This is a genomic window from Aeribacillus sp. FSL M8-0235, assembly GCF_038000355.1.
Classification (GTDB): Bacteria; Bacillota; Bacilli; order Bacillales; family Aeribacillaceae; genus Aeribacillus; species Aeribacillus composti.
In genome coordinates this window covers 3,037,383-3,095,053 of sequence record NZ_JBBOBW010000001.1, presented here as the reverse complement: position 1 = coordinate 3,095,053, position 57,671 = coordinate 3,037,383, and the positions used below count along the sequence as shown (strand labels likewise).

General features: G+C 40.2%; 44 protein-coding genes, 16 tRNA genes, 3 rRNA genes and 3 pseudogenes (2 of these 66 cut by a window edge). 47 read left to right on the top strand and 19 right to left on the bottom strand.

What is annotated here, in order from left to right; translation table 11 throughout:
• A protein-coding gene (locus NSQ71_RS15180; RefSeq protein WP_340734166.1) for a tetratricopeptide repeat protein crosses the window boundary here: on the top strand, window positions 1-1,038 show its 3' end. It extends 1,683 nt beyond the left edge of the window; only the last 1,038 of its 2,721 coding nucleotides appear in the window; the start codon falls outside the window, past its left edge; the stop codon is at window positions 1,036-1,038.
• 691 nt (window positions 1,039-1,729) lie between these two features.
• On the opposite strand, the gene NSQ71_RS15175 is transcribed toward NSQ71_RS15180, so the two are convergent.
• On the bottom strand, window positions 1,730-2,803 hold the full coding sequence (locus NSQ71_RS15175; RefSeq protein WP_063386256.1) for an FUSC family protein: 1,074 nt from the start codon (window positions 2,801-2,803) through the stop codon (window positions 1,730-1,732).
• A 339-nt stretch (window positions 2,804-3,142) separates the two neighbouring features.
• Window positions 3,143-4,444: a glutamate-1-semialdehyde 2,1-aminomutase gene (locus tag NSQ71_RS15170; RefSeq protein ID WP_130158649.1), complete on the bottom strand. Its 1,302-nt coding sequence runs from the start codon at window positions 4,442-4,444 to the stop codon at window positions 3,143-3,145.
• A gap of 162 nt (window positions 4,445-4,606) precedes the next feature.
• Here NSQ71_RS15170 and NSQ71_RS15165 point away from each other — a divergent pair, with 162 nt between their 5' ends.
• The 6 genes from NSQ71_RS15165 (at window position 4,607) to perR (ending at window position 8,981) form a co-directional block, all read left to right on the top strand.
• Window positions 4,607-5,641, top strand: coding sequence for an ABC transporter ATP-binding protein (locus NSQ71_RS15165; RefSeq protein WP_063386255.1), 1,035 nt, complete (start codon window positions 4,607-4,609; stop codon window positions 5,639-5,641).
• A complete protein-coding gene (locus NSQ71_RS15160; RefSeq protein WP_063386254.1) occupies window positions 5,634-6,425 on the top strand; it encodes an ABC transporter permease in 792 nt (263 codons plus the stop codon). The genes NSQ71_RS15165 and NSQ71_RS15160 overlap by 8 nt, the downstream gene beginning before the upstream one ends.
• Before the next feature lie 4 nt (window positions 6,426-6,429).
• Window positions 6,430-7,215 carry an ABC transporter permease gene (locus tag NSQ71_RS15155; protein WP_063386253.1) on the top strand — a complete coding sequence of 262 codons (786 nt, stop codon included), beginning with the start codon at window positions 6,430-6,432 and terminating at the stop codon, window positions 7,213-7,215.
• A 140-nt stretch (window positions 7,216-7,355) separates the two neighbouring features.
• A complete protein-coding gene (locus NSQ71_RS15150) occupies window positions 7,356-7,760 on the top strand; it encodes an ion channel (RefSeq protein WP_063386252.1) in 405 nt (134 codons plus the stop codon).
• 61 nt (window positions 7,761-7,821) lie between these two features.
• Window positions 7,822-8,292: a thioredoxin-dependent thiol peroxidase gene (gene bcp / locus NSQ71_RS15145; RefSeq protein ID WP_339197275.1), complete on the top strand. Its 471-nt coding sequence runs from the start codon at window positions 7,822-7,824 to the stop codon at window positions 8,290-8,292.
• Window positions 8,293-8,537: 245 nt separating this feature from the next.
• Entirely contained in the window at window positions 8,538-8,981 is a 444-nt protein-coding gene (gene perR / locus NSQ71_RS15140) for a peroxide-responsive transcriptional repressor PerR (protein WP_186439264.1), read from the top strand.
• Between the two features lie 24 nt (window positions 8,982-9,005).
• Here the strand turns inward: perR and NSQ71_RS15135 are convergent, their stop codons facing one another.
• Window positions 9,006-9,368: a YgzB family protein gene (locus NSQ71_RS15135; RefSeq protein WP_063386249.1), complete on the bottom strand. Its 363-nt coding sequence runs from the start codon at window positions 9,366-9,368 to the stop codon at window positions 9,006-9,008.
• A 1,225-nt stretch (window positions 9,369-10,593) separates the two neighbouring features.
• Complete coding sequence (locus tag NSQ71_RS15130) at window positions 10,594-11,844, bottom strand: IS4 family transposase (protein ID WP_339192832.1); 1,251 nt, start codon at window positions 11,842-11,844, stop codon at window positions 10,594-10,596.
• 286 nt (window positions 11,845-12,130) lie between these two features.
• Here NSQ71_RS15130 and NSQ71_RS15125 point away from each other — a divergent pair.
• The 19 genes from NSQ71_RS15125 (at window position 12,131) to NSQ71_RS15035 (ending at window position 18,616) form a co-directional block, all read left to right on the top strand.
• Window positions 12,131-13,683, top strand: a 16S ribosomal RNA gene (locus NSQ71_RS15125).
• A 138-nt stretch (window positions 13,684-13,821) separates the two neighbouring features.
• Window positions 13,822-16,754 (top strand): 23S ribosomal RNA (locus tag NSQ71_RS15120).
• 138 nt (window positions 16,755-16,892) lie between these two features.
• A 5S ribosomal RNA gene (gene rrf, locus NSQ71_RS15115) occupies window positions 16,893-17,008 on the top strand.
• The 16S, 23S and 5S rRNA genes sit together here with 16 tRNA genes alongside, the layout of an rRNA operon.
• 113 nt (window positions 17,009-17,121) lie before the next feature.
• A tRNA-Asn gene (locus NSQ71_RS15110) sits at window positions 17,122-17,196 on the top strand.
• 3 nt (window positions 17,197-17,199) lie between these two features.
• Window positions 17,200-17,291: transfer RNA gene (locus NSQ71_RS15105), tRNA-Ser, on the top strand.
• A gap of 13 nt (window positions 17,292-17,304) precedes the next feature.
• Window positions 17,305-17,379: transfer RNA gene (locus NSQ71_RS15100), tRNA-Glu, on the top strand.
• A gap of 1 nt (window position 17,380) precedes the next feature.
• A tRNA-Val gene (locus NSQ71_RS15095) sits at window positions 17,381-17,456 on the top strand.
• A gap of 108 nt (window positions 17,457-17,564) precedes the next feature.
• Window positions 17,565-17,641 (top strand) — tRNA-Met (locus NSQ71_RS15090).
• Between the two features lie 2 nt (window positions 17,642-17,643).
• A tRNA-Asp gene (locus NSQ71_RS15085) sits at window positions 17,644-17,719 on the top strand.
• A 5-nt stretch (window positions 17,720-17,724) separates the two neighbouring features.
• Window positions 17,725-17,800: transfer RNA gene (locus NSQ71_RS15080), tRNA-Phe, on the top strand.
• Window positions 17,801-17,816: 16 nt separating this feature from the next.
• A tRNA-Thr gene (locus NSQ71_RS15075) sits at window positions 17,817-17,889 on the top strand.
• A 12-nt stretch (window positions 17,890-17,901) separates the two neighbouring features.
• Window positions 17,902-17,986, top strand: a tRNA-Tyr gene (locus tag NSQ71_RS15070).
• Between the two features lie 4 nt (window positions 17,987-17,990).
• Window positions 17,991-18,064 (top strand) — tRNA-Trp (locus NSQ71_RS15065).
• Between the two features lie 11 nt (window positions 18,065-18,075).
• A tRNA-His gene (locus NSQ71_RS15060) sits at window positions 18,076-18,151 on the top strand.
• Window positions 18,152-18,163: 12 nt separating this feature from the next.
• Window positions 18,164-18,238, top strand: a tRNA-Gln gene (locus NSQ71_RS15055).
• 16 nt (window positions 18,239-18,254) lie between these two features.
• Window positions 18,255-18,329: transfer RNA gene (locus NSQ71_RS15050), tRNA-Gly, on the top strand.
• Window positions 18,330-18,334: 5 nt separating this feature from the next.
• Window positions 18,335-18,408 (top strand) — tRNA-Cys (locus NSQ71_RS15045).
• A gap of 9 nt (window positions 18,409-18,417) precedes the next feature.
• Window positions 18,418-18,506, top strand: a tRNA-Leu gene (locus NSQ71_RS15040).
• A gap of 26 nt (window positions 18,507-18,532) precedes the next feature.
• Window positions 18,533-18,616: transfer RNA gene (locus tag NSQ71_RS15035), tRNA-Leu, on the top strand.
• Between the two features lie 135 nt (window positions 18,617-18,751).
• On the opposite strand, the pseudogene NSQ71_RS15030 reads toward NSQ71_RS15035, so the two are convergent.
• The 7 genes and pseudogenes from NSQ71_RS15030 to NSQ71_RS15000 form a co-directional block, all read right to left on the bottom strand.
• Window positions 18,752-18,949, bottom strand: a pseudogene (locus tag NSQ71_RS15030) (tyrosine-type recombinase/integrase); the annotation flags it as partial.
• A 100-nt stretch (window positions 18,950-19,049) separates the two neighbouring features.
• Window positions 19,050-19,400, bottom strand: coding sequence for a hypothetical protein (locus NSQ71_RS15025; protein WP_029761977.1), 351 nt, complete (start codon window positions 19,398-19,400; stop codon window positions 19,050-19,052).
• 5 nt (window positions 19,401-19,405) lie between these two features.
• A pseudogene (locus NSQ71_RS15020) lies at window positions 19,406-20,516 on the bottom strand (pre-toxin TG domain-containing protein).
• A 79-nt stretch (window positions 20,517-20,595) separates the two neighbouring features.
• Complete coding sequence (locus NSQ71_RS15015) at window positions 20,596-20,994, bottom strand: hypothetical protein (protein ID WP_117017390.1); 399 nt, start codon at window positions 20,992-20,994, stop codon at window positions 20,596-20,598.
• A gap of 23 nt (window positions 20,995-21,017) precedes the next feature.
• Window positions 21,018-21,434 carry a hypothetical protein gene (locus tag NSQ71_RS15010; protein ID WP_327848253.1) on the bottom strand — a complete coding sequence of 139 codons (417 nt, stop codon included), beginning with the start codon at window positions 21,432-21,434 and terminating at the stop codon, window positions 21,018-21,020.
• Between the two features lie 382 nt (window positions 21,435-21,816).
• A complete protein-coding gene (locus tag NSQ71_RS15005) occupies window positions 21,817-23,487 on the bottom strand; it encodes a glycerol-3-phosphate dehydrogenase/oxidase (protein ID WP_327848252.1) in 1,671 nt (556 codons plus the stop codon).
• A gap of 398 nt (window positions 23,488-23,885) precedes the next feature.
• Window positions 23,886-24,446, bottom strand: a complete 561-nt coding sequence (locus NSQ71_RS15000) for a glycerol-3-phosphate responsive antiterminator (protein ID WP_066250997.1) — start codon at window positions 24,444-24,446, stop codon at window positions 23,886-23,888.
• Between the two features lie 369 nt (window positions 24,447-24,815).
• On the opposite strand from NSQ71_RS15000, the gene NSQ71_RS14995 reads away from it, so the two are divergent.
• The 17 genes and pseudogenes from NSQ71_RS14995 (at window position 24,816) to NSQ71_RS14915 (ending at window position 41,121) form a co-directional block, all read left to right on the top strand.
• Window positions 24,816-26,861 (top strand): sigma 54-interacting transcriptional regulator, encoded by a 2,046-nt coding sequence (locus NSQ71_RS14995; protein ID WP_340734165.1) that lies wholly within the window; start codon window positions 24,816-24,818, stop codon window positions 26,859-26,861.
• A gap of 115 nt (window positions 26,862-26,976) precedes the next feature.
• Entirely contained in the window at window positions 26,977-27,972 is a 996-nt protein-coding gene (dhaK, locus tag NSQ71_RS14990; protein WP_311066451.1) for a dihydroxyacetone kinase subunit DhaK, read from the top strand.
• Window positions 27,973-28,026: 54 nt separating this feature from the next.
• Window positions 28,027-28,656: a dihydroxyacetone kinase subunit DhaL gene (dhaL, locus tag NSQ71_RS14985; protein ID WP_311066450.1), complete on the top strand. Its 630-nt coding sequence runs from the start codon at window positions 28,027-28,029 to the stop codon at window positions 28,654-28,656.
• The gene (dhaM, locus tag NSQ71_RS14980; RefSeq protein ID WP_063387208.1) at window positions 28,653-29,045 is read left to right on the top strand and encodes a dihydroxyacetone kinase phosphoryl donor subunit DhaM; all 393 of its coding nucleotides are present in this window, start codon (window positions 28,653-28,655) and stop codon (window positions 29,043-29,045) included. Before dhaL ends, dhaM begins: the two co-directional genes overlap by 4 nt.
• 24 nt (window positions 29,046-29,069) lie before the next feature.
• Complete coding sequence (locus NSQ71_RS14975; protein WP_063387209.1) at window positions 29,070-29,333, top strand: HPr family phosphocarrier protein; 264 nt, start codon at window positions 29,070-29,072, stop codon at window positions 29,331-29,333.
• Between the two features lie 298 nt (window positions 29,334-29,631).
• Window positions 29,632-30,459: an MIP/aquaporin family protein gene (locus NSQ71_RS14970; RefSeq protein ID WP_311066449.1), complete on the top strand. Its 828-nt coding sequence runs from the start codon at window positions 29,632-29,634 to the stop codon at window positions 30,457-30,459.
• 35 nt (window positions 30,460-30,494) lie between these two features.
• Window positions 30,495-31,985, top strand: a complete 1,491-nt coding sequence (gene glpK / locus NSQ71_RS14965; RefSeq protein WP_340734164.1) for a glycerol kinase GlpK — start codon at window positions 30,495-30,497, stop codon at window positions 31,983-31,985.
• Between the two features lie 320 nt (window positions 31,986-32,305).
• The gene (locus NSQ71_RS14960) at window positions 32,306-32,680 is read left to right on the top strand and encodes a hypothetical protein (protein WP_340734163.1); all 375 of its coding nucleotides are present in this window, start codon (window positions 32,306-32,308) and stop codon (window positions 32,678-32,680) included.
• 102 nt (window positions 32,681-32,782) lie between these two features.
• Complete coding sequence (locus NSQ71_RS14955) at window positions 32,783-33,892, top strand: IS4 family transposase (protein ID WP_144596560.1); 1,110 nt, start codon at window positions 32,783-32,785, stop codon at window positions 33,890-33,892.
• Window positions 33,893-34,455: 563 nt separating this feature from the next.
• Window positions 34,456-34,806, top strand: a complete 351-nt coding sequence (locus tag NSQ71_RS14950; RefSeq protein WP_198318546.1) for a n-acetylglutamate synthase — start codon at window positions 34,456-34,458, stop codon at window positions 34,804-34,806.
• A gap of 552 nt (window positions 34,807-35,358) precedes the next feature.
• Window positions 35,359-35,943: a DJ-1/PfpI family protein gene (locus tag NSQ71_RS14945; RefSeq protein WP_340734162.1), complete on the top strand. Its 585-nt coding sequence runs from the start codon at window positions 35,359-35,361 to the stop codon at window positions 35,941-35,943.
• 894 nt (window positions 35,944-36,837) lie between these two features.
• Entirely contained in the window at window positions 36,838-37,272 is a 435-nt protein-coding gene (locus tag NSQ71_RS14940; protein ID WP_063387215.1) for an RrF2 family transcriptional regulator, read from the top strand.
• Between the two features lie 82 nt (window positions 37,273-37,354).
• Window positions 37,355-38,467: a tRNA 2-thiouridine(34) synthase MnmA gene (gene mnmA, locus NSQ71_RS14935; protein ID WP_340734437.1), complete on the top strand. Its 1,113-nt coding sequence runs from the start codon at window positions 37,355-37,357 to the stop codon at window positions 38,465-38,467.
• Window positions 38,468-38,599: 132 nt separating this feature from the next.
• Window positions 38,600-39,545: pseudogene (locus NSQ71_RS14930) on the top strand (LLM class oxidoreductase).
• 43 nt (window positions 39,546-39,588) lie between these two features.
• Window positions 39,589-40,233 carry an SDR family oxidoreductase gene (locus tag NSQ71_RS14925; protein WP_063387218.1) on the top strand — a complete coding sequence of 215 codons (645 nt, stop codon included), beginning with the start codon at window positions 39,589-39,591 and terminating at the stop codon, window positions 40,231-40,233.
• 117 nt (window positions 40,234-40,350) lie between these two features.
• On the top strand, window positions 40,351-40,638 hold the full coding sequence (locus tag NSQ71_RS14920) for a hypothetical protein (RefSeq protein WP_327873408.1): 288 nt from the start codon (window positions 40,351-40,353) through the stop codon (window positions 40,636-40,638).
• Window positions 40,639-40,650: 12 nt separating this feature from the next.
• A complete protein-coding gene (locus NSQ71_RS14915; protein WP_327873407.1) occupies window positions 40,651-41,121 on the top strand; it encodes a sugar phosphate isomerase/epimerase family protein in 471 nt (156 codons plus the stop codon).
• A gap of 118 nt (window positions 41,122-41,239) precedes the next feature.
• Here the strand turns inward: NSQ71_RS14915 and NSQ71_RS14910 are convergent, their stop codons facing one another.
• From NSQ71_RS14910 to efeO, 3 genes are read right to left on the bottom strand one after another with little or no spacing between them, the layout of a single operon-like run.
• The gene (locus tag NSQ71_RS14910) at window positions 41,240-42,997 is read right to left on the bottom strand and encodes an FTR1 family protein (RefSeq protein ID WP_327873405.1); all 1,758 of its coding nucleotides are present in this window, start codon (window positions 42,995-42,997) and stop codon (window positions 41,240-41,242) included.
• 32 nt (window positions 42,998-43,029) lie between these two features.
• Window positions 43,030-44,328 (bottom strand): iron uptake transporter deferrochelatase/peroxidase subunit, encoded by a 1,299-nt coding sequence (efeB, locus tag NSQ71_RS14905; RefSeq protein ID WP_063387221.1) that lies wholly within the window; start codon window positions 44,326-44,328, stop codon window positions 43,030-43,032.
• Between the two features lie 3 nt (window positions 44,329-44,331).
• Window positions 44,332-45,183 carry an iron uptake system protein EfeO gene (efeO, locus tag NSQ71_RS14900; protein ID WP_063387222.1) on the bottom strand — a complete coding sequence of 284 codons (852 nt, stop codon included), beginning with the start codon at window positions 45,181-45,183 and terminating at the stop codon, window positions 44,332-44,334.
• Between the two features lie 535 nt (window positions 45,184-45,718).
• On the opposite strand from efeO, the gene NSQ71_RS14895 reads away from it, so the two are divergent.
• The 4 genes from NSQ71_RS14895 to NSQ71_RS14880 all read left to right on the top strand — a co-directional run bounded on the left by NSQ71_RS14895 (window position 45,719) and on the right by NSQ71_RS14880 (window position 51,072).
• Window positions 45,719-47,569: a sigma-54-dependent Fis family transcriptional regulator gene (locus NSQ71_RS14895; RefSeq protein WP_063387223.1), complete on the top strand. Its 1,851-nt coding sequence runs from the start codon at window positions 45,719-45,721 to the stop codon at window positions 47,567-47,569.
• 154 nt (window positions 47,570-47,723) lie between these two features.
• The gene (locus NSQ71_RS14890; protein ID WP_063387224.1) at window positions 47,724-48,716 is read left to right on the top strand and encodes a thiamine pyrophosphate-dependent dehydrogenase E1 component subunit alpha; all 993 of its coding nucleotides are present in this window, start codon (window positions 47,724-47,726) and stop codon (window positions 48,714-48,716) included.
• Between the two features lie 26 nt (window positions 48,717-48,742).
• A complete protein-coding gene (locus NSQ71_RS14885) occupies window positions 48,743-49,777 on the top strand; it encodes an alpha-ketoacid dehydrogenase subunit beta (protein WP_063387225.1) in 1,035 nt (344 codons plus the stop codon).
• Window positions 49,778-49,854: 77 nt separating this feature from the next.
• Window positions 49,855-51,072 carry a dihydrolipoamide acetyltransferase family protein gene (locus NSQ71_RS14880; protein WP_063387226.1) on the top strand — a complete coding sequence of 406 codons (1,218 nt, stop codon included), beginning with the start codon at window positions 49,855-49,857 and terminating at the stop codon, window positions 51,070-51,072.
• 151 nt (window positions 51,073-51,223) lie between these two features.
• On the opposite strand, the gene NSQ71_RS14875 is transcribed toward NSQ71_RS14880, so the two are convergent.
• From NSQ71_RS14875 to adhP, 5 genes are all read right to left on the bottom strand, one after another.
• Entirely contained in the window at window positions 51,224-52,666 is a 1,443-nt protein-coding gene (locus NSQ71_RS14875; RefSeq protein WP_063387227.1) for a sigma-54-dependent transcriptional regulator, read from the bottom strand.
• 18 nt (window positions 52,667-52,684) lie between these two features.
• Window positions 52,685-54,334 (bottom strand): GAF domain-containing sensor histidine kinase, encoded by a 1,650-nt coding sequence (locus NSQ71_RS14870; RefSeq protein WP_063387228.1) that lies wholly within the window; start codon window positions 54,332-54,334, stop codon window positions 52,685-52,687.
• A 2-nt stretch (window positions 54,335-54,336) separates the two neighbouring features.
• Complete coding sequence (locus NSQ71_RS14865) at window positions 54,337-55,485, bottom strand: iron-containing alcohol dehydrogenase (protein ID WP_063387229.1); 1,149 nt, start codon at window positions 55,483-55,485, stop codon at window positions 54,337-54,339.
• A gap of 259 nt (window positions 55,486-55,744) precedes the next feature.
• On the bottom strand, window positions 55,745-57,232 hold the full coding sequence (locus tag NSQ71_RS14860; protein WP_063387230.1) for an aldehyde dehydrogenase family protein: 1,488 nt from the start codon (window positions 57,230-57,232) through the stop codon (window positions 55,745-55,747).
• Window positions 57,233-57,234: 2 nt separating this feature from the next.
• Window positions 57,235-57,671 carry the final stretch of an alcohol dehydrogenase AdhP gene (gene adhP, locus NSQ71_RS14855; protein ID WP_063387231.1) on the bottom strand. 583 nt of this gene lie beyond the right edge of the window, so 437 of the gene's 1,020 nt are visible here — the last part of the coding sequence; the start codon falls outside the window, past its right edge; it ends in the stop codon at window positions 57,235-57,237.

Below are 57,671 nucleotides of genomic sequence, written 5' to 3'. Positions count from 1 at the left end.
CATTCACGTTTTCCGTTTCATCAAGATAACAAAACGGAGAAGCTGCTGTTTTTCTTGAAAAAAGCTATTAAATATGCTTATAGCAAACGGATGGAATTAGAGCAGCATTTAGAAGAAAACATCGATAAAAATAAAGAAATCGTGTCTCGATTAAAAGGATTAATACACAGCCTTGGCGATATGGAAAATGAAAAAGCTAAGGAATTGAGGCAGTCACTCCGCTCCACATTGGAAGAGATAAAAAAGGATCTTCATGATGAGTTAAGGACTATTTTGCGATCTGCATCGAAATTCATAACGGAAAACAGCGATTTCAGCCATTTACACATAGAATTGAACAAAAAAATGAACGATCAGGTGAAGGCGCATTTTGCTGAAACGCTGCTTCCAAAAATGTCGCAAAAAATGGGAGAATGGGTTTCATTTGCTGAAAGCGAGCTAAAACAATGCCAAGTCTATTTAGATGAAATGTGTGAATCGTTTAATTCATTGTACGGTCATGACCGTGTGAAGCTTATGTCTGATTTCAAAGTAGTGGATGATTGGCGGCGGGATATTGATCGTCTGACAACAGTGGTGAACATCGAAGAAGAAAATATTATGAACCGCTTTAAGCCTGCACAAGTTATATTAAAAGGAGCAGGAAAGCTGTTTTCGTCCATTGGGAAAAACAAGCTGTTTATCGCACAGCAATACAAAAAATACATTGAAACTGAAACATTCGATGATGCGATTCAATCGATGATCCGAAAATTTTTTGCTCAATTCGACTTATTTGAAAAAGGAATTGAACGAGATGTGAAAATGTTTTTCCGTGAACCTGTTCACAACCTTGAACAAATTGTGCAAGAAGGAGAGCAGCAAATTCGGACAGATCAACAACAATTGGACAGCTTGAAAACAAACCCAGAGATTTATTATGATCCGCTGACAGTTTTTGAATTAAACTTAAGACAATGTGAAATATTGAATGAATACCATTCCTTAAACAATAAAGTGGTCGAAACGAATATAAATAAGTTTTCTAGCGGAGATTAAAGCAATGCTTAGCACATTTTTAGATTAGGGGCTGTCCATAAAGTCAAATCCCCATTGAAAAACAAAAAAATCATAAACATCGATATATCAACGTTTCTAAAACATTAAAGGGGGCGTCAATAAGCCGAAAAAACGACTTATTAGACAGCTCCTATTTATTTTATTAGTAGAAGTGAAACGTAGGTCGAGACTGTCTGAGAGCTTTGAGCTCAAAAAGCTGACCGTGATTCTAAAGGAGCCTCCTTGTGATAACATCCAACAAAGCTTTGAGTTGGAAAGCTGAGAAAATACAGCTGTTCCAAATGATATAAAACTTGCCTGCGCTTGGATGATATAAGACGATTTCAATTTAACAAGATGAAGCGGTTTGGAAACAGCATTTCGGCGGGGAGCAGTTGGATGATCTTGAAGACAAATTAAAACGCAGCCTTTATCTGCAAAGCTGCGTCCATGAAATTGCAGTTATCATTAGCAGAGGATAAAAATGAAATAAGATTTATTTCCAAGGCAGAAAAGCTTCCGATACTTTTTCTGAGAGCAGAGAGGTCATTCAGCTTCTCAAATAAATGAAATGATTGTCTTAAAAAAGATGAAAGACTACTGAATTCATGAATGAAATTCTGTAGTCTTTTACAATTTTTTGCTTTTTTCATCGCCTTCTGAAGGCTGTAATATACGGAGATGAACTTGTTTACTCTTCATCCTCCACATGAATTTTATTTTCTTTTTTATGGAAATGTTGAAAGCTGTTAATCAATGTATCTAAATGCTCCAATTGATCGTGATAATCAACGATGGCGGAGACTAAAGATAGTATTTGGTAAAACGAATCGGAATCTTCCGCTTCTTTTTCAAATTTCAAAAACGCTTGAATGAATTCTTTTCGATTAAATTTGTCATAAGGAAGCAGGTCTTCAGCGTGATTATTTTTAATTTTTTTTGTTATTTTTAACAGCGCCTGCTCATGCAAAATTAATAAAAAGTCAAGCTCTGATATAAGCATTTCATGGAGCTTTCTAGGTATTTGCCGAAGTTCGTTTTCCAAGCAATGAATTTGGCGCAATGTGTAAAATGCCCTGTTCGTTGTGATAATCATCTGTCTATACAGGACAAGTTTTCTTGATTTTGGCAATACCTTCGCTTTAGAATAAGTTCGCTCTTCTTTGTAAAGCAAAAATAAATGATCAAGTTTTATCAGCTGATCTTTGATTTTGTCTATTTCCTCTTTAAGAGGGGCAAACTCAGATTTATTTCGAATATTGATCCGAATCCATTTCATAATCTCATGGGAAATTTCGGTGATTTTATGGTAAAGCTTTGTTTCGTATTTTGGCGGCATAAATATCAAATTAACAAAAAAAGCTGATAAAACCCCAAGTAAAATCGTTAAAAACCGTATGGTAGCAAACTGTACAAAATCGTCACCTGTTGTTTCAAGTATCGCAATAACCGTTACTAAAGCAATTGCAATTGTGTTTTCAATCTTTAATTTTAAACAAATAGCAATGGTAATCACTGCTGTAAGACCAATAATAAACGGGTTTGTTCCGAAAGAAATCCCGAATAAAACTGCGACAACAGCGCCGATTATATTTGCCTGAACTTGTTCAATGACGGTTAAATATGATCTATATATTGACGGCTGTATCGCAAAGATAGCTGCAATCCCTGCAAATGCTGGAGATGGAAAATGAAGCATCTCTGCCAGCATTAATGCCAGTGTAATTGCAATACCTGTTTTTAAGATACGGGCTCCAAGTTTCATGTTGAATAAAAATTTTTCCTTCCTTTCATCAAAAAGGTTGTAAGCTATTCAGACTATACATTGTTTAACACGAATATTCAAGGTTATTTTAAGAGAAAGGAAAAAATTAACACTCTTGTAATATGATATGATCCTTTAATATAGACAGACCAAATAGTTACGTTGTGATCGAGCGAACTTTTGCACTTTTTTCGTACAACTGAAGAGGCGGCAGTTTTACATCACCTCCATCGTTTCCAAAAGAAATAAACAACCTGAGTCCATAAATATCGGGCTCAGGCTGCTTAAAGATTTACTTTTTCATTCTGCCTGCTTGTGCAGTAGGCGCTTTAGTAAGACTCATTTTTTGTCATGTGAAAGCTGTTTAAACGATTGTTCGACTGCCGAAATGGTTTTTTTAATGTCCTCTTCTGTATGAGCGATTGTAATAAACCAGGCCTCATATTTAGACGGCGCCAAATTAATGCCTTGATGAAGCATCAGTTTAAAAAATTTAGCAAACATTTCTCCGTCTGTTTTTTCGGCTTGCTCATAATTCGTCACCTTTTCGCGTGTAAAATATACTGTTAATGCACCTTTTAAACGGTTGATGGTGATCGGTATATTATATGATCTTCCAGCGTTTAAAATGCCTTCTTCAAGCATCCTGCCGAGCTTATCAAGATAGTCATAAACTCCTTCTTCGCTCAGCACTTCCAAACAAGCAATTCCTGCTAAGATCGATGCAGGGTTTCCTGCCATCGTCCCTGCCTGATAAGCCGGTCCTAATGGCGCCACCTGCTCCATAATTTCTTTACGGCCGCCGTAAGCTCCGATCGGAAGGCCTCCGCCGATAATTTTTCCAAGTGCGGTTAAATCAGGCTCTACATGAAGCAGATTTTGGGCACCGCCGTACATAAATCGAAACGCTGTAATAACTTCGTCAAAAATAAGCAGCGCGCCTGCTTTGTGAGTAAGCTGTTTGACTGTTTCTAAAAATCCTTCCTTAGGTTCCACAATACCAAAGTTTCCGACAATTGGTTCAACTAAAACGGCTGCAACTTCATTTCCCCATCTATGAATAGCTTGTTCAAACGCCTCCACATCATTAAAAGGTACAGTGATAACTTCTTGAGCAATGCTTTTTGGTACCCCTGCGGAATCAGGCGTTCCAAGGGTCGATGGACCTGATCCTGCTGCGACAAGCACCAAATCGGAATGTCCATGGTAGCACCCGGCAAATTTAATGATTTTATCCCTTCCTGTGTATGCACGGGCAACTCGAATTGTTGTCATTACTGCTTCTGTTCCAGAATTGACGAAGCGGACCTTTTCTAGAGAAGGGATAGCTTCTTTTAACATTTTTGCAAATTTGATTTCATGAGGCGTCGGTGTTCCATATAGGACGCCTGTCTCGGCAGCGTGCTTGATTGCTTTTGTAATATGAGGGTGTGCATGGCCGGTGATGATCGGGCCATATGCTGCTAAGTAATCGATATATTTGTTGCCATCAACATCCCAAAAATAGGCGCCCTGCGCCCGCTCCATTACAACAGGTGCTCCTCCGCCGACAGCTTTATAAGAACGGGACGGGCTATTTACCCCTCCTACAATATGTTCGAGCGCTTCTTTATGCAGCTGTTCTGATTTTGTAAAATTCATTGTTTCACCTTCTTTTTTACTTAACTGTACAGCCAAAAATATTCAAGCATCCTCGTTTATTCTAGCACTTTTCGTAAAAAAGAAAAAAGGTGCATGCAAATTGTTAATTTCAAATAATTCGAGTAAACTAATGTTTGTGATTGATCGATGGAGGTTACAGCTATGAATGTCATTGAAGTAGAGAATTTGCGCAAAGAATTTAAGAGCTATTCAAGCCGCTCTGGATTAAAGGGGGCTTTTCGCGATTTATTCACTAGAAACTATAAAATCAACAGAGCTGTTAATGATATTTCCTTTACAGTGAAACAGGGAGAAATGGTGGGTTATATAGGTGAAAACGGCGCAGGAAAATCGACAACGATCAAAATGCTAACAGGGATTTTAACACCGACATCAGGGAAGGTCCTGGTGAACAATATGAATCCTCATAAGGAACGGGAAAAGTTTGTCCGGACAATCGGTGTTGTATTCGGACAGCGTTCACAGCTTTGGTGGGATATTGCTGTTCAAGAGTCATTCAGGCTTTTAAAAAAGGTATATAAAGTGTCCGATCAAGATTATAACGAACATATGGATCATGTCATTAAAACGCTGGATATCGGCCCTTTGTTAGATAAGCCGGTGCGAAAGCTGTCATTAGGGCAGCGGATGAGATGCGAGCTTGCCGCAGCATTAATTCATAATCCTCCTCTTTTATTTTTGGATGAGCCGACGATCGGCTTGGACGTTTTAGTCAAGCTGAAAATTCGTGAATTTTTGAAAGAGATAAATGCCAAATACAAAACAACGATTTTGCTGACGACACATGATATTGCGGATATAGAAGCATTGTGTGAACGCGTCATAATGCTTGATGAAGGAAAGATTATATATGACGGCTCTTTGGACCATTTGCGCGGGAATTGGGGAAAAGGGAAGCAAATTGAATTTCAATTTGCCTCTTCTGTTGATGAATCCCTTTTATTGCAATTAACGAGTGGTTTTCACGTGCAATGGATGAAGGGAGATAAAAGCAATGTTTGGATCGCGCAAATTGCGAATCATGAGGAAATGCCGGAAATCATTAGCCGCGTCATGAAGGCTCAAACTATCGTGGATCTAAGCATTAAAGAAATATCAACGGAGGAGATTATACGCAACATTTATGAAAAAGGTGATGCGAACAGTAACTTAGAAAAGGTGATCATGAATGTCTAAATATTTGGAAATGATCCGCATCCGTTTTTTAATGATGCTCGCTTACAGGACAAACTATTATTCTGGAATTCTCATATACAGCATTAATATCGGTGCTTACTACTTTTTATGGACAGCCATTTATGGGGGAAAAGAAAGCATTCAAGGTTTAGATGCAGCGCAAATGGTGACATACGTGGCAATTTCATGGATGGCAAGAGCATTTTATTTTAACAACATCGACAGGGAAATCGCAATGGAAATTAGAGAAGGAAAAGTGGCAGTGGAGCTGATTCGTCCCTACAATTATCTTGGCATGAAAACGATGCAGGCGTTTGGAGAAGGCGTTTTTCGCCTTTTCTTTTTTTCCATGCCTGGAATGGTGATTGTAAGCTTTATTTTTCCGCTCGAATTGCCGCTTGATTGGCAGGCGTGGTCTTTTTTTGCCATTTCCATATTTTTTAGTTTTGTTATTAATACAGAAATTAATTTATTGACAGGAATCTCAGCTTTTTTCTTATTTAACAACGACGGACTAATGAGAGCGAAACGCGTCATCATTGACTTGTTTTCCGGACTGCTGCTCCCCATTAGCTTCTACCCAGTTTGGGCTCAAGAAATAATGGAATATTTGCCTTTTCAAGCAATCAGTTATATTCCAAGCATGATCTTTACAAAAGGATTCCAAGAAGCTGAAATTACAGACGCTATTCTTTTTCAATTGTTTTGGTCCATTTTATTGATCATTCCAATTTGTGCTATGTGGGCGGTTGCGAAAAGAAAAATGATTATTCAAGGGGGGTGAAAAGATGTTTTATGTGTCAATGTTTTTTCAATATATCGCTCAATATTTAAAAACAAGGATGGAATACAGAGCGGATATGATTGTAGAGATATTGTCTGATCTATTGTTTCAGGCAGTAAATTTAGTTTTCATTCTCGTCGTTTTTGGACATACAGAATCGCTTGGCGGCTGGCAAAGAGATGAAATTATTTTCATTTATGGCTTTTTCTTAGTTCCTTATGCTTTATTCAGCACCTTTTTTAACATTTGGGATTTTAATGAACGATATATTGTAAACGGTGAAATGGATCGCATTTTAACGAGACCGATCCACAGTTTGTTTCAGGTGATATTGGAGAGAATGGAGCTTGAATCGCTTTTTGGCGTTATTACAGGGCTTGTTGTCATGGGGTATGCAGCAGCCCGGCTGAATCTTACTTTTCATTGGTATGACATTTTTATTTTTATTCTATTTGTATTTGGCGGCACCCTTGTCTGCGGCAGTATTTTTGTTGCGCTTGCATCGATTGGGTTTTGGTCGGATGCAAAAACATCGATTATGCCAATGATGTATAACATTGGAAACTACGGCCGCTATCCAGTAAATATTTACAACGATGTGATACGTTTTATTTTAACGTGGATTTTGCCGTTTGCCTTTGTGGGAGTTTATCCGGCTTCCTATTTTTTACGAAAAACGGATTGGTATATTTACGCTTTTTTAACTCCTGTGATAGGCCTTCTGTTTTTTATTTTGTCGGTTATTATTTGGAATATTGGAGTGAAGCGATATCGAGGGGCAGGAAGCTGATCATAGTTTCCTTTCGTTAAGCGATAAAATTCAAAGAGGCTGTTGACATCAGTTTGGTTGACGAACAAGTTTCCTTTAGCTAGTGATAAAATTCAATAAGGCTGAATAACATGTACAAACAATAATTTTCGGGGGAAATTATGGCGATTGTCGTAGGAACAGGGATAATGTTCTGTTTGGTTATGAGCATTCGAACGATGTTTTCTGCTGTGAAAAGAGGTACGTTCCTTACGTTTGAAACTGTATATTTAATTGCTTTAGTATATGCCTCTTTTTTGTTAGGATTTGGTGTGATTTATTTAATTTTAACTCAATACGGCTTTCCGATTTTAGCTGAATCTGGGCGGCCTCTTTATGGGACGTATTTAGAAAATTTAACCACCTGCTTATACTTTAGTGCAGTTACGCTGTTTTCTGTAGGCTATGGGGATATCACTCCTTTCGGCATTGGAAGGTGGATTGCAATTGTACAGGCGATGATTGGCTACATATTGCCTACGGTTGTTGTTGCCAAAACAATGATTGATATTGAGAAGAAACAATAGTTGTAACATGAAGCGAAATTCGGTACGCTGAAGATAAAATGAACAACTGGAGGGATTAGATATGGCAGCTGAAGTGGGAAAGCCTGCACCAGATTTTGAGCTGACTGCTGACACTGGAGAAAAAGTAAAACTTTCTGATTTTAAAGGAAAATATGTAGTGCTGTATTTTTACCCGAAAGATATGACTCCGGGATGCACAACGGAAGCGTGCGATTTTCGCAATAAATATGAAAGCTTTCAAGAGCTTGATGCCGTCATTTTAGGAGTAAGCCCTGATCCGCAGGAACGACATCAAAAATTTAAAGAGAAGCACGGGCTCCCTTTTTTGCTTCTCGTTGATGAAGATCATAAAGTTGCGGAACAATACGGAGTATGGAAATTAAAGAAAAACTTTGGAAAAGAATACATGGGAATCGAACGATCTACTTTTATTATAGACAAACAAGGAATATTAGTGAAAGAATGGCGAAAAGTAAAAGTGAAAGGACATGTTGAAGAAGCCCTCACATTTATTCAAAATAGAGAAGAATGACAGCAAATGATTTGCTCTGTTCACCCTATGTTGTCAAGGCGGGCATTTGTGCCCGCTTTTTCCCGTGCAAAAGCGAAAATCTTTTTCTTAAATTGGTGCATTTTTTCAATGGATAGATAAAATGTTCTACTAAATTAAACGCTCCCATTGACAAAAGTCTTATAATCAATGTACACTAATTATAAATATTATAAAGTAATAATGATACAAAATAAGAATGTTTTCAAGAAATGAGGTGCATGGCGATGTCAGACAATACGTTAAAGGAAGCTCTTGAAATTTTAAAACAAACGGGAGTCCGCATCACTCCGCAGCGTCATGCGATTTTGGAGTATTTAGTTAATTCAATGAATCATCCAACTGCTGATGATATATATAAAGCGTTAGAAGGTAAGTTTCCAAACATGAGTGTTGCAACTGTTTATAACAACCTTCGGGTATTTCGTGAAGTTGGACTGGTAAAAGAATTAACGTATGGCGATGCATCTAGTCGATTCGATTTTGTGACAACGGAGCATTATCATGTCATTTGCGAGGAATGCGGAAAAATCGTTGATTTCCATTATCCAGGTTTAGACGAGGTGGAGGATCTTGCAGAGCATGTAACGAACTTTAAAGTTAGCCACCACCGAATGGAAATATACGGGAAATGCCCTGCATGTCAGCAAAAAGAAAAAAATATGCACTGAGAAAGCTGGTAGGAAAACAAACTATCAGCTTTCTCTTTTCCTTGATTTACGATTGTACTTTTCGTCGAATTCTTTGCCTTCAAGCTCTTTATCAAGAGTCAAAGGCTCTCTGCAATACATGCACATATCCACACGACCGAGCATTTTTGTCACTTTCCCGCATGAAGGACATACAACTTGAACAGCTCTCGTCGATAGCATCCCGATCCAGAAATAGACGACAGTACTTCCGATGATGGATAATAAACCAAGCAGCATGAAAATGGTCATGACCCATACATGTTCTCTGAAAAAGATGCCTATGTACATAATGATAAAACCAACAAATACTAAACTTAAGGCAAAAGTGCGGATTTTATTTATTTTGCTTGTATATTTTTTAGCCATTGTACAAACCTCCTGAACACTACTATAGCATATTTTCACTTTTTTTTCGTCACAGAACGGCCAATTGCTAACAGTATTTCTTTTTTTATTTATAGAAGCTTTTGTTTAATGTGTTTTATTCAGACAGCGGATGAATAAATGATTTGCAGCGAATCTATATACACTTAAAGAAAGGACTCGCCATCCAGATACATTAGCTGTATTATTTAATAGAAAAAGAATGCTGCTTCTCTGCAATCCGATTATTTGGCCTTTGCTTTGCTGCTGTTGTTTATACAAACCTCCGATAAACCTTTGATTATAAAATATTATGGATTACTTAATGAAAAGGCAGCACTCAATATAGCAACAAATTTTTTAGGCAGTAGCCGGAGAATTATCGACTGATGTTTAAATAATGGAAAAATATTGTTTGACTGGAACGAGTATCTTTCCGATCTGAATCGAGCGTTAAAATACATTACCATTTCGGGGCGGAAAAGTTACCATCGTCGAAGATAATCAGGAACTCAACCAGAAGAGAGAAAGTGGAAAAATTCAGTTGAATTTGCAAAATTAATTAGACAGTGTTGGCTAAAGGAAAAGCATTGTTGATGCAAAACGATATCTTTGAAGCATATAATCATATTGTTGCTGCACTGCATCACTTGTAAAGACCGGAAGTGATCGGTTTCTGGTTGCTATATGTGCTCAAGTAAACCAAGCTGTATAAATAATTGAATTAATTGAATATGATAAAGGGCAGTATAAAAACGTTTCAAATTATTTTTATATTGCGTTTGGCTGTCTAATCCGTTCAATAGCTGATTTCTGTGCGGCTCAAAAAATGTTTTTCCGAGTTATTTGAACACCTTAAAGTCAGACTGTATTTTGCGGATTAAGTGTGCTGCTGGAATATTTAATCGAGCGGATTCAGTTGTTTAGAATCAAAGGAACAGGCGTTGGCAGTTTTTATTGATATTTTTTAAAAAAAGTGTTGACACTAAAATTTCATGATGATATATTATAAAGCGTCGCTGTTGAAAAGATGAATAATCTTCGAAACAGCAAAATAATCTATAAATGTAACAGTAGCGTTGCATAAAAAAATTTAATGTTTGTCAAGCTCAATAAAAATTCCAGTTATTTCATGTAACTGAATATTCAGACATACAATCTTTCTAAGCAAGCTTAAAAGGACAATGACGTCTTAATCGGCAGTCCATTTCCACAATTTGGTAATATATTACAGAAACATTGGATCATAAACTAAATCGTCTAGGTGTTCCACCTCCCCTTCTTCAAATTGGTACACGATGGTTTCAAAATCTTTTTCCCAATGGTATTTTTTCCGACCGTTGGACGTTCGAATTGGCTTTTTAAAAAGGGAGCGAACAAAACAGTCAAAACCTTTAAAAAGCAGATTCTGTAAAGTTCGCTTGATCTCTAATAAAGGACCATCGTGATTCACTTTTAATTGGAGCATGGCCTGTAAGCAATAGGTGATTAGGGCGATCCAAATTTGATTGTAAACGGCATTTTGACTTTTTCCATAAAATCTTTTTATCTTAAGGTGCTGTTTCATCCATTTAAAGAAGGTCTCTATCTTCCAGCGATATCGGTATAAATCTGCAATCTCTTCCGCAGAAAGATCAAAGCAATTGGTTATGATGATCACGGGATTCCCTTCGCTGTCGACCGTTTCGATCAATCGGAGAGGATGAGTCATTTTGGTATGATTACGGTCATTTCCTAAAATGACAATCTGATCCCTATAAATCAAACGTTCTGGATTGGGAATCCGTTCCGATAAAACTTCAATCTCTGCGTTCTTTTTAAGCCGGGTAATGAATCGCACCCCTTCTCGGCATAAGCGGTCGAACTGTTTGTAATCGACATACCCTCGATCAAACAAGTAAATCGCATTTGGATCGATTTCAATGAGTTCGTCCATCTGTGTGCGATCGGCATGTTTCGCGGGTAAGATAATCCCTTGATCCGGAACAGTGATATCCTTCGTTACAACAACCTTTAAATGGAGTCGAACACCAGCCTTTGTCTTACGAAAAGTTGCCCATGGATATTGGCTCAAACTCATGCTCATCGTGGTAGAATCAATGACCAGAAGACGACCAATGTTTCGGATGATCGGGGCATTTTTCATTTGCCCTTGGATCTTTAAGACCAGATATTTAAATACTTTTTCAAACAGTTGAGGGGATAATTGGCCTAATTTGCGAGAAAGTTGCGAAGTACTAATTGCATCAAATTCCAGATATGTCTGCAACTCTTCCTTGTCTTTCAAATGTTTGGCCAATTTTGTTAAGCTTTCCAATTCGTTTAACTGAGCGATGATACAAAGTTGTAAAAACTTATACGCCGTTAATTTTTTAATGTATTTGTCAACGTCAATCACATTAATTAGTTTTGAAAAAGTTATTGGATCGATCTCTTTAAATAGTTCATTTATTGTGGATTCTGTGGTATTCTTATCCATAATGGTTTCTCCTTATTCTTAGGATTTGGATAGGACTGCCAATCCTAATTATAAGGAGTTTTTTTATATCCAAAAAGATGAAATTTAACATAAAATTGGGCTTGACAAATTAAAATTAACTTAATGCAATGCTACTGTAAATGTAAGTTTAAAAATTTTATTCCGATTGTTGACATAACTTCATTTATCTGCTAGAATAAAAAACCTGATCGGAAATGATCTTTGAAAACTGAACAAAACGAAAAGCGTGCCTGTTGATTCTAAAAGAGCATTTGGTAACAAACTTTTTTTGGAGAGTTTGATCCTGGCTCAGGACGAACGCTGGCGGCGTGCCTAATACATGCAAGTCGAGCGAACCGAAGGAGCTTGCTCCTTTAGGTTAGCGGCGGACGGGTGAGTAACACGTGGGCAACCTGCCCTGCAGACTGGGATAACTTCGGGAAACCGGAGCTAATACCGGATAACACCGAAAACCGCATGGTTTTCGGTTGAAAGGCGGCTTTTAGCTGTCACTGCAGGATGGGCCCGCGGCGCATTAGCTAGTTGGTGAGGTAACGGCTCACCAAGGCGACGATGCGTAGCCGACCTGAGAGGGTGACCGGCCACACTGGGACTGAGACACGGCCCAGACTCCTACGGGAGGCAGCAGTAGGGAATCTTCCGCAATGGACGAAAGTCTGACGGAGCAACGCCGCGTGAGCGAAGAAGGTCTTCGGATCGTAAAGCTCTGTTGTCAGGGAAGAACAAGTGCCGTTCGAACAGGGCGGTACCTTGACGGTACCTGACGAGGAAGCCACGGCTAACTACGTGCCAGCAGCCGCGGTAATACGTAGGTGGCAAGCGTTGTCCGGAATTATTGGGCGTAAAGCGCGCGCAGGCGGTTCCTTAAGTCTGATGTGAAATCTCGCGGCTCAACCGCGAGCGGCCATTGGAAACTGGGGAACTTGAGTGCAGGAGAGGGGAGCGGAATTCCACGTGTAGCGGTGAAATGCGTAGAGATGTGGAGGAACACCAGTGGCGAAGGCGGCTCTCTGGCCTGTAACTGACGCTGAGGCGCGAAAGCGTGGGGAGCGAACAGGATTAGATACCCTGGTAGTCCACGCCGTAAACGATGAGTGCTAAGTGTTAGAGGGTATCCACCCTTTAGTGCTGCAGCAAACGCATTAAGCACTCCGCCTGGGGAGTACGGCCGCAAGGCTGAAACTCAAAGGAATTGACGGGGACCCGCACAAGCGGTGGAGCATGTGGTTTAATTCGAAGCAACGCGAAGAACCTTACCAGGTCTTGACATCCCCTGACAACCCTAGAGATAGGGCGTTCCCCTTTCGGGGACAGGGTGACAGGTGGTGCATGGTTGTCGTCAGCTCGTGTCGTGAGATGTTGGGTTAAGTCCCGCAACGAGCGCAACCCTTGACCTTAGTTGCCAGCATTCAGTTGGGCACTCTAAGGTGACTGCCGGCTAAAAGTCGGAGGAAGGTGGGGATGACGTCAAATCATCATGCCCCTTATGACCTGGGCTACACACGTGCTACAATGGGTGGTACAAAGGGCAGCGAAACCGCGAGGTGGAGCGAATCCCAAAAAACCACTCTCAGTTCGGATTGCAGGCTGCAACTCGCCTGCATGAAGCCGGAATCGCTAGTAATCGCGGATCAGCATGCCGCGGTGAATACGTTCCCGGGTCTTGTACACACCGCCCGTCACACCACGAGAGTTTGTAACACCCGAAGTCGGTGGGGTAACCCTTACGGGAGCCAGCCGCCGAAGGTGGGACAAATGATTGGGGTGAAGTCGTAACAAGGTAGCCGTATCGGAAGGTGCGGCTGGATCACCTCCTTTCTAAGGATATATACATTGAAATAGGGTGCGCTTTTCCGTTTTGTTTAGTTTTGAAGGATCATATCCTTCTTGATTGTTCTTTGAAAACTGGATAACGGAAAGACATTCACGAATAGATCGCTCATGTTAGGAAGAAACGGTTAAGTTAGAAAGGGCGCACGGTGGATGCCTTGGCACTAGGAGCCGATGAAGGACGGGACAAACACCGAAATGCTTCGGGGAGCTGTAAGTAAGCGTCGATCCGGAGATGTCCGAATGGGGGAACCCACTGCCCGTAATGGGGCAGTATCCATACCTGAATCCATAGGGTATGGAGGGCAACCCGGGGAACTGAAACATCTAAGTACCCGGAGGAAGAGAAAGCAACAGCGATTCCCTGAGTAGCGGCGAGCGAAACGGGAACAGCCCAAACCAAGAGGCGTGCCTCTTGGGGTTGTAGGACACTCGATTAAGGAGTGACAAAGGAACGGGGTAGACGAAGAGGTCTGGAAAGGCCCGTCAGAGAAGGTAACAACCCTGTAGTCGAAACTCCGTTCCCTCCCGAGTGGATCCTGAGTACGGCGGGACACGTGAAATCCCGTCGGAAGCAGGGAGGACCATCTCCCAAGGCTAAATACTCCCTAGTGACCGATAGTGAACCAGTACCGTGAGGGAAAGGTGAAAAGCACCCCGGGAGGGGAGTGAAAGAGAACCTGAAACCGTGTGCCTACAAGTAGTCAGAGCCCGTTAACGGGTGATGGCGTGCCTTTTGTAGAATGAACCGGCGAGTTGCGATTTCGTGCAAGGTTAAGCCGAAAGGCGGAGCCGCAGCGAAAGCGAGTCTGAAGAGGGCGAAATAGTACGAGGTCGCAGACCCGAAACCAGGTGATCTACCCATGTCCAGGGTGAAGGCAAGGTAACACTTGCTGGAGGCCCGAACCCACGCACGTTGAAAAGTGCGGGGATGAGGTGTGGGTAGGGGTGAAATGCCAATCGAACTTGGAGATAGCTGGTTCTCTCCGAAATAGCTTTAGGGCTAGCCTCAAGGGAAGAGTCTTGGAGGTAGAGCACTGATTGGACGAGGGGCCCCCATCGGGTTACCGAATTCAGTCAAACTCCGAATGCCAATGACTTATCCTTGGGAGTCAGACTGCGAGTGATAAGATCCGTGGTCAAAAGGGAAACAGCCCAGACCGCCAGCTAAGGTCCCAAAGTATACGTTAAGTGGAAAAGGATGTGGAGCTGCTTAGACAACCAGGATGTTGGCTTAGAAGCAGCCACCATTTAAAGAGTGCGTAATAGCTCACTGGTCGAGTGGCTCTGCGCCGAAAATGTACCGGGGCTAAACGTATCACCGAAGCTGCGGGTTGACACCGTTGGTGTCAGCGGTAGGAGAGCGTTCTAAGGGCATCGAAGCCGGACCGGAAGGACCGGTGGAGCGCTTAGAAGTGAGAATGCCGGTATGAGTAGCGAAAGAGGGGTGAGAATCCCCTCCGCCGAAAGCCTAAGGTTTCCTGAGGAAGGCTCGTCCGCTCAGGGTTAGTCGGGACCTAAGCCGAGGCCGAAAGGCGTAGGTGATGGACAACAGGTTGATATTCCTGTACCACCTCCTCACCGTTTGAGCAATGGGGGGACGCAGGAGGATAGGGCAAGCGCGCGGCTGGATGTGCGCGTCCAAGCAGTTAGGGCTGGCAAGCAGGCAAATCCGCTTGCCGTGTGCTTGAGCTGTGATGGCGAGGGAAAGGAAGTACCGAAGTTCCCGATTCCACACTGCCAAGAAAAGCCTCTAGCGAGGTGAGAGGTGCCCGTACCGCAAACCGACACAGGTAGGCGAGGAGAGAATCCTAAGGTGAGCGAGAGAACTCTCGTTAAGGAACTCGGCAAAATGACCCCGTAACTTCGGGAGAAGGGGTGCTCATCAAGGTGATAAGCCATGATGAGCCGCAGTGAAAAGGCCCAGGCGACTGTTTAGCAAAAACACAGGTCTCTGCGAAACCGTAAGGTGAAGTATAGGGGCTGACGCCTGCCCGGTGCTGGAAGGTTAAGGGGAGCGCTTAGCGAAAAGCGAAGGTGCGAACCGAAGCCCCAGTAAACGGCGGCCGTAACTATAACGGTCCTAAGGTAGCGAAATTCCTTGTCGGGTAAGTTCCGACCCGCACGAAAGGCGTAACGATCTGGGCACTGTCTCAACGAGAGACTCGGTGAAATTATAGTACCTGTGAAGATGCAGGTTACCCGCGACAGGACGGAAAGACCCCGTGGAGCTTTACTGCAGCCTGATATTGAATGTGGGTACAGCTTGTACAGGATAGGTAGGAGCCAGAGACGCGTGAGCGCCAGCTTGCGCTGAGGCGACGGTGGGATACTACCCTGGCTGTACTGACATTCTAACCCGCGCCCCTGATCGGGGCGGGAGACAGTGTCAGGTGGGCAGTTTGACTGGGGCGGTCGCCTCCTAAAAGGTAACGGAGGCGCCCAAAGGTTCCCTCAGAATGGTTGGAAATCATTCGGAGAGTGCAAAGGCAGAAGGGAGCTTGACTGCGAGACCTACAAGTCGAGCAGGGACGAAAGTCGGGCTTAGTGATCCGGTGGTTCCGCATGGAAGGGCCATCGCTCAACGGATAAAAGCTACCCCGGGGATAACAGGCTGATCTCCCCCAAGAGTCCACATCGACGGGGAGGTTTGGCACCTCGATGTCGGCTCATCGCATCCTGGGGCTGTAGTCGGTCCCAAGGGTTGGGCTGTTCGCCCATTAAAGCGGTACGCGAGCTGGGTTCAGAACGTCGTGAGACAGTTCGGTCCCTATCCGTCGCGGGCGCAGGAAATTTGAGAGGAGCTGTCCTTAGTACGAGAGGACCGGGATGGACGCACCGCTGGTGTACCAGTTGTCCCGCCAGGGGCATCGCTGGGTAGCTATGTGCGGAAGGGATAAGCGCTGAAAGCATCTAAGCGTGAAGCCCCCCTCAAGATGAGATTTCCCATCGCGATAAGCGAGTAAGATCCCTTGAAGATGACGAGGTAGATAGGTCCGAGGTGGAAGCGTGGTGACACGTGGAGCTGACGGATACTAATCGATCGAGGACTTAACCAAGTAGGAGCATCTATTCGTGAAGGAACCGTTATCTAGTTTTGAAAGAATCATGTTCAAAAAGGAATTGACAACTACGGTCAAAAAGTTATAATAGTAGTTGTCTATCCACTGAATGGAACAAATGAATACAATAATTTGCTTGGTGGCAATGGCGAAGAGGTCACACCCGTTCCCATCCCGAACACGGAAGTTAAGCTCTTCAGCGCCGATGGTAGTGAGGGTCTATCCCTTGTGAGAGTAGGACGCTGCCAGGCAATCACTTTACAATAGAAAAGAAGTTGTAAGTTTATTTCTTTCAAATTTGATTCAGCCTATAGAAAATGAGGCATTCTACATAATAGTAACATCAGCTAGTCTTCTTTTACATTCCGCAGTAGCTCAGTGGTAGAGCATTCGGCTGTTAACCGAACGGTCGCAGGTTCGAATCCTGCCTGCGGAGCCATTTGGAGAGCTGTCCGAGTGGTCGAAGGAGCACGATTGGAAATCGTGTAGACGGTCAACGCCGTCTCAAGGGTTCGAATCCCTTGCTCTCCGCCAGAATGAAATTTTTGGCCCGTTGGTCAAGTGGTTAAGACACCGCCCTTTCACGGCGGTAACACGGGTTCGAATCCCGTACGGGTCACCATGGAGGATTAGCTCAGCTGGGAGAGCACTTGCCTTACAAGCAAGGGGTCGGCGGTTCGATCCCGTCATCCTCCACCATGTACATAGTAAATAAAATGAATATTAATGAATTTCGGCGCTAGGGCCACAGCATGTTATGATATGTATACATAATTTTTGTGTGAAGAGTGTTTATTGTTTTATCGGCGCGGGGTGGAGCAGTCCGGTAGCTCGTCGGGCTCATAACCCGAAGGTCGCAGGTTCAAATCCTGCCCCCGCAACCAATGGTCCCGTAGTGTAGCGGTTAACATGCCTGCCTGTCACGCAGGAGATCGCGGGTTCGATTCCCGTCGGGACCGCCATAAAAGGCTCGGTAGCTCAGTCGGTAGAGCAAAGGACTGAAAATCCTTGTGTCGGCGGTTCGATTCCGTCCCGAGCCACCATTATATGTATACATATGCCGGTGTAGCTCAATTGGTAGAGCAACTGACTTGTAATCAGTAGGTTGGGGGTTCGATTCCTCTCGCCGGCATTTTTTACAATCGGAGGGGTAGCGAAGTGGCTAAACGCGGCGGACTGTAAATCCGCTCCCTTAGGGTTCGGCGGTTCGAATCCGTCCCCCTCCACCATGATAGGGGCATAGTTTAACGGTAGAACAGAGGTCTCCAAAACCTCCGGTGTGGGTTCGATTCCTACTGCCCCTGCCATTTATAAGATGGCGACTGTGGCGAAGTGGTTAACGCACCAGATTGTGGCTCTGGCATTCGTGGGTTCGATTCCCATCAGTCGCCCCATATTAATATCATTGGGCTATAGCCAAGCGGTAAGGCAACGGACTTTGACTCCGTGATGCGCTGGTTCGAATCCAGCTAGCCCAGCCACCTTTTAAATTTAAGTGCGGAAGTAGTTCAGTGGTAGAACACCACCTTGCCAAGGTGGGGGTCGCGGGTTCGAATCCCGTCTTCCGCTCCAATAATGGCGGCATAGCCAAGTGGTAAGGCAGAGGTCTGCAAAACCTTTATCCCCGGTTCGAATCCGGGTGCCGCCTCCATTATTACAAGCCGGGGTGGCGGAATTGGCAGACGCACAGGACTTAAAATCCTGCGGTAGGTGACTACCGTACCGGTTCAAGTCCGGTCCTCGGCACCAGTGAGGAATTGCATCAATATCATTACGCCGATGTGGCGGAACTGGCAGACGCGCACGACTCAAAATCGTGTTCCCTTGCGGGAGTGTGGGTTCGACTCCCACCATCGGCATCATTAGTATCCGATATCTCACGATCAAAAATCGTGGAAGCTTTAATACGACTGCAAACGCAGTCGTTTTTCATTTTTTGGAAAACCGGAAGAATCCGATAGAATTCGAAAAAATTTTGCACGAATTTTGCACGGCTATTTTGTATGGTAGAGCTCCTCCATTGCACGGGATTCTTTTTGCTCCATCTCGTCCAAAATGTGTGAATACGTCTGAAATGTTGTCACAATGTCCTTATGACCAAGATGTCGAGAAACGTATTTAATATTCACCCCTTTATATAGGAGCATTGATGCGTGAGTGTGGCGAAGGCCATAACAAGTAATTGGCTTAATCCCGATCGTACCGCCTTTGTTTTTTGTCATGTAGACACCTCATTTTTTAGTCTATTATTACTATAATAATCTGTGTCTGCTTTTAGTCTAACATTACTTGTTACCTATTCTCTTCATCATACTCCAAAAATAGGTCTTGTAAATCTCCATTAATTGGTTCATTATTATTGTTAATTGTCACTTTAAACTCAATATCCTCTTCTCCTATTGATACTACCCCATCTAACACCCCTAAAATATTAGATACAGCATCCACTTCTACTTGTTCGATTATTTTAAATAATATTTCTTTATTTTTATCTGATAGTTCTGAATAAAACATCAACGCTTCTTTCCAATAAGGGTCTGTAACTTCATTAATATCAGTATTATTGAATATATCTCGATAAAAATTACGATTTTCTTTTATAATTGACTGATGTAAAAGTTTAACAAACTCTTCTTTATTCATATATCTCATCTCCTTCTCATCTCTGGATACAATTGTTTATTTAATTCAATTAATTTTCGAAGTTGAGAATTAGGAATGTCTGGATATACTCTTCTTAACTCCATTATATCTCTTGCTAATAATTGTCTTACACTCTCAATTCCTTTTGAACTTCTCAAAACTATTCCCCTAGGACCTTTTCTTGTATGTCCAGCTTTTGGTATTAATATTGCTGGTGCATTATTTGGATCATAATTTCGAATGAATTTTTTCATAATTGCTTTTTGTCCAACATGATGTGCATCTAACCTCGGTACACCTTTTATTTCTTTATATAATCCTACATCATACTTACTAAATTTACCCGTACCCTTACCGTCCACCTCATCCCCAGTTTTGCCAATCATGTTAATCGCAGTTTCTTTTACTTCTTCCTTAGCCTTGCTCATCCATGCGCGGGACGCTGGACCAATTCCCGCCAAGGCTGGCTGCCATTGGACAGACGAAACGCTGGTAAGACGGTCATCCCATTGCTTCTTAAAATATCGCAGCGTTTTGGTAATCGGCGCTTTCACGACTTGGAGGTACGCCGCTTGAAAGACAGACATCATTTTATCATAGCGGAGAACATATTTCATTTGCGGGACCAATTTCGAAACATCCGCTGCTATCCCGGCCGCTTTCGCTCCTTTGATCCCCGCCTTTCCAGCGATTCCTGCCCCTTTGGCTGGAGGAATGACGGACAACAATAACATTCCTCCCGTAACCAGGCGGTCCCATCCGGATATCCGTTCTCCAGTAATCGGGTCGTATTCTCCAAACAACCGCTGCAAGTCATACCAGCCAAGAAGCTCCAGACTGAATTCTTTTATGTTGTCGGCGAGCGTTTGGTCTGCCTGTCTGTGTCTGATGGACGCGGCCGTCTGATACAGCAGTTCCTCCGCTTCATTCAGCTTTTCTCCATAGCGGTCGAGCCAATGAATCAGTTCGTCTGTAAGCTCGCGGATGGCGGCGGAACCGATGCCGGGAATCTCCATGGCAAAAAGAGGGAATCTCCTGGGAAAGCAAGGTCCGCGCGCGTTGTATAGAGCATTGCTCTATATAGTTTATTCGAAGTGCTCCTTGAGGAATAAACAATCCGCTTGAACTTTTTGTTCAAGCGGATTGTTTATTTATCGTTGTATTAGGGAATCTTGCTTCACACACTATAACAAAATTACTTTACCGTAATACTAGGAGGATATATTGATAATATTTCAATTACATCATTAGAAGTTAAAAATACATAATGTTCTACCTCTCTTGACTCGTATATACCGCAACTTTCTTTATGAAACCATTTCAAATATTCTGAGTTTTTAACTTTAAATAAAGACCAATCACTATAAAAATCTGTACCGTAATATTGATCTAAATAATTTAGCGTTTCTAATAACGAACCTTCATCAGTATTTCTATACGATAATACTCCTTCTTTAAAATTCACTACAACTTTTTTTTCACCATTTTCATCACTAAATTCTAAAATAACACCATCTTTACCATCCAAAAGCATATCATTATAAATTGTTGAAGGTATATCATCTAGCGGTATCCATCTTTCCCATTGTTCCATAAAACTTCCTCCATATTTGTTTTCTAGTAACGAAACTTTATTCTCTTCTTGCCATCTTGAATTTCAAGTGTAGGACGGCCATCACTACTTCTCTTTCTAACAATAACTGTTCTTCCATCCTTTAAAATACCGACTTTGAGGTCAGGCGTATCCTTAGTAATTTTAGGTCCCAACGAGTGAAAGTCATTCATTGCTTCACTAAATCCACCAGATAACTCATACTGAATAGTTCTTCCTTTTGTTGCTCTTCCAGGCTTAGCAACTTTAATTAAATCATCAACTGTTTTGCCAGTACCCTTAGTGCCAAGTTCAACGCCATCGTTGCCTGCTTTACTTCCGCCTAAATTTACCCCCGTCTTCTCACTCAGATAAGCTCGAACTTTATTCTCCAATCCATTGGTGTTTTCGGGCGGAACTTTAACGTTCTCAATCCCTTCCATGGCAAATCCCATTTGCCGGTCAGGGATTGAATTTTTCAGATTGGTCAGGCTATGTCAATTGTTGGGGTGCACTGGATGAGAAATGCTTGATACAGCTGTTCTAAGTTAGACCTTGCATTACTTTGCGATATCCACTTCTTAAAAACTTTTTACATAATAAGCTTTCTTTAATATGATTTTTTGTATTTACGAATTTAAGAAATAACCGGTGCAAAGTTAAACACCACCATTATCGAAAAAAATCCCCTCATAAGTAAACAGTAAATTGATGCATATTTACTGTCTCCTTATAGGGGGATGCTGTCAAAATTCGGCTACTTTTTCCTTTTCGTTCAAATAACCGGATAATAAAAGCCTTTGCTGTCATTATATATTTTGTCTATTATTGTTTTTCATCAACAGGCGTGACGGCGTCGTGCAGATATGTTTCTAATTCTTTGCGATAACGGTTTTGCTCCTCTTCTGTCCACTCCAAGTTTTTCGCCATATATTGAATAACGGATTCCTTCCATTGGTGAACTGAATGAATTTCAAAAAATAACGATCCCGTTCTCCGGATAAAGAAGTCCTCCGGTTTTACGACCATCTCTTCTTCCAAACCATATTGAAGTTGGGCTAAAACATCAATCGGTAATTGAAACTCATTTCTTACTTTCTTTAATTCAACTGCCAGTTCAAACACCCGGTCTACATTCGTTCCATATAATCGGACCAATCTTTCCGATTGTTTTCTGCTAAATCCCAATTTTTCTCCCTGTTCAACTTTTTTAGTTACGAACGATTCAAAATTTGTTGAACCTCCGAAATCTCCTCCCGAAATCGGCAGGTTTTTCGTTCTGCAAGGGGAAAATGCTGCGTTTTCTTCCTCTTTTAATAATTTGGCAACAAGATCAACGATCGTTTCTGCCATTTTACGGTATCCTGTTAATTTTCCGCCGGCAATGGTAATAATACCTGAATCAGACGTCCAAATTTCATCTTTGCGTGATATTTCAGAAGGACTTTTTCCTTCTTCATGGATTAATGGTCTGAGCCCGGCCCAGCTTGATTCAATATCTTCCACGGTGATATGGACCGTTGGGAACATATAATTAATGGCCTTAATAAGATAATCTCGATCTTCAACAGTCATTTTAGGATGTGCAATATCCCCATCATAGAAAGTATCTGTTGTGCCAACGTAAGTTTTTCCATCACGCGGAATGGCAAACACCATTCGTCCATCAGGTGTATCAAAATAGATCGCTTGTTTTAATGGGAATCGGCTTTGGTCAAAAACAAGGTGAATTCCTTTTGACAAAATCAAATGTTTTCCTTTTAAAGAGTGATCTTTTTCCCGTAACGTATCGACCCAAGGGCCTGTTGCATTTATAATTTTCTTTGCGAACACTTGATATGATTCTCCTGTTAATTGGTCAACAACTTTTACACCTACGGCTTTGCCTTGTTCGTAAATAAATTCGTCTACCTTTGCATAGTTAATCGCTTTTGCACCGCATTCGACTGCCTTTTTCATAACTTCAATCGTCAAGCGGGCATCGTCAGTTCGATATTCGACATAATATCCTCCGCCTAATAATCCATCTTGTTTTAATAAAGGTTCTTTATCAATAGTTTGCTCCGCATTCAACATCGTTCTTCGTTCGCTTTTTTTCACGTCAGCAAGGTAATCGTAAATTTTCAGTCCAATGGATGTGCTCCATTTACCGAATGTTCCTCCTTTATAAATCGGAAGAAGCATCCATTCAGGTGTAGTTACATGCGGGCCATTTTCATAGACGATCGCGCGTTCTTTCCCAACTTCAGCGACTAACTTCACTTCCAACTGTTTTAAATAACGGAGGCCTCCGTGCACAAGCTTCGTGGAACGGCTTGAGGTTCCTGCGGCAAAATCCTGCATCTCAAATAGAACTGTTTTCATTCCACGTGTTGTTGCATCAAGTGCAATTCCTGCACCTGTAATACCACCGCCAATAATGATGACATCAAACTGTTTTCCATCGACGTCTTTTAATATTTCTTGTCTTTGATAAGCAAATACATTTTTGTTCATTTGTTATTCCTCCTGTGATCCGTCAAAAGTCCTAAAAAAAGAGACCACATACACACTACGCTCCTTCTACAGACGTAATGCTATGTGGTCTCTCCTTGTCTCCAACCGAATATTAACTTTGAATGTATTATAGCATATTCTTCATCTTCTGAAAATTCTTTTGTATGCGAATTTAAAATTCAAAGCTTTTCCCCATAATGAACTTTTCTTTATTCAGTTGATGAAGAATCAGTGTTTGAAGACGCTATTGACACCATCGCACAAGCCATTTTTTCTTCATTCAATTGATGAAGATGGCTTGCGTCTTTCATGCCTTCTACAGCGTTTCTGAAACTGAAAGTCTAAAACTGCCGCCAAAACCTAAAGCATCGAAAAATTGGGTAGGCATTCAAAATAAATTATGACTGTTCAAATTCTTTCCATAATTGCTTATTGGATGTTGTCACGGCTGCAGCACCAGCTTGTAAAGCATTGTTGACATCGTCAATACTGCGGATAAATCCACCAGCGAAGATCGGGATTTGAATTCGTTGATGAATTTCGGCAATAATGCTCGGCATGGCGCCAGGTAAAACCTCAATCACATCGGGCTTTGTTTTTTCTAATAAGGAATAGCTTTTTTCTAAAGCGTTTGAGTCAATGAGAAAAACTCGTTGAATGGCCAATACGCCTTTTTGTTTCGCTTTCAAAACGACACTTGCTTTTGTCGAAAGCAGTCCATAGGGCTTGAAGGACTGGCATAAATATTCGGTTGCGTATTCATCATTTTTAAGACCATGTATTAAATCAACATGCAATAACAAGTTTTTACAATGCTGCTTAGAAATATTGACGATATTTTTCAACTGGGCAATATGGACATCTAATAACACACCATATGCATAGGAACTCTGAAGAAAAATTTCAAAATCCTTCATATTGCGAATCGCTGGAATAATTTTTTGATCTTTATATTCCATTGTTCGTTCCACCTTTTTTATTATTGGCAAAAAATCAGTGTGAATTCAGCTTTCAAACTTAATTGAAACAGAGAAGAGGTCTTTGCTTCAAGTCTCTAGAAAAAAAGAAATCCACAACAAAACACCCCTTCATCCAAACGACTAAAGGGAATTGATGTGGATCTCCTTCTCTCCGCTACAATTTATTAACTTATTTATAATTGTACCATAAACAAAAGCGCTGTCAAAGCAATGAGAACATCCACGCATGATCGTTTACAGGGTGAAAAAAATTTTTTAATCGTGAGATTCATAACTACTATCTTTTTCAAAAAATTTTCCAGTAATCCTGTTAACAAGTATATTAAAATGGAAAAAGGAGGGGATTTCATGTTCATTAAATTAACAGTTTACAAAAAGAACGGTCTTCATGTCCGGATGGCAGCAGCTTTTATTTCGCTGCTTCAAAATCTCATACAAAATAAAGAGATATTAAAAAAGACGTACGTTCTCTATCAGGATAAAAAAGTTCAAGTGAATAATCTATTATCTTTAGTGTCCTTAAAGATTGGACAAGGAGAGGAATTTATCCTGCATTTTGAAGAAAAAATAGACGATCAAATCGTCCAGCAGATAAAAGATTTTTTTGAACAAACGGATCTTGAAGATTCCCAGCAAGCAGAAACAGATCGACTTCTCATGGAAAATTCCATTACCCTTCATGAGGCCATATCTGCTTTACCGAATGGAATCGTCGTTGTGAATAGCGACAATATCATCACTTATGTCAATGCAGCTGCAGCAAAACTTTTGGAAAAAGATCCTCATGAGCTTATCAATCAACGCGCTGACGAAGTGATTCCCCATTCAAGATTGCATGAAGTACTGAAGACAGGAAAAATGGAATTATCCAAAAAGCAAGAAATCAACCATCATACATTGTTAACAACCCGTTCGCCAATTATTTTTAATGGAAAAACGATTGGGGCTGTTGCTATTTTTCAAGATATATCTACCATTGAGAAAATCAGTAAAGAATTGAATGAAGTAAAAGAGCTGCAGCAGCGACTAAATCTTGTTTTAAAGTCCGTCTCAGATTTAATCGGATTAACAGATAAAAATGGAAATTTTATATACAAAAATGATGAAATGGATGTTTTGTTAAAAAATTTAAACAGTGTCCCAAACATTCAATCAATAATCGGGCAACATGAATGGGAAAATATTAAAAGCACTCAAAATCAGATTATGAAACTAATTCAAGTAAACCAACAATCTAGTTATATTACAAAAATAAATCCTATTTTCGTTGACGATGAATTTCGCGGAACAGTTGCCACCATGACTCCATTCGATGATATTAAAAAGCTCCTCGAAAAAATTGATCTAATGGAGCAAAGAACGAAATATTTGGAAATGGAGCTGTCCAAACATCAAGGATTTGATGAAGCATTTCATAAGATCATAGGAAACAGCGAGACATTAAAAGATTCCTTAACAATCGCCGCAAAGGTTGCAAAAACAAATTCGACAGTGATTATTACAGGAGAAAGCGGAACAGGGAAAGAACTTATCGCTAAGGCTATTCATGAAGCAAGCGACAGAAAGAATAACCTATTTATTCGAGTGAATTGTGCAGCCATCCCTCCTCAATTAATGGAAAGCGAATTATTTGGTTATGAAAAGGGAGCCTTTACAGGAGCGTATAAAACACATCGAGGAAAATTTGAACTCGCTAATAAAGGTACGATTTTTTTAGATGAAATCGGTGATTTAAGTTTGGATTTGCAAGCAAAAATTTTACGTGTGCTGCAGGAAAGGGAAGTGGAAAGAATTGGCGGATATGCGCCCATTCAGCTTGATGTTAGGGTAATTGCCGCGACTCACCGTGATCTCAAAAAAATGGTAGATGAGGGCAGTTTTCGCGAGGATCTTTATTATCGGTTGAATGTTGTCCCAATTCATCTGCCGCCTTTAAGGGCAAGAAAAGAAGATATTCCGCTTTTGGTGGAGGCGTTTCGAAAACAATTGAATGCTAGATTGGGAAAAAATATCAAAGGGTATGAAAAAGGATTTATGGAAGCATTATGCAGTTACCATTGGCCAGGAAATATTAGAGAATTACAAAATGTGATTGAACGGTTATTTAATCTCGCAGATGAAGAAATTTTGCGATGCAAGGATTTACCTTACTACATCTCGAACCCTCAATGTCAAGAAAATAAAAAAATAATGCAGAAACAGAGTATCAATTTTGGCAACGAAGTGCTGACCTTCAAAGAATATGAAAAACAAATTTTTTCGTTTGCTTGTCAATATTACCCAAGCTATAACCAATTAGCGAAAGCGCTTGGGATCACTCATAAAACGGCAGCTAAAAAAATAAGAGAATATGGATTGGAGCATTTAGTTGGGAAAAAGTATCAAATGGATTGATATTTTTTTCCAATGAACTCGCCATAAAAATATGAAAACGCATCCGTAAAGCGCTTTCGTTGTTGGCATCATTTTTGCATTAATAAAAAGTGCAAAGTTAAGAGGAGGTATGTCTATGAAAAAATTAATCAATGATCCTAATCAAGTAGTTGAAGACATGTTAGCAGGGATGGTTGCGGCTCATTCTAATCGAATGAAGAGATTGCCAAATACAAACGTAATCGTAAGAAAAGATGCACCTATTCAAGGAAAAGTTGGCTTGGTTAGCGGTGGAGGAAGCGGTCATGAGCCTTCACATGCTGGTTATGTAGGTAAAGGAATGCTAGACGGAGCGGTATGTGGAGAAGTGTTCACTTCCCCAACCCCAGATCAAATTTTTGAGGCGATTCAAGCGGTTGATAGCGGAAATGGGGTGTTATTGATTATTAAAAATTACACTGGCGACATTATGAATTTTGAAATGGCTGCCGAAATGGCTGAAGCAGAAGGAATCAACGTAGCAAAAGTGGTTGTGAATGATGATGTAGCTGTGGAGGATAGTACATATACGACAGGCCGGCGGGGAATAGCAGGTACGGTTTTTGTTCATAAAATTGCCGGTGCATTAGCGGAAAAGGGTGCAACGCTAAAAGAAGTAGAAGCAGTAGCTAAGAAAGTTGTGGAAAATGTGCGGTCAATGGGAATGGCCTTAACTCCATGCACTGTTCCAGCAGCAGGAAAACCTGGCTTCGAGCTCGGAGAAAATGAAATCGAAATTGGAATGGGGATTCACGGAGAACCTGGCATTGAAAAAACACAAATCCAGCCAGCGGATGAAATCGCACAAATACTTCTTGAAAAAATTTTAGATGACTTAAAACTTGAGGAAAACGACAAGGTTGCGGTCATGATCAACGGTCTAGGTGCAACACCATTAATGGAATTATATATTATGAACAAAAAAGTCTCTGAGGTCCTAAAGGAAAAGAACATTTATATACATGAAACGTTTGTTGGTGAATTTATGACATCGCTTGAAATGGCTGGCTGCTCTATTTCGTTATTAAAATTAGACGATCAACTCATTGAGTTGTTAGACGCACAAGCGGATACAATCGCATTCAAAAAATAGCAATCTCGCTTTCTTACAGTCTGCCTATAGAAGGAATATGAGGAGAGATGATCAATGACATTTGACGTTGAACAGGCTAAAAAATGGATCATAACTTTTAACGATAAAATTCAGGAAAATAAGGAGTATTTAACGGAGCTGGATCAAGCAATTGGCGATGGAGACCATGGATTAAATATGGCACGGGGATTTCAGGAAACCGTCAAGAAAATTACAGAAGGCAAATATGATGATCTTGGTTCTTTGTTTAAAGATGTTGGCATGACTTTAATTGCTAAAGTAGGCGGAGCTTCAGGTCCGTTATATGGAACAGCTTTCATGAAAGCTTCTCTTGCTTTAAAGGGTAAAAAAGAAGTTGATATAAAGGCTTTAGTTGAGGCATTAGCAGCATCATTGGATGGGTTAAAAGTTAGGGGAAAGGCACAAGTAGGAGATAAAACGATGATCGATGTTTGGGAGCCTGTCATTGAGTATATGAAAAATCATGAAACGATTCATTCTAAAGAGCTTACTGATTTATCTAAAGAGAAAATGGACGACACAAAAGAGCTTGAGGCAAAGAAAGGCCGTGCGGCTTATTTAGGAAAGCGTTCTATTGGTCATATTGATCCTGGGGCAGCTTCATCGTATTTATTGTTTGCTTCCTTAGCTGAATTGCTCGAAGAAGGAGAGGTGGCCCAATGAAATATGTAAGTCTTGTCTTAATTTCACATAGCTATGAAATTGTAAGCGGCCTAAAAAAGCTTCTGAATCAAGTTCAACCTGAAGTATCTGTAGCCATCGCTGGAGGGGTTGAAGGAGATATCGGAACAAATGCATTAGACATTAAGGAAGCAATTGAATCAGTCTATTCTGAGAAAGGCGTTGTCGTTTTGTTTGATTTAGGGAGTGCACTCATTAATGCTGAAATGGCTATTGAGATGCTAGAGAACAATGAAAACATTATAATAGCCGATGCTCCTCTCGTAGAAGGAGCTTATGCAGCGGTCGTTGAGGCTGGTTTGGGAAGCTCGATTGAAGAGGTCGTTCGAGCTGGCGAGAGTGCAAAGGAGCTTGTCAAAATCAATGACTAGCGAGAAAAATTAGGAGTGAACTCAATGATCGAAAAAGAGATTACAGTGACCATTGAAAATGGTCTGCATGCTAGACCAGCAGCAGATTTTGTGAAAAAAGTAAACCAGTATAAAAGCAAGGTTGAGTTAATGATCGGCGACAGAAGGATTAACGCGAAAAGTATTCTTCAGCTTATGAGCGTTGCCATAATGGAGGGACAGACGATCAAAGTGATGACTGATGGAGAAGATGAGAAAGACGCATTAGCGTTTATTGATTCTTTTCTCCAATCAGGTAAAGAATCGTAATCAAGCCTTTGCTTTTGAATTGTTGCAAAATTCATATTAGGTTCATGGGTCCCATTTCCTTTAACTTACTTCAAAACAAATAATATCATAATTCAAAAAAAAAGTGATTGACAACGCTTTCTTTTTGTAATAATCTGAAATCAAGTTAATATTTGTGATGGAGAAATGGAGATCCACAGTAATTCCCTGTATGCAGCCTGCATACTAAGGGGGGAATTTGCTGCGGATCTTTTTTATTGACCAAAATTGTAGTCTTTTCGCAAGAGATAACAAATATATGAAAAAGGAGGAAACTTTGATGTCTGCATTTTTAGGTGAGCTAATTGGCACCATGATTTTGATTGTTTTTGGGGGTGGAGTTGTCGGCGGTGTTGTACTTAAAAAATCAAAAGCTGAAAATTCAGGCTGGATTGTTATTACGATGGGATGGGGTCTTGCCGTAGCGATGGCGGCATATGCTGTAGGTCAATTTAGCGGAGCCCATCTTAATCCGGCTGTAACCATCGGATTAGCTGCAATCGGTTCTTTCCCATGGAGTGATGTACCGACCTATATTATTGCCCAAATGATTGGCGCATTTATCGGTGCTGTGATCGTTTATTTGCACTATTTGCCCCACTGGAAAGCAACCGATGACCAAGGTGCAAAATTAGCCGTATTCTCAACAGATCCTGCAATCAAAAATCCTGCAGCGAATCTTTTAAGTGAAGTCATTGGTACATTCATTTTGTTGCTTGGATTTTTGGCACTTGGAGCGAATAAATTTGCAGAAGGAATGAACCCGTTCATCGTTGGATTTCTCATCGTTGCAATAGGTCTCTCCTTAGGCGGAACTACGGGTTACGCCATCAATCCTGCCCGTGATTTAGGTCCGAGAATTGCTCATTTTATTCTGCCGATTCCAGGTAAAGGAAGCTCTAACTGGGGTTATGCTTGGATTCCTGTTGTAGGGCCGATTATTGGGGGAACGTATGGAGCGTTATTTTATAAATGGGCTTTTGAAGGAGTCAGTACCTCTACTTTTTGGATTTTCACAATTGTTGTAGCAGTTATCGTTGTGGCAGCGCTAGTAAGCAATAAAGAACAAAGCTTGAATGTCTATAAGAAAACGAAAGCAACACTTTAAGTTTATAATTTTAATAAAAAAATGAGGTGAAGAAAATGGAAACATATGTTTTAGCTCTAGACCAAGGAACGACAAGTTCACGTGCGATCATTTTTAATAAAAAAGGGGAAATCGTTCATATTTCACAAAAAGAATTTGCGCAATATTTTCCTAAACCAGGCTGGGTAGAGCATAATGCCAATGAAATTTGGGGTTCCATCTTATCCGTCATCGCCACTTCCTTGTCTGAGTCAGGAATAAAACCTGAGCAAATTGCAGGCATCGGAATTACGAACCAACGCGAAACAACGGTTGTTTGGGATAAAAACACAGGTCAGCCGGTATATAATGCCATTGTTTGGCAATCACGGCAAACGGTAGATATTTGTGAGGAGTTAAAGGCGAAGGGATTAAATGATACATTTCGTGAAAAGACAGGTCTGTTAATTGATGCATACTTTTCAGGAACAAAAGTCAAATGGATATTAGATCATGTTGAAGGGGCTAGAGAAAAAGCGGAAAGAGGAGAGCTTTTATTCGGAACAATTGATACTTGGTTAATTTGGAAGCTCTCGGGTGGAAAGGCACATGTGACGGATTATTCAAATGCTTCAAGAACATTAATGTTCAATATTCATGAGCTGAAATGGGATGATGAACTGTTAGAAATTTTAACCGTGCCTAAATCCATGCTTCCGGAAGTACGTCCATCTTCAGAAATTTATGCACATACAGTTCCGTATCATTTCTTTGGGCAAGAAGTTCCGATTTCTGGAGCGGCTGGGGATCAGCAAGCAGCACTATTCGGTCAGGCTTGTTTTGAAGAAGGCATGGCGAAAAATACGTACGGTACGGGCTGCTTTATGCTTATGAACACGGGCGAAAAAGCTGTTGCTTCTAACCACGGACTATTAACAACGATTGCTTGGGGATTAAACGGAAAAGTGGAATATGCTTTAGAAGGAAGTATTTTTGTTGCAGGATCTGCCATTCAATGGTTAAGAGATGGACTTCGTATGTTAAAAAATGCTGCTGATAGCGAACAATATGCAGAACGTGTAGAATCCACAGACGGTGTATATGTAGTACCGGCGTTTGTCGGGCTAGGAACACCGTATTGGGACAGCGATGTTAGAGGAGCTATATTTGGTTTGACACGGGGAACGCAAAAAGAACACTTTGTTCGTGCAACTTTAGAGTCCCTTGCCTATCAAACAAAAGATGTGCTGACTGCTATGGAAGCGGATTCGGGTATTTCCTTGAAAACCTTGCGTGTAGATGGCGGGGCAGTAAAAAATAATTTTCTAATGCAATTCCAGAGCGATTTGTTAGGTGTCCCTGTTGAACGTCCTGTTGTCAATGAAACTACTGCTCTTGGAGCGGCTTATTTAGCCGGCTTGGCAGTAGGATATTGGAAAGATCAATCAGAGATCGCGACACAATGGAACATTGACCGTACATTCGAACCAACTATGAATGAAGAAAAACGTAACAAATTATATGAAGGCTGGCAAAAAGCTGTAAAAGCTGCGATGGCTTTTAAATAAAGGTTCTCAGTCAATTGTTGAGGTGCACTTGATATGAAGTGCACCTCTTTTATATGTATGGAAGGTAGATCAGTGAGCATTATTCCTTATTTCTGAGACGATCAAAGTTGCGGAAAAACCATAAAAAATTTTTTCTCGGTATAAGTTATTCATCTCAAAGTGTATTCAGCTTACTCTAACTTACGGATATAATTTTATATGAAGTATAGTATAGTTATTCTAAATTCTTTAGTATACTTCAATGAAAAAGGAATCCAAAGTTAGAAAGATGATATTTAATGTTCAAATTGGTAAGAATGCTAAAATTGCGAGATCTAGAATTGTTTCGTATAGATAATCAAGATAATGAAACTATCTGTATGCTGTTGATTTTAGATTACAGAAGACCAAGTGTTTTGGATGATTTTCCAAATTTAAAGGAAATAGAGGATGAAAATTCATTTGAAGGCGCGGAGAATTATATCCACACTGTAATAATTTCAGAGGAAAAATTAGAAGAAAATATTGTCGGTCGAATTATTGAAGTAATTGAAGGATTAGTGGAGCATAAGCCAAATTGTGACAATAACAATTCATTTTATATTAGTAAATTTCCTGATCATTTTGAGACTGGTGCACATTTAATAGAATATATTAAACCTATTTTAAATAAGATGAATTTTGGAATTGATCTAACATCACTAGCGTTGCATTAATTTAATTCGAAAATTCTGAATTGAAAAAAGTCCATAAAAAAATCCTTTATAATGGATGGTACAGGTGGTCCCTGTCCAAATCCAATATAAAGGATGAAGCCTATGGACAAGGATACACTATTTTCTTCATTTGGTAAATGGGTCACTCCTCTCAATTCTGTTAAATTTACACAAAGAATTGAAGAGATGAAACAAGATAAATATACGAAAAAATTAACCACAAAAGCGTATTTACTTTTGTTTTTGCATGCTCAACTTCAACAACGAGAAGGACTGCGCGCCATCGCCGATGATGCGTTACTGGATGATTTTCAGCGAGAATTAGGATTGACATCTATTAGTGCTTCACAACTTTCTCGAAAACATCGCCAAGTAAAACCCGAATTGCTCGCAGAAATCTTTCTGGATTTAGTGAATCAAATCCGCCAGATGTCCACGAATTCCTCCAGTCAGGTGAGTGGCTTAAAAATCGTGGATTCTACGACCATTTCACTGAATCTGAAAAAATATCAATGGGCTACGTTTCGCAAAACGAAGTCGGGAATTAAGGTTCATTTACGACTGGTGTTTGTCAATGAAGATACGGTTTATCCGGAAAAAATGGTCATGACCCCAGCAGGGAACAATGATCGAACACAAATGGAACAACTGATCGACGAAACAGATGCCATGTACGTGTTTGATCGTGGTTATGTAGACTACGAAAAGTTCGATTATTACTGTGATAAAGGCCTCTTTTTCGCCTCCCGTCTGAAAAAGAATGCCTATGTTCGATTTCTTGAATCGTTCTCTGTCCCATCCAATTCCTCTATTTTATCTGATTCGATGGTGGTCATTGGGACACCACAAAAACGAACGGAAAATGTGTTTCGATTAATCGAAACATTCGATTCGGACGGGAATCGAATTCGAATCATTACGAACCGATTCGACCTAGATCCAGAAGAACTTGGTGATATCTATCGTTCTCGATGGGCCATTGAACTATTTTTTAAGTGGATTAAGCAACGTTTAACACTCAAACATCTTTATGGAACGAGTCCAGAAGCTGTAGAAAATCAGGTTTACTTAGCTCTGATTTCTTACTGTTTACTCATTCTTATTCAACTTGAAATGAAATCGAAACATTCTCTCACCCAGATTTATCGTTGGCTTCGCGTTTTTCTTTGGAAACCAAGTACCGTGTGGGTGGAACGAATTCAACGGGAATGAGTTGAAAAAAGTCGGCGAAGCGCAGTAGCCATGTAACAATAAAACAAATACATTTATTACCAAATGGATAGTGATCACCTTTAGTTGGTTACTGCCTTGTTTTTCGTTTATCATAAAATATTTTATTCAGAAAATTCTGCATAAAATGTTTTTATTTTTTATGCAACGCTACTGATCTAACATATATCACTGATAAACATTTCAATTATTTAACTCAAGAATAATTTTTTCATTAAAAGTAAAAGCGGTATCAAAAATGGAGATCTACTTTTAACTTCTGCTGAACTCGGGGGAACGAAAGTAAGGAATCCGGAGAAGCTAAAGGCAAAGCGATAACCCCGCCTTCTTGTACTAAAATTTAAGTTCGGCATTGGATGTATCAAGGATTCCTGCTGAATGTAGGAATCCCTTTTTGACACGATTCCGCACTAGAAAATCTGATTAAGTATTTCTCAAAGTATCCCTTGTGAAATAGTTGAACATGAGAAAATAAATTTGATGGCTAAAAAAGGATAAAACATGTGGTAAAATAGTGAAAATTAAAAATTAGAGGAGCGTTGTTTGTGATAAATTATAATGGCCGCAAGTTTGTTTCAATTGAAAATACAGATAATGGAGAAGTTTCTTCAGAAACGCTTTTTGAATATAAACAAGAAGGAAATATAATCTCAGCAACGTATAGCGGTGGAGAAATTATAAAAGGATTCTTAATTGGGATAGTAAAAGAAGATGGATGCTTAGAGTTTAGGTATAACCATGTGAATATCAAAAACGAGATTAGGGGCGGAAAATGTACTTCTACTCCAAAAATCTTACCAGATGGGCGAATTAGACTGTATGAGAATTGGAAATGGCTCGATGATAAGGAAACGGAAGGAAATTCAATTATTGAAGAAGTTGTTGAAAATCATTGATATATAAATTTGAGTTGAAAAATAAAGATTGCTGCGCTGCTGGTAGTATAGTGATGAAAAAGTGAAAAGAGAATTTATTGTAGGTAATTATAAAGATAAACAAATAAACATATGGAGTTCCATTTTTTTCTCTTACGTATATTGCATCACTTTTCTACCCTATTGATCTCTCAATGAATTTAGACATTTGATTTTATAATCGTATCTTATAAAAGAGAGGTCTTAAGACAGCCGATATCAATTCCTGTTTGCATACCGTGCGGGCGTTTTTCAACTCAATTGTAAATTCCTTATAAACACCCTTTCCTTTCATACACACATAAAAACAGCTTTCTTAAATAATAATCCCTCCCAACTTGATATACCTTTACTTCACGAAAATCAATCATATTCTTTAGCAGACAATAAATTTGGCGAACGATGAATGGATAAGAGAAAAAGTTATTCAGAGAGATTTCAGCTGAAAGACAAAATAAAAGCTTGTAAGTATGAAAAGCAATGCCGTATGATAGCAATAAGTTAGGCAATTTTTTCAATTTTTGGAGGTATTCTATGAAAATTGCATTTATTCTTTTTGATCGAATGACAGCTCTTGATTTTGTAGGTTTTTATGATGGGGTAACACGCTTGAAAACAATGGGTTTTAATGAAGAATTAAGCTGGACCTTGTGTGGAATGAAAGATGAAATAAGTGATGATCGGGGAATTACAGTTAAGATTCAAGAAGTGGCTCCTGATTTATCTCAGTATGATTTGTTATTTGTCCCCGGGGGATTCGGTACTCGAGAATTATTGCATGATTCTGAATTTATCGAATGGTTAAAAACGGGCAGCAATGCGACGTATAAAGTGTCCGTTTGTACAGGTTCCATACTTTTTGGCGCTGCTGGTTTTCTTGATGGAAAGAAAGCGACGACCCATCCAAATGAGTATGATTTACTTCGATCTTATTGTTCAGAAGTTATAGAAGATCGAATTGTGAAGGACGGTTATGTTATTACTGGCGGCGGGGTCGCAACATCGGTGGATCTCGGTTTATTTATTTGTGAGCTGCTTGCAGGCAGAGAAGCTGTTCTTCGCATTCAAAAACAAATGGACTACCCATATTACAAAGTTAGGCAATATAATTTAGACTAAGTTCTTCCATAAGAAGCTTTCTTTTTTTGTTGTTATTTATTTTCAGAATTGTTATGATACTGCTTTCTCGTTGAATACATAAATGCTGCAAATTACGGATTATCACCGGTTTTGCTTAATCACTAATTAGGCGAAGAGTTTCGGAACGATGCCTGTTTAACAGGGGTGATTTTATAGGGATTAGTATAAAATTATTTCAAACGAAAGCGTCTCAATAAATTTAGACGGGGTTTGCACAAGCAAAAGTATAAACTAGGCGAAAACCGCATGGAAATTCCGTAATTTTTGCACCAGATTGGAAGCAGATTACTCGGACTTATGCAAGATAAAACTTTCCGTACTTATGGAACTCTAAATACCGCCAACTGGATAAGCGTGGAAAAAATAAAATGAAAGCTCTCTGCTCCTCTTTGAGATTCACTTTTCAAAGAGGAGTATTTGTTTTGATAGTATTCTTTCTTAACTAGCAGGTTGCTCTCTGATGTCAGTCTATATAGACACAATGAGCAGATAATTGTATAGTAAATCTATCGATCATGTCTATAATGAAATAGCAAAAGGTTTCTGCCAATGTGAAGATTTTTTACAAAGAATTTTTTAATCGTTGCGCTACATGTAAACACTGTACATGACTAACTTTGATCGTTTGGAAATGAATCGATGCTCTGGCAAAGCTTCAGCAATCGCAGCTCATATAGTTGAATGGAATCATGATTAAAATGCTAATTTTTGTTTTTTTCTAATGGGCTTTATATCGCTTATTATCATTACTACTCGACACTAAGTTTAGGCCAATGATCCGAATTTTTTATTTGCGGCTGATGAAAAGAAGTAATTTTAAGTTGACAATATAAACTGTAATCATTATTATTACACTTAGGAGGAAGGTTCAATATGAATAGCGATTTTTCGATTGCCGTTCACTGCGTTGCGTATCTGGCTGAAAAGCAAAATCAGCGAGTAACCAGTGAAGACATTTCTCAAAGTGTTTCTGTCCACCCAGTAAGATTAAGAAAAATTTTAAGCATATTAAGAAAAGAAAATATAATTGCTTCTAAAGAAGGGGCAAAGGGCGGATTTTCGTTAAACGCTCAGCCTGAACAAATTACGTTAGACAAAATTTTTAGAATCACTAGTGAGGAAACGCTTGTGCCGAAATGTCCCGATTCCAATGACAACTGTATAATAGGCAAACATCTGTCAGATGTACTCATTCGTATTTTTCATAATGCAGAAGAACATTTTTTAAACTATTTAAAAGGTGTGACAGTCCAAGATATCATTAATGAAATTCATAATAATAGCTCAAAAAGTTCGTTTCATGCCTGAAACAAAATAGTTTGTTGCGGCAAAAATTTTTTTTAAATAAAACTGTAATCAAAAACGTTTCAGTTTTAGGAGGTGAATGATGTTGAAGAAAAAACGAGTAGTCGTCGGAATGTCTGGAGGAGTGGATTCCTCTGTAGCTGCTTACCTTCTTAAAAAAGAAGGGTACGACGTCATCGGGGTATTTATGAAAAACTGGGATGATACGAATGATGATGGTGTATGTACGGCAGCTGAGGATTATGAAGATGTTAAACGAGTTGCCAACCAACTCGGGATTCCTTACTATGGCGTCAACTTTGAAAAAGAATATTGGGATCGTGTATTTACGTATTTCATGGATGAGCTGAAGCGAGGCCGAACACCGAATCCAGATGTAATATGCAATACTGAAATTAAATTTAAAGCGTTTGTTGACTATGCTCTTTCACTTGATGCGGATTATATCGCAACGGGTCATTACGCAAGAATCAACAGAGAAAATGGCCAAATCACCTTGCTGCGTGGAAAAGATGCGAATAAAGATCAAACGTATTTTCTTAGCCAGCTAACATCGGACCATTTGTCTAAAGTTCTGTTCCCGCTGGGTGAGTTAACGAAGGGTGAGGTGCGAAAAATCGCCCAAGAATTAAACCTTTTTACCGCCAATAAAAAAGATAGTACCGGAATCTGTTTTATTGGAGAACGAAATTTCAAAAACTTTTTAAAGAATTTTTTGCCGGCACAGCCTGGAGAAATTCGTTCGCTTGATGGAGAAGTGCTCGGTACTCATGATGGTTTAATGTATTACACAATCGGCCAACGAAAAGGGCTTGGCATCGGCGGCAAAGGAACAGGAGAACCTTGGTATGTCGTCGATAAAGATTTAGACAACAATGTTTTACTTGTTGCTCAAGGCAAAGACCATCCGGCATTGTTCTCTACTGGACTGATTGCATCAAACCTGAACTTGATAAATGGGGATGTTCGTCTTAGTACGTTTGCATGTACAGCTAAATTCCGCTACCGTCAAGAGGATCAAAAGGTGCGTGTCCATATTCGTCCGGATGGAACGGTGTTTGTAGAATTTGAAAAACCAGTTAAGGCTGTGACACCAGGGCAAGTAGCGGTATTTTATGAAGGTGAGATTTGTCTTGGCAGCGCCATTATTGACAAAGTGATAAAAGACGATGCTGCTATTGCCGCGGCTGCATCATAAAAAGTTCGTTACAGATATAATATATGTTTTTGTACAAATTATAAATATTGTTCATATCTGTAAAACAAATTATTTTAAACAGGGCCTTTCCTTTATATACGGCCCACCTTTTCTTAAGGAGTGGTAAAAACAATGGAAAAATTTAAAAATCATAAAGGGTATTCACGCATGTATCAAGAGAACAAACTGACTTTAGGGCTGTTCTTTCCGATTGAATCGTATATGGGGAGACGTCCCTGAGATGAATATCGAAAAGCAAATGAAGCTGGCAAAACGAGCAGAAGAGCTGAATTTCGCTTCATTGTTTGTGAGAGATGTGCCGCTGCGCGATCCAAATTTCGGAGATGTTGGACAAATGTATGATCCGTTTACGTATTTAGGGTATGTTGCGGCTCACACCGATAAGATTGCTTTAGCAACTGGAAGCATTATTTTAACGCTGCGTCACCCACTTCATGTGGCAAAAGCGGCAGCTTCTGTAGACAGATTATCTGGTGAAAGACTCATTCTCGGCGTCGCAACTGGTGACCGTCCAATCGAGTTTCCAGCATTTTCTGTGAATCCAGAAGAACGGAGCGAATTATTCCGAGAATCAGTAGCTGCTATAAGAAAGGTTTGGCGTGACCATTTTCCGACGATTAACACGACACGAGTGCATATGACAAGTGGAGATATGCTGCCAAAACCAAAATTGTCAGATATACCATTAATGGTAACAGGTCACAGTGGACAATCTCCTGAATGGATTGCTGAACATAGTGATGGATGGATATACTATCCGCGTGGAATTAAGTTTCAAAAAGCATTAATCGATAATTGGCGTTCGATAACAGAAGAATTTAAGCCATTTTCCCAATCTCTTTACATTGACTTAACGGAAGATCCAAATCATGTACCAATTCCGATACATCTTGGATTCCGTACGGGACGAAATTTCGTAATCGAATTTCTTGGAGCTTTACAGGATGCAGGTGTGAACCATGTCATCATCAACTTAAAATATGGACAGCGTCCAGTCGAAGAAGTGATTGAAGAATTAGGCGAGTATGTGCTTCCGCATTTCCCTGCTTTAACATGATAAGAAAATTTAAAAACCATCAATATGAGAAAGGATGGATATGATGAAAGTTTTGGTCATTGGAGCCAACGGGCAAGTAGGACAACAAGTAGTAAATATGCTTCATGCGCATGAACAGCATTCTGTTCGTGCAATGGTTCGAAAGCAAGAGCAATTGGAGGATTTTCAGAAAAAAGGAATTGAAGCGGTGCTCGCTGATTTGGAAGGCACTGTCGATGAAATTGCCGAAGCGGCCAAAGGCTGCGATGCGATCGTATTTTCAGCTGGTTCAGGGGGACACACAGGGGCTGATAAAACATTGCTGATAGATTTAGACGGCGCTGTAAAAGCCATGGAGGCTGCTGAAAAAATCGGAATTGAACGTTTTGTTATCGTGAGCTCATTCCAAGCCCATAATCGTCAGAACTGGCCGGAAAACCTTAAGCCATATTATGTCGCCAAACATTATGCCGACCGTGTGTTGATGAATAGCGGCCTAAATTATACGATTATTCGTCCTGGTTATCTAAAGAATGAAAAAGGTACAGGACTGGTTACCGCAGCCGAAAACTTACCTGTTGGTTACATTCCTCGGGAGGATGTAGCAAGAACGATTGTTCAAGCTCTTGATGAACCAAATACGTATAGAAAAGCATTCGATTTAATGTCAGGAGATAAAGAAATTAGCGAAGCGTTGAAATCACTGTAATGTACCGTTCAATGGAAAAGGAAGGGAGAAATTAGAAAATGGCTTACCCTTTTTACGCAATGGGATTTTGCTTTCTATAATTCAATGGGTATTTATAGTTTTGAAGCTCGATGTGAAATGTTAAAGGAAATTGGCTATGACGCAACCCATTTATCCGTCTGGCACGGAGAGCGATGGAGAGATGTAGAAAAGCTCAAAAACGTTAAGGAGAAATATGGGCTGGACGTCGCAGGCGTGTACGTTGTGTTAGATCTTTCACTAGGCGAGGACCATCCAAGAAATGCAGGCATTTTAAAGATGCTGGAGATTATGGAAGGGTGCAGCACGGTTGAGCTGGCGATTCAATCTGTCGGAGAGCATATCCGCCCTTCAGATCCAAAAGGGGACGACATCGCAGTAAAATGACTGGAAAAAGCATTGAAGATTGCCGAACGAAGAAATATTAACATTTTGCTTTACACGCATCTATCCTTCTGGATTGAACGCCATGAAGATGCAGTGAGACTATGCAAACGCCTGAACCATCCTAATCTTGGAATTGTCTTTTGCGGCTACCATTGGTATGCGGCAGATGGAACAAATCTAAAAGGAACGATTCAAGCGGTAGCTCCTTACTTAAAACAAGTAAACATGTCCGGCAGCAGCCGCAATCCGCACGGTTTTGGCGGAGTGGCAACAATCGAGCCTTTGGATGTTGGGGAGTTAGATAATTTTGCGTTGCTTGGACAGTTAAAAAAGATCGGTTATAACGGAATGATCGGCTACTTAGGTTGGAGTGAAGGCGGCGACGCTTATAGTAAGCTGAGACGTTCACTCAATGCGTTCCGTGATATGGAGCGTAGAGTTGAGGCACACCCGCACTGGGCGGATTTAAAATTAACTCCATAATGAAAAATATTGAGGTGCTAGTCGAACAATAATAAGTTCAACTAGCACCTCGTGCATTCAGCTAATGTACTGCGGTATTCACCGAAGTACATTTTTTTATTGAAGCTTTTAAGCTCCTTTATTTTTCAACAACTGCCTTTTCATTTACAGCCGTTTTTTTCACATACATCGTTACGCCGATGATGATAAGAATAAGAAGCAGCTGCGGCACTACTGTTTCAATCGTCGGATAGAAACCGATTGGTTCAATATAAGGAACATTCGGCAATGAATGTGTTGGCAGCGTGTTTGCTATCTGCATGGCATGAATACTGATTCCGAGCATTTTGAATGATAATACATAAATAAGCAGTGTTGCGCCCATAAAGAACGGCCGGACGGGAATCGCTGAACTAAAGCGGATGATAATAAACCCGAGGATCACTAAGATCGCCATGGCGATAGCGATTCCTAAAATTAACTGGCTGATTTCCATCGACGGAGCCATTCCGGCATAGAAAATAATTGTTTCGGCACCTTCGCGAAAAATTGAGAGAAAACTTAGCAAGGCCATGGAAAACAAGCTTCCTTTTGCCAATGCGTGTCCGAGATGCTCTTTAATATATTGATTCCAGTGGGCGATATTTGACTTTTTGTGAAGCCAAGCGCCAACCGTCAGCATCATTACAACAGCAGTGATGCCGACGATTCCTTCGATCGATTCGCGGCTTCCGGCAACAGTTATTTTGGAGAAAAACATGTTCATGACAACAGCTAGAATAGCACTAGAAATGATGCCGCATAAAACGCCGATCCAAATCCAACCTTGTTTGTCGGCATGATTCGTTTTCTTCAAAAATGAAAGCAAACCGGCGATGATTAAAAGAGCTTCAAATCCTTCACGCAGTAAAATAAGCATAGCATCTATATACGTATAGCTTGTTTTGGCTGCGATGAGCTGAAGGGAATCATACAATTCACTAATCATCGTTTGAGCTTTTTCTACGTTTTTATTGTCAGACTGCAATAAACTGATTGCGGAGGGAATTTCAGTTTCCATGCGATTGTATAGGGAGTAGTCTTTTGTCCGAACCTCCCCTTCAACTACCGGCCATATAAGCAATATTTTGTTTAAATGTTCTGATGCCTCGGATGGGTTATGATCTTTTAGCGACTGTACGCTTTTTTCCAATAAATCTGTTACATCACTTAATGTGTATTCATTTCCAGCGGATTTCCCCGCATTTTTTCCGCTTAAAAAATTTTCAATAGAAGCTGTCAGATCCTGGAGGCTCTTTAAAGCCTTCTCTCGATCAGGCGGAGTTTGCGTCAGTGAAATTCTTAACAAAGCAAGCTGTGTTTCAATTTCGCCATACGAAACAACGCTTTCGGTACGAACAATGTTCTCGTTTGCCGTCCAAGTGGAGAGTAATTGCTGATATTTCATGGCCGCCTGATCAAAATTATTATTTTGAATCATTTTTTCGATTTCATCAATAAATTGATACATCTGTTTTAGCTTTTCTTTTTCTTTTTGCGGATCTGTCGGATTTTGTTCTTCTTCGTACGAAGTAAGCGCTTTTGATAAAGCGGACAAATTTTCACTTATTTTCGTTGCATCTTTTTCAGATTGAGCCAGGGCGTTTTTCGCATTTTTTAACTGTTTATCGACTTCAGCTGTTTTTTTGCTATCAACTGCTTTTACTTCGTTCCATTGCTGTGAGAATTGTTCCAAATTGTCCTGTACGACATCCCAGTTCGCTTCCTTTGTTTTCATGATGGCATCGCCTATCAAAACATATAAATCATCAAGGGTCTCTGCGGCTACGGCTTTATTTGAGAAAATACCCATTGTGAAAAGAATTGCGAAGGCAATAAGCCCTAATTTTTTATACATCAGTTTCAACTCCTATGAAAGAGAGAAAGGGATTATGAAAATAACGTTTCTCCAATATATCCGCCTTTTTTTACTCCAGGAAGACAGGCAAATACGGCACTTCCTCGATGGACGATATATTCGTTTAATTCATCCATTTGCGAAAGCCGCTTTTGAATTGGGATAAATTGCTTGCTTATGCTGCGCTGAAAGCTGATAAACAATAATCCGGCATCAAATGTTCCAGTTTTTGCATCTATTCCATCCGCATATGAATAAGAACGGCGCAAAATTTTCTGTTTTCCGTCACCGTGAGCGACTCGAACATGGGCGGTCATTGGAATGTAGTATTCTCCGTTTTCATCCTTCTTTTCAAAATCCGGCGGATCGAACTCATTTTTTTGCCCAAGGTATGCACCTGAATCCCGATATCTGCCAAACGTATTTTCTTGTTCCTTTAAAGTAGTCCGATCCCAAACTTCGATAAACATTTGAATCCGCCTTACTACTAAATACGTTCCGTTCACGAGCCAATCAGGTCCGTCACCGGGCTGCACCCAAACGTATTGATTCATTTCAGCAGAATTTTTCACATTTGGATTCACTGTTCCATCCTTAAAGCCAAATAAATTTCGCGGCGTTTCCTTTTTCGGACTCGCTTGCTTTGTACGCTGGAAACCGGCCTGTGCCCAGCGAAGAACCGCTTTGCCGCGGGCAATTCTCGCTAAATTTCTAACCGCATGGAAGGCAACCTGCAAATCATCCGAGCATGCTTGAATACAAAGATCTCCGCCTGTCCACTGCTCTTCCAATGAATCAAGCGGAAACTTCGGCAGTTCTTTTAGTTCATCCGGCTGCTTTTTTTGCAAACCAAATCTATCCTTGTTGTTTTTTGTAAAAAGCGTCGGGCCGACGCCGAAAGTAATGGTTAAATTTGACGCATTAAGTCCTGCAGCTTCCCCCGTATCATCTGGAGGAAGGTATTTATTATTAGCTGGATCTCCAACCGATTTGCCTTCTGTCATAGCTGCGGCAGCCTTCGTCCATTCTTTAAATAGCTGAATAAGCTCGTTTCTGCCTTCAGCCGTCACGTCAAAAGCAGCAAAATAAATGTGGTTTTGCACTTCAGTTGCAATGCCTGCCTGATGTTTTCCGTAAAACGGAACAACCGCATTTGTATTTTCTTTTTTTTGAGAGGTCGGCAACACGTCAGCCAATGCTAGCGCTCCACCAATGCCGGATGCACCGATTAGCACGCCGACTCCTCCGATGCCCGCAGCCTTCAACACATCTCGTCTTGATACGTTCTTGTTAAAGACAGATGTCGTTTCTTTTTTATCAGGTTCAGACATTGGCTATCCCTCCAGTACAACCCCTAGTTTAGAAAGAGGCTCTGCCAGTTCATTGATCGATTGGCTCAATTCTTTTACTTGATCCTTGGTTAGCTCAGTATATGAAATATACCCGTCGCCTTTTTTATATTTGTCAAGAAGTGCATAAACTGCTTGAAACCGCTGTTCGATTTCCTTAGCGAGCGCCTCATCCTTTTCCTTAAGGGCAGGGCTCATTAATTCATAAATCTTTTCAGCACCCTCAACATTGGCAACAAAATCGTATAAATCTGTATGGGAATAACGATCCTCTTCCCCTGTAACTTTTGATGTTGAAACTTCATTTAAAAGGTCGACTGCGCCGGTGATCAAAAGGTCGGGTGTCACATCGACAGTTTCAACTTTTGCGCGCAAAAGCTTCACATCTTTTATAAGCTGCTCAGCATATTTTTCATAGCCTTTCGTCGTATTTTCAACCCAGAGTCCCTTTTCAATCCGGTGATAACCTCCCCACTCTGCATCAGGGACATCACCTTCACGAGCGTCAATTTTCGGATCGAGTTCTGCAAACGCTTCAGCAATCGGTTCAGAACGCTCATAGTGCATGCGAGCCGGCGCATAAAGTTCTTTTGCTTTTTCCACATCCCCAGCGATCACTGCATTGGCAAACTCTTCTGTCTTTTTAACAAATTCATCTATTTCAGCGATCGCAAACGTGCGATAATCTGTAGATATTTGATTTAAATCAACTTGGGAGCTTTCTTTCGCTGTCTCTTTTTTTGCCGGTTCCGTTGTTGAACTTTCATTTGATTGGGAACAGCTAAACAACAAACTGCTTGATAAAAATAATATGACAGGCAATTTATAGCGTTTCATGCGATCAACAACCCCTCAAATTAATGATTTTCATTCTCAATTATATTGGGAATGAAAATCAACTTCAATAGTTTTTTTCCTGTTACTAGAACTTAAAGGTGAAAATTGTATGTCAATATTGCTCGCTAGATAAGCCTATACGTTTTACTGCATGAAAATATTGAATGACTAACATCCTCGAAATGCAAATGTTAAGATACTTCCAGAATTTCAGTCTTTCAGTTTCATATATTTGATTATGACGAAAAACCATTTAATCAATGTTTGGTCAACACAACGTTTCATTGTTTTCACCGCATCATAATAATCTGATTTTGACAATGAAAAGTTCCATGGCTGTCGCTTGGATCGTTTTCATTTTCACGATGACCTATGAAGCGTTTATCTAAAAAACTTTTCCAGACAAGTCGCTATCTAAAATAAAAAACTGTTCAACAGTAAAAGCTTTAATTCAACGATTAGCGTATTTTAAAAGGAATTTTGCATAAAAAGTCGAATGTTCATATTGGTGGAAAATGTGGGAAGGAGGAGAAAAATGAGTATCGTTGATCCTTTGAAACACGAAATTTGGCGCCGTTTTGTTCGGGAGGGAGTATTGGATCATGGGAGGATGAATAAAAGAATTGAAGAGTCATGGTATATTTGCCGCCGACAAAATGTCGATCCTTACGATGGAAAAGGAAGGATTGTGCTCGATTCGCAGCTGTTGACGGAAAGAAGGAAAAAGAATCAAAGATTGCTTCAAATTGCTGCTCCGATATTAGAACATTTGGAAAAAGTGTTTCAAGAAACGAAATCAATTCTTCTTCTCGCTGATAGTAACGGATACGTTTTGTATATGAACGGCCATAAACAGGCCATGAACAAGGCAGAAACAATCAAATTTATTGAGGGGGTGAAGTGGACTGAAGATGAGGTGGGGACGAACGCAATTGGAACAACATTGAGGATTCGTGAACCTATTACGGTTACTGGGTTAGAGCATTACTCTCTTGCTTCTCAGCAGTGGGTATGTTCAGCCACGCCGATCTATGACGAAAAAAAAGAACTTGTCGGAATTATCGACTTATCTTACCCCATCGACTGCTCTCAATTTTCCAACCATGCCTTAGCCACTGTTGTCGCTGCAGCGTATACGATTGAACAACAATTTCACATGAGAAAAAAGGACGATATGTTGGAGTTGCTTAAATATTCATCGAAAGTGAAAAATCCTCATTTCCCTTCAATGATATGTGATGATCAAGGGAAGATTGTATGGATCAACCATTGTTTACGTTCTTCCTTCGCGAGCATGATGGATCAACCGCTTGAAGAAATTTGTGATAAAAATTGGCGAATCAAAACGAAGACTCCTATTTTTTCTTCCATTTACCATGATTTGATTGGCTATGAAGTTACCCTGCAGAAGACGAATCATCATGAAGCTTTTCCATTTCCTACAACAATTTATCACTTTGAAGGAGTAGTTGGAAAAAGCTTATCATTTCAAAATCTTCTGAAGATCTGTGAAAAAGTTGCAAAAACGGAGTCGACTGTTTGTATCATGGGAGAAACAGGAACAGGAAAAGAACTCATTGCTCGTTCGATTCATCAAAATAGTGTGAGAAAAAATAAGCCGTTTGTTGCAGTAAATTGCGGAGCTATTCCAAAGGAATTGATCGGCAGCGAGTTATTTGGTTACGTTGACGGAGCATTTACAGGAGCCAAACGGACGGGACATAAAGGGAAATTTGTTCAGGCTGACGGCGGAACCATTTTTCTTGATGAAATCGGTGAAATACCGTCGGAAATGCAAGTAGCGCTTTTAAGAGTGCTTCAGGAAAAAGAAGTTGTACCGATTGGCGGGGAAAAGCCCGTTCCTGTTGATATAAGAGTCATAACTGCAACACATCGCAATTTATACAAATTAGTAAAGGAAGGAAAGCTGCGTGAAGATTTATTTTACCGCATTTATGTATGCACGCTTAACGTTCCGCCATTAAGAGAGCGTAAAGAAGATATCCCATTCTTTATTGAGTATTATTGTCAAAAAAATGATTGGCTCATTTCTTTTCCATATGATGTCATACAGTTGTTTTCAGCTTATCACTGGCCCGGAAATATAAGGGAGCTGTTTAACGTGCTCGAGCGAATACGAGTGGAATATGGAGACCGTATTCCATCCATTTCCCACTTGAAATCCATGCTGATTGCTTGGGAGCAAGAACAGGAAAATTCCGAAACATTTCATAAAGGTAATTTGTCGTATCGGGATCAGCTAGAAAGAGAACGCATTCTAAATATGTTGAAGAAAACAAATGGAAATATTGGTGAGGCGGCTGCTGCGTTAAATATCTCTCGAAGTACACTGTATCGCAAATTAAAAAAATATAAATTGAGCTAATTTGCGACAAAACGATAAAAATTAGGACAAAATGAGATGAAAAAAATATTTTTTATAAAGCGCTTACAAAGAATGTTGATTTGTAAGCATTTTTTTATTGGCATGATAGTTGCAAATGAAAAAAGTGAAGCCAATCAAATAGGAGGTTATCTTTATGACGATTGCCAAATCAACATCTACTCCCATTACACAAGAAAAAGCAAAATGGATATTTCAGAAAATGCATGAAATTCGCCAGTTTGAGGACAAGGTTCATGAAATTTTCAGCAAAGGAGTGCTGCCTGGCTTTGTCCATTTATATGCTGGCGAGGAAGCGGTCGCTGTAGGAATTTGCGCGCATTTAGATGACAAAGATTATATCACAAGTACGCATCGCGGACATGGACATTGCATTGCCAAAGGCTGTGATTTGAACGGAATGATGTCTGAAATTTACGGAAAGGCAACAGGATTGTGCAACGGAAAAGGAGGATCGATGCATATTGCCGATGTTGAAAAAGGAATGCTTGGGGCCAACGGAATTGTCGGCGGGGGGTTCCCGCTAGCTGTTGGGGCAGGCCTGACAGCAAAATTGAAGAAGTCGGGAGCGGTTGCAGTTTGTTTTTTCGGAGACGGCGCGAACAATCATGGAACATTTCATGAAGGTATTAATCTTGCAGCTATATGGAAATTGCCTGTTGTTTTTGTGGCGGAAAACAACGGATATGCAGAAGCGACCCCATTTGAATATGCATCCAGCTGTAAAAACATTGCGGATCGGGCTCAGGCCTATAATATCCCGGGAGAAGTGGTCGACGGCAAAGATGTGGTAGCTGTATATGAGGCGGCAGAAAGAGCAGTTGCACGAGCTCGAAATGGAGAGGGCCCGACATTAATTGAATGTAAGACATATCGGAATTACGGACATTTTGAAGGTGACGCCCAGACTTACAAATCTGCGGAAGAAAAACAAAAGCATTTACAGGAGAATGATGCAATTGCAAAATTCCGCCATTACATTCTTTCCAATCAATTAATATCCGAACAAGAATTATTAAATATCGAACAACAGGTAACAAAAGCGGTTGAGGAGGCGGTACATTTTGCTGAAAAAAGCCCGTTTCCGTCTGCTGAGGATCTTTTAAAGGACGTTTATGTATCTTATTAAATCAAAGGAGTTAGGAGGAACGAAAAATGGCAAGAAAAATTTCTTTTTCTGGTGCGGTCAATGAAGCTATGAAGCTGGCAATGCGCAAAGATCAAAATGTTATTTTACTTGGAGAAGACGTTGCCGGAGGAGCGAATGTGGATCATTTGCAGGACGATGAAGCTTGGGGAGGAGTAATGGGGGTTACGAAAGGTCTTGTTCAAGAGTTTGGAAGAGAAAGAGTGTTGGATACGCCTATTGCGGAGGCCGGCTATATTGGTGCAGCAGTTACCGCCGCAGCAACAGGACTAAGACCGATTGCCGAATTAATGTTTAACGATTTTATCGGCAGCTGCTTAGATGAAGTTATGAACCAAGCGGCAAAACTTCGTTATATGTTCGGAGGCAAGGCGAAGGTGCCTGTAACGATACGAACAATGCACGGTGCCGGCTTTCGAGCGGCGGCGCAGCATTCCCAAAGCCTGTATGCCCTTTTTACCCATATACCCGGTTTAAAAGTCGTTGTTCCTTCTACACCGGCGGATGCGAAGGGACTGTTGCTTACCTCCATCTTTGACGATGATCCCGTTATCTTTTTTGAAGATAAAACACTTTATAACCTAAAAGGAGAAGTAGAGGAAGGATTTTATACGATCCCGTTTGGAAAAGCGGATATCAAACGGGAAGGCAGCGATTTGACCATCGTAGCGATAGGGAAGCAAGTGCACACGGCCTTGAAGGCTGCCGACATATTAAAAACGAGAGGAGTCGAAACGGAGGTAATTGATCCGAGAACACTGTCCCCGCTTGATGAAGAAACGATTTTATCTTCTGTATCGAAGACAGGCCGGTTAATTGTCATTGATGAGGCAAATCCTCGCTGCAGTGCAGCTGCTGACATTTCCGCTCTTGTAGCAGATAAAGGATTTGATTATCTGGATGGACCAATTAAGCTGATTACGGCCCCGCATTGTCCGGTTCCTTTTTCGCCTGCGCTGGAGGATCTTTACTTGCCGACACCGGAAAAAGTGCTTAAGGCAGCGGCTGAAATAATTGGAGACGAAGCGATCGTGACCGCATAAAAAAAGCTGTGCGTGTTGATGAATGGAGACATCAACACGCATAGCATTTCTAGTATTCATCAAAGGAGAGATGAAACATGACAGTTGAAATTATCATGCCAAAGCTGGGAATGAGCATGGAAGAAGGAACGGTAGTAGAGTGGTTAAAGAAAAAGGGCGATCCAGTAAAAAAAGGAGAACCAGTTGTGGTGATCAGCTCTGATAAGATTGAAAAGGATATCGAAGCACCGCAAGATGGCGTGTTATTAGAGATTGCTGCCGAGCAGGATGAAACAGTGGAAGTAGGAAAAGCCATTGGCTATATCGGTCAAGAAGGGGAGGTAATCAACAACATAACGAACGATGCTGTCCAAGAAGTGGCGACAACCATTTTGAAAGAAGAAAGCTTATCTTCTCAAACAACAATTCGCGTTTCACCTGCCGCCCGAAAACTAGCACGTGAAGCCGGGATTGATTTGAGCAGTATTTCGGGTTCAGGGCCAAAAGGAAGAATTACAAGAGCGGACGTTGAAAAAGCGATTCAATCGAAAAAAGCATCCCCCCATTTAGAACCTGAACAAGAAGTAGTAATCCCGACAAATAAGCCGGCGGAAGAGCAAGAAGATATTGCAGTAAAAACTGTCACTGGCATGCGTAAAGTGATTGCATCAAGGATGTTTACAAGTCTGCATCAGACAGCACAGCTGACGATTCATATGAAAGCCGATGTGACCTCTTTATTTGAGCTGCAAGAAAAGATTAAAAGCGAACTGCAGGATGAGCAGAATTTAAAATTGACTATTACTGACTTTGTAGCTAAGGCGGTCATTCTGTCGCTGCGAAATCAAAAGCAAATGAACAGTTTGTATGAAAATGGGCAGATTCAAACGTATGATTCAGTGCATTTAGGCATTGCAGTTGCATTGGAGAACGGGCTCGTTGTGCCGGTTTTGCGCCATGCCGACAAGCTTTCCTTAAACGAAATTTCGAAAAATATCAAGGAACTAAGTAAGAAGGCAAGAGAAGGAAATTTAAGCAGCGAAGAAATGAGCGGCTCGACCTTTACGATCACCAGTTTAGGGGCTTACGGCGTTGAATTTTTCACCCCGATTTTGAATCCTCCGGAAGTGGGCATTCTCGGAGTAGGAACAGCTGCGGATACGGCAGTGTTTTCAGGAGATACCATTCAAAAGAGAAAAATTTTGCCGCTCAGCTTAACGTTTGACCATCAAGTAATTGATGGAGCTCCGGCAAGCCAATTTCTCGGGCTGGTGAAAAAATATTTAGAAAAGCCGTATCAGCTTTTATGGCTGTGAGTTTTCGGCTTTCAAGCTTGCTTGATTTTTTCACTATAAAAGTAATGTGTTAATAAAACAAGCGGATCTTTCATGATCCGCTTGTTTTAGCTTACGGGCAGCATTTAATTCTCATTCACAATAATTTTTATTTATTTAAGAAGTGCTTAATTTAAATTTTCCCTTTTTCATTAAGCAAATATCGTAGCTGCCGAGTTGTAATGTTTAGTGCTTCTGCTGTTTTTTTTCGATCTCCTGTATGTTTTTTAAGTGATTTGAGGACAAATGATCGGCCAATTTGTTTTTCTAATTCTTTAATGGAATCCAATACTTGTTCAAGGTCGATGTCATCTTGCTGCTTCCATAACGATAAAATATGTTTCGTCCAATTCGATAAATAAGCTTCTAAATCATCATGAACTGTGCTAGCTTTTGGAAATTTTGTTAGTTGGAAGCTGAAGCTGGTTTTTAATTTGTCGGGTAAATATTTTGGCGTAATTATGTCTGTCTCTCCATCTGCCAATGTTGCGGCTCTTTTGACAATGTTAAATAGCTCTCTGACATTTCCCGGCCAGTTATAGTTTTTCATTAGTTCAATGCTTTCATCTGAGAATGTAAGATGTGAAGCGTTTATCTTTTTTAGAAAATAATCCAAAAACAGCGGGAGATCTTCTATTCTGTTTCGCAGTGGGGGAATTCTTAATTTCACTACATCTAAACGATACAATAAATCTTCTCGAAACGTTTTTTCTTGGACAGCCTCGGCCAAATTTTTATTCGTGGCCGCAATGATCCGTGTATTCGTTTTACGGATCGATTCACCGCCTACTCTGAAATATTCCCCCGTCTCTAGTACTCTTAGCAGCTGTACTTGAATGGCCTGGCTTGCTTCACCAATTTCATCTAAAAACAGTGTACCGTTATTGGCTATTTCAAATATTCCTTTTTTCTGTTTAATGGCTCCAGTAAAAGCACCTTTTTCATGCCCGAATAATTCACTCTCCAATAACGTTTCGGAAACAGCTCCGCAATTTATTCGGACAAATGGTTGATCGTATCTTAAGCTCATGTTGTGAATAAAATGGGCAAGCACCTCTTTGCCTGTTCCTGTTTCTCCTTCAATTAATACATTTATGTTTTTCTTAGCAATTTTTTCCGCCAGCTTGACTAATTCATTCATCTTTTTATTGTTGCCGATAATAAATCCAATCGTATCGGCCAGTTTGTCGGTGTTTGCTGGTGAAGAAAATTTCTCGCTATTTAATAAATCTTCTAATGTTTTCTCTAATTGGCTTATATCATCGAACGGTTTTTCAATATAATCATTTGCACCATTCTTAATGGCCTCTACAGCCGTTTTCACTGTGCTGTATCCTGTCATAATGACAGCTTTACAGGAAGGATGAGCTGTTTTTAATTGCTTAAGCAAATGAAGACCATCTGTACCAGGCAGCTTTACATCAATTAGTGCTAAATCAAAGGAATGGAGCGAAATTAAGTTGGAAAAATCTTCAGCATTCAAACCTACCTTTACATCATATCCTTTTTCTTCTAAAAGATGTCGAAAAAAGTTTCCTACTTCACGTTCGTCGTCTATTACTAGTACCTTTTTCATTGCAAATCATCTCCCTTTCTATTCGTGTCTAACTGGGAGCTTTAAAATAAATTCACTGCCTTCTCCGTATTTACTGTTCACGACAATTGTACCGCCGTGTGTTTCAGCGATCCCTAAACTAACGGACAACCCTAGTCCAGTGCCTTTTCCTGGACTTTTCGTGGTAAAAAAAGGATTAAATATTTCCTGCAAATGCTGGTTTTGAATTCCGATTCCATTATCTGTTATGGACAGTGTGATCCATTTTTTGTTGTCTTCAATTATTTCTTTTGTTTCAATCTTGATGATCTTCTTCGGTATATTTTTTTCTTCCAAGGCATCCTTTGCATTAATTAACAAGTTTAAAATGATCTGTCCGATTTGCTGAATATTTCCTTTCACATGATCTATATGCTCAGCCAGTTCTTGTTGAATGATGATATTTTGTTGCTTAAACTGGTCGCTAAAAATTCCTAATACTTGTTCCACCGCTTCATTGATAGAGCATTCTTCGAACACATATTCATCTTGACGCGAAAATGTAAGTAAATTTTGGATAATGGATTTACACCTTTTTCCACATAAATATATGTCTGATAAAAGTTTGTAGGAGCGGTCGTCCTGTTTGAATGATCTTAATAAAAGCTGAGAATTGCCAAGGATAGCTGTTAAAGGGCTGTTCAGTTCATGTGCGATTCCGGCTGCCATTTCTCCAATAGCCGCTAATTTTCCAGACTGAATTAGTTGAGCCTCCATCTTTCGTTTTTCTGTAATATCGATAATGTAGATGATATATGAATAAACCTCATGGCTCCTATTAAAGATCGGAAATGAGCGGAATTCAAAGACGTGATTTTTTAAATGAAACTCATCAATAATATTTTCTTTGACTGAGAGATATTTTTCCTGAGTAGCTTCCTTTTTATCGATTTCTAATAACTTGTGTATATTCTGTCCGATAAGATCGGTTTTAAAATATTCTTTTGCAGAATCATTCGATTTTAATATATTTCCTTCTAAATCTGTAATAAACATCATATCTGATACCGCACGAAACGTTTCTTCCCATTCTTTTTTGGCTGTTAAGACTTTATGATAAAGACGGACATTTTCGATGCAAACGGCAATTTGATCGGATAGCTGCTGAAAAAACGCAAGGTCCGATTCATCGAAATGATTGATTTTTTTGCTTCCAATGCTTAAAAGACCGATAGCCGCTTCTTTGCTTACGAGGGGAATGACTAAGGCGCTTTGAATACCTAATGATTGATACGCCTTTTTTTCAATGAAATAATGAAGATCATTATTCATTTGGTAAAAAATTTTTTGTGACGACTCAATTGCCTGCCAATATAAAGAATCTTTTTTTGGAAAAACAAATCCAATAGGAAAATATAAAGAATTGGGAGGATATACATTTGTTAGCGTCAGCTTATCATGTTCATATAAAGATAAACTGATTCGTTCAAGCGGAAAAAAAACTTTTAGCTTTTCAAATATATTTTTCAGCATTTCATCTATTGACATATCGATATTGAAGCTTCTATTTACCTCATTTATCACCTCTAGCTGCATGTTTTTCTTTTTGAGCTCTTCAACCATGATTTTCAATTCATTATAGTAGCTTTTTTTAGAAGACTGGACGCCAGTCAGCTTGCTGATCATTTCTTCCCGATCTTTTAGCAACATTTCTACCAAGCCTTTCTGAAAAGTTCTTCAATAATTTCGACAGTGACATCCCTTGGATTTGTGATCATACATGCATCATTTAAAGCAGTTAAGCTCATTTGAGGAATTTCTTCTTTTTTTACATGAATTTCAGAAAGCCTTTGCGGAGCTCCAACATCTTGAATTAATTCCTTCACAAGGTCAATCGCCTTTTTGGCTGCTTCCATTTTCGATATGTCGCAATCATTTAATCCAAGGAGATACGCAATATCTGCAAATTTTTGAGGATTTGCTAAATAATTAAATTCCATGACATGAGGCAATAAAATAGAATTCACATCGCCGTGCAAAATAGGATATCTGCCACCAACTGCATGAGACATGGCATGAACAGCTCCTAAAATGGCATTGGAAAAGGCAATTCCAGCTTGTAAACTTGCCATTGCCATATTGGTTTTCGCCTCTTTATTTAATTTAGAGGCGACAGAAGGCCGTAAATATTTAGCGACAAGCGATATAGAATTTTTGGCATGAACATCAGTTAGCGGTGTTGCGGCCAAACTAATATACGATTCAATCCCATGTGTTAAAACGTCGATTCCTGTTGAAGCAGTTAAATGGGAACTTTTTGTCACGAGTGTTTCAGGGTCAATAATAGCAATATCTGGTATTAATGATTTTGAAATAATGGTCATCTTTTTCTGTTTTTCTGTATTTAAAATAATAGAAAATTGTGAAACCTCTGATCCCGAGCCGGCTGTAGTAGGAATCATGATTTGAGGCGGGAGGGGATGCTTAATTTTGTCGACGCCTTCATAATCATGAATGACTCCGCCATTTGTCGCTAACAGAGCAATAGCTTTGGCTGCATCAATAGCGCTGCCTCCGCCAATCCCGATCACCGAATCGCATCCATATTTAAGATATATATTTCGCCCTTTATCCACTTCTGTATCCTTTGGATTAACCGTAATATCAATGAATGTCTCGTATTTTAAACCGGCTTTCACGCAGCTATCAATGACTACATCCAGCCAGCCGGCCTCCGAAATACCGCGATCACTGACGATGAGCACATTGGATGCGCCCAAACGTAAACAGCAGTTGCCGACTTCAGAAATGGAACCGTTTCCAAATATTATCTCCGGCATGACAAATTTATGAATGTTCATTATGTCCCCCCTTTAACATTGACAGTTTTTCCATAAATACATAATTCCATATAAAAATAAAAAAATCCTTTTAATATGTAAAAGGTAAACAAAATATGTAAGTGGCAAGCAACAATTCATTGCTTACCACAACATATTGAAAGTAGCCGGCATCCGCCAGCTACTTTCAGACAAAAATACGAAATCAAGTAGAGAAAAACGATTTGTTTTTCTCTACTTGAATTATTTAGGGGCCTATCGAGCACTCCCCTATTTTGTATTAATTCTGGGCAATCCAGACGCTTTTCACTTCTGTATAGTTGTCTAATGCATAGGATCCCATTTCTCTTCCTATGCCGGATTCTTTATATCCGCCGAACGGACTTGCAGCGTCAAAGACGTTGTAACAGTTTACCCAAACTGTTCCAGCACGGAGCTTGTTAGCAATGTAATGAGCTTTTGTAACATCGCGCGTCCAAACGCCTGCTGCTAATCCATAATTTGTATCGTTTGCACGTTCAATCAACTCATCTATATCTTCATATGGCAAAGCGGCGATTACCGGTCCGAATATTTCTTCTTTTGAAATGGTCATAGAATCTTCAACGTTGGCAAAAATAGTCGGCTCTACAAAATACCCTTGTTCGGAAGGTTTTTGTCCTCCTGTTAAAAGTTCAGCACCTTCTTCCAGCCCTTTTTCAATATATCCAAGGACTCGGTTTTGCTGCTCGGAAGAAACAAGCGGTCCCATTTCTGTATCTGCTTTTAGTCCAAATCCTTGTTTAATAGATTTTGCATGGGATACCATATCAGCCACAACATTGTCATACTGTTTCTTCTGAATGAAGACGCGGCTGCCTGCACAACAAACTTGTCCTTGGTTGAACATGACGCCATTTAAAGCACCCGGAATTGCTTTTGAAAAATCAGCATCAGGCAAAATGATGTTCGGTGATTTACCGCCTAGTTCTAACGTAACGCGTTTAAGAGATTTCGAAGCGTTTGCCATAATTAATTTTCCGACTTCAGTTGAACCTGTGAAGGCAATTTTATCAACTTGTGGATGTTTGACTAATGCATCACCTGCTGTTTCACCAAATCCGGGAACAATATTGACAACACCGGCAGGAAAACCGGCTTCTTCAATAAGTTCAGCTAAATATAAAGCTGAAAGAGGTGTTTGTTCAGCTGGCTTTAATACAACTGTACAACCGGTTGCAAGCGCGGCGCCAAGCTTCCACATTGCCATGAGCAATGGAAAGTTCCAAGGAATAATTTGCCCTACGACGCCAACTGGTTCATGACGTGTATAGTTAAAATACGGTCCATTGACTGGAATTGTTTGTCCGACAATTTTCGTAGACCATCCAGCATAATAACGCATGTGTTCAATTGCCAACGGTACGTCGGCATTGATTGTTTCACGAATTGGTTTCCCATTATCCAATGTTTCTAGCTGAGCCAGTTCTTCTTTATTTTCCTCCATTAAATCCGCCAGTTTATACATGAGCCTGCTTCTTTCTGCTGCGCTCATTCTTGACCACGGTCCACGGTCAAACGCTTCTCTGGCTGCCTTCACAGCGCGGTCGATATCTTCAGCATCTCCTTCATAAACTGTTGCCAATCTTTCTCCCGTTGCAGGGTTAGGAGTGTCAAATGTTTTTCCTGAAGCGCTTTCAACAAAGCTGCCGTTTATATACATTTTTTTCTTACCGGATAAAAACTTTTCAACTTTTTCTTTTAATTTAGGGGCTGCAATTGAGCTCATCATCAATCCTCCTTCAATTTTAGTACGATACGACCGTTGATTTTTCCTTTTTCCATTCTTTCAAATACTTCATTTATTTCTTCTAATTCAGCGGTTTCAACAATTGGACGGACTTTTCCGCGAGCAGCAAAATCTAATGCTTCCTGCATGTCCTTTCTTGTACCGACGATGGAACCTTTAACGGAAACGCCGTTTAATACTGTATCAAAGATCGGAATAGGCAGATCAGCATTTGGCAGACCGACAACAACTAATGTGCCTCCCCGTTTCACTGATTGATAGGCCTGTTCAAATGCTTTTTTATTCACCGCTACACTAATAGCAGCATGAACTCCGCCAACTTGATCATGTATCGCTTTGACAGGATCTTCTTTTAAACCGTTGATTGCAATATCTGCACCTAAATCTTTGGCTAATTTTGATTTTTCATCACTGATAT

Coding starts and splice junctions, on each gene's coding strand:
- NSQ71_RS14920 (WP_327873408.1), top strand. CDS start 40,351: ATGTTAAAGGAAATTGGCTATGACGCAACCCATTTATCCGTCTGGCAC.
- NSQ71_RS14975 (WP_063387209.1), top strand. CDS start 29,070: ATGATCGAAAAAGAGATTACAGTGACCATTGAAAATGGTCTGCATGCT.
- NSQ71_RS14865 (WP_063387229.1), bottom strand. CDS start 55,485: ATGAACATTCATAAATTTGTCATGCCGGAGATAATATTTGGAAACGGT.
- NSQ71_RS15130 (WP_339192832.1), bottom strand. CDS start 11,844: ATGGATAAGAATACCACAGAATCCACAATAAATGAACTATTTAAAGAG.
- NSQ71_RS15025 (WP_029761977.1), bottom strand. CDS start 19,400: ATGAATAAAGAAGAGTTTGTTAAACTTTTACATCAGTCAATTATAAAA.
- NSQ71_RS15015 (WP_117017390.1), bottom strand. CDS start 20,994: ATGGAACAATGGGAAAGATGGATACCGCTAGATGATATACCTTCAACA.
- NSQ71_RS15165 (WP_063386255.1), top strand. CDS start 4,607: ATGAATGTCATTGAAGTAGAGAATTTGCGCAAAGAATTTAAGAGCTAT.
- NSQ71_RS15155 (WP_063386253.1), top strand. CDS start 6,430: ATGTTTTATGTGTCAATGTTTTTTCAATATATCGCTCAATATTTAAAA.
- bcp (WP_339197275.1), top strand. CDS start 7,822: ATGGCAGCTGAAGTGGGAAAGCCTGCACCAGATTTTGAGCTGACTGCT.
- dhaM (WP_063387208.1), top strand. CDS start 28,653: ATGAAATATGTAAGTCTTGTCTTAATTTCACATAGCTATGAAATTGTA.
- NSQ71_RS15170 (WP_130158649.1), bottom strand. CDS start 4,444: ATGAATTTTACAAAATCAGAACAGCTGCATAAAGAAGCGCTCGAACAT.
- NSQ71_RS14945 (WP_340734162.1), top strand. CDS start 35,359: ATGAAAATTGCATTTATTCTTTTTGATCGAATGACAGCTCTTGATTTT.
- NSQ71_RS14970 (WP_311066449.1), top strand. CDS start 29,632: ATGTCTGCATTTTTAGGTGAGCTAATTGGCACCATGATTTTGATTGTT.
- NSQ71_RS15150 (WP_063386252.1), top strand. CDS start 7,356: ATGGCGATTGTCGTAGGAACAGGGATAATGTTCTGTTTGGTTATGAGC.
- NSQ71_RS15135 (WP_063386249.1), bottom strand. CDS start 9,368: ATGGCTAAAAAATATACAAGCAAAATAAATAAAATCCGCACTTTTGCC.
- NSQ71_RS14910 (WP_327873405.1), bottom strand. CDS start 42,997: ATGTATAAAAAATTAGGGCTTATTGCCTTCGCAATTCTTTTCACAATG.
- dhaK (WP_311066451.1), top strand. CDS start 26,977: ATGAAAAAATTAATCAATGATCCTAATCAAGTAGTTGAAGACATGTTA.
- NSQ71_RS14870 (WP_063387228.1), bottom strand. CDS start 54,334: ATGTTGCTAAAAGATCGGGAAGAAATGATCAGCAAGCTGACTGGCGTC.
- NSQ71_RS15005 (WP_327848252.1), bottom strand. CDS start 23,487: ATGAACAAAAATGTATTTGCTTATCAAAGACAAGAAATATTAAAAGAC.
- NSQ71_RS14860 (WP_063387230.1), bottom strand. CDS start 57,232: ATGAGCTCAATTGCAGCCCCTAAATTAAAAGAAAAAGTTGAAAAGTTT.
- NSQ71_RS14940 (WP_063387215.1), top strand. CDS start 36,838: ATGAATAGCGATTTTTCGATTGCCGTTCACTGCGTTGCGTATCTGGCT.
- NSQ71_RS14995 (WP_340734165.1), top strand. CDS start 24,816: ATGTTCATTAAATTAACAGTTTACAAAAAGAACGGTCTTCATGTCCGG.
- NSQ71_RS15160 (WP_063386254.1), top strand. CDS start 5,634: ATGTCTAAATATTTGGAAATGATCCGCATCCGTTTTTTAATGATGCTC.
- NSQ71_RS15010 (WP_327848253.1), bottom strand. CDS start 21,434: ATGGAAGGGATTGAGAACGTTAAAGTTCCGCCCGAAAACACCAATGGA.
- NSQ71_RS14895 (WP_063387223.1), top strand. CDS start 45,719: ATGAGTATCGTTGATCCTTTGAAACACGAAATTTGGCGCCGTTTTGTT.
- NSQ71_RS14885 (WP_063387225.1), top strand. CDS start 48,743: ATGGCAAGAAAAATTTCTTTTTCTGGTGCGGTCAATGAAGCTATGAAG.
- perR (WP_186439264.1), top strand. CDS start 8,538: ATGTCAGACAATACGTTAAAGGAAGCTCTTGAAATTTTAAAACAAACG.
- NSQ71_RS14890 (WP_063387224.1), top strand. CDS start 47,724: ATGACGATTGCCAAATCAACATCTACTCCCATTACACAAGAAAAAGCA.
- NSQ71_RS14880 (WP_063387226.1), top strand. CDS start 49,855: ATGACAGTTGAAATTATCATGCCAAAGCTGGGAATGAGCATGGAAGAA.
- glpK (WP_340734164.1), top strand. CDS start 30,495: ATGGAAACATATGTTTTAGCTCTAGACCAAGGAACGACAAGTTCACGT.
- efeO (WP_063387222.1), bottom strand. CDS start 45,183: ATGAAACGCTATAAATTGCCTGTCATATTATTTTTATCAAGCAGTTTG.
- NSQ71_RS14875 (WP_063387227.1), bottom strand. CDS start 52,666: ATGAAAAAGGTACTAGTAATAGACGACGAACGTGAAGTAGGAAACTTT.
- dhaL (WP_311066450.1), top strand. CDS start 28,027: ATGACATTTGACGTTGAACAGGCTAAAAAATGGATCATAACTTTTAAC.
- NSQ71_RS14925 (WP_063387218.1), top strand. CDS start 39,589: ATGAAAGTTTTGGTCATTGGAGCCAACGGGCAAGTAGGACAACAAGTA.
- efeB (WP_063387221.1), bottom strand. CDS start 44,328: ATGTCTGAACCTGATAAAAAAGAAACGACATCTGTCTTTAACAAGAAC.
- NSQ71_RS15000 (WP_066250997.1), bottom strand. CDS start 24,446: ATGGAATATAAAGATCAAAAAATTATTCCAGCGATTCGCAATATGAAG.
- NSQ71_RS14955 (WP_144596560.1), top strand. CDS start 32,783: ATGGACAAGGATACACTATTTTCTTCATTTGGTAAATGGGTCACTCCT.
- NSQ71_RS15175 (WP_063386256.1), bottom strand. CDS start 2,803: ATGAAACTTGGAGCCCGTATCTTAAAAACAGGTATTGCAATTACACTG.